Raw genomic sequence first — 55799 nt, 5'->3', positions numbered from 1 at the left:
GGAATTTCTCACGCGTGTGCTCAAGGTCAGCCACGCGCTCGGCGCCACCTATCTCGGCGGCGTCATCTTCTCGACGCTCGGCTATCACAGCGGAAAGCCGCCGACCGAAGCGGAATACGATGGCATCGTCGCGGCATTGAAGCCGGTCGCGCGGCGCGCGGCCGATCTCGGCATCACGCTCGGGCTCGAACCCTGCAACCGCTATGAAACCCATCTCCTCAACACCGCCGCGCAAGGCGTGATGCTGCTCGAGCGGATCGGCGAGCCCAATCTCACCATCCATCTCGACACCTACCACATGAATATCGAAGAAAAGGGCTACGCGAACGGCCTGAAGGCGGCGCAAGGCCAATGCGCCTATGTGCATCTCTCGGAGAGCGACCGCGGCGTCCCCGGCACGGGCACGATCGACTGGGATGACGTCTTCCGCGGACTGAAAACCGTGAGTTTCGATGGCGATCTCGTCATCGAATCCTTCGTCACCATGCCGCCCTCGCTCGCCGCCGCACTTTCCGTTTGGCGGCCGGTGGCCAAGGATGCCGAAGAGGTGTTGCGCGAGGGCGTGCCTTTCCTGAAGGCGAAGGCCCGCGAGCACGGGCTGAGCTTCTGACGGTTTCGGGGTGCTGCCGGCCGATCAGGCGTCCGTGCCCCCTTCACCGCAAGCTGTCCCAGAGAATGGGCCGGACCTGCAGCGTGTCCTCGCCGCGATGCAAGGCGATGGAGAGCCGGAAGGAATGGGCGATCCGCAACGCCCGATCCATGAAGAGCTCGGCCACCTCGGGAGGGCACAGGCGATCGACTGTTTTCCGAAAGAGCGTCAGCCAGCGCCGAAAGTGCCTCTCGTCGAGACCGGGGATCGCCAAATGAGGCGACAGGGGCCGGCCCTCATACCGGTCCGTGCGCAGCAGCGTCGAGGACCAGAAGGCGCACATCTTTGCCAGGTGGTTCGGCCATGCGTCCGGTGCGATGGCGCCGTTGAAGATCGGCCCGAGCAAGTCGTCATGCCGGATTTCTTCATAGAAGCCATGCACGACGGCATGCACCATCGCTTCGTCGAGCGCATCCGGAAGCGGCTTGCCTGCAACGATCATCCTGCGTTCCGGCGCGGAGCGTCCCTTCATCGATCTGTTCTCAATTCCGTCTGATCTGCATCTCGCCAACAGAAGGTGCACTGATGGACTTTTTCAAGATCGCGATAGTTCCGTCAAAGGAGCTGGATGAACCAGCGCGCTTGGTTATAGTCCGACACTGGTCATAACCGAGATGACATGATGGATCTAGCGCTTGCCCTCAGGGCCTTCGTCCGCACCGTCGAGCGCGGTTCGGTGACCGCCGCGGCCAAAGATCTGGGCGTGTCCCAGCCAGCCGTGACCAAGCATCTGCGCAATCTGGAAGCTCACGTCGGCGCGCGTTTGGTGGAACGTTCCGCACGCATCGTCAGGCCGACGCCGCTCGGACAGATGCTCTATGAGGCGAGCCAGCCCGCGCTCGCCTCCATCGATGCCGCCGTGGAAGGCGTCAGGCGCAATATGGGAACGGTCGAGGGTCTGCTTCGGGTTCACGCGCCAACATGCGTCGGAGCCAAGCATCTTCACCCAATCGCCATGGAGTTCCAGGCCCGCCATCCGACCATTTCGATCGATCTCGTGCTTGAAGACCGCGTCGTTGATCTCGTCTATGAGAACTTCGACCTTGGTATCAAATATGGCCGCCCCGACGGGCAGGACCTTATTATCCGAAGCCTGGGCCTCATTCGCCGGATTTTGGTCGCATCGCCGGCGTTTCTCGCCAAATATGGGCCGATCGACACCCTCGAGAGGCTCGCTGAGATCGACATGGTAACGACGGCGGCGGTCTTGTCGCCCCGCGACACGCTCCTTCTGCAGCGGGGCCATGAGGGTGCTGAAGTCCGCCTACGCGCGATACTCAGGACGAATAATGCGAATGTGATCGTCAACTCACTCATGACGGGCCGCGTCGCCGGGCCGGTCCAGCATCTCCTCGTCGATGACGAGCTAAAGTCCGGCAAGCTGATACGCATCCTTCCGGACTATGAGGTCAGGTCACATGAGATCTTCATGGCTTTTCCGTCCGTTCGCTTCATGCGCCCTGCGGTGAGAGCATTCACGGACTTCGTCGTTCCACGCCTCAGGGCTGTGGAGGGCATTGATCCGCTGCAGCGGCCGTCGCCGCGGCGCGATCTTTTGTCGGTCGACGGGCGCAGGGTCGCTCAGGCCGAGGCGCAGGATTCATTCGCCAGCGTAGCGGCGATGGAATCATAACCATCAGATATAGGCGCTATAAGCTCATAACCGATCGACAGATGGCCGTCTCAGCAGTAGCTGAAGGTCGGGTATTCCGGAAAGATGAACAGCGATGGTGACGCGACGTGCCGTACTGGCGATGGGATCGAGCATGCTTGCGGGATGTGTTTCACATCCACGAAACAGCGCGATGGAGCCGGAGGCTCCAGCCATCGACCCCTCTTATCTGCGGATGTATGCCGCACTGGACGATGAACCATTTCCGGTCCCCGCGATCGACCTCAGGGAGGTCGACCCGCGTTTCTGGCGGCGCGAGATTTCCTACGATACGCAGGAGCAGCCCGGTACTGTGGTCGTCGATCCCGGCGCGCGGCATGCCTATCTCGTGATGGAGCGAGGCCGCGCAATCCGTTACGGCGTCGGCGTGGGCAAGGAGGAGGCCTTCAACTTTCAAGGGCCCGCCACGGTCGGACGAAAGGCGCAATGGCCGCGCTGGACACCGACCCGCGACATGATCCGCCGCGACCCGGACCGCTACGCACAATATGCCGGCGGCTTGCCGGGCGGCAGTGGCAACCCCTTGGGCCCACGGGCGCTCTATCTCTACAGGAACGGGCAGGACACCCTTTATCGCCTGCACGGCACCGTCGAGCCCTGGACGATCGGCACGATGGTGTCCTCCGGCTGCGTCCGCTTCCTCAACCAGGACATCATCGACCTCTATCGCCGCGTCCCGGTCGGCAGCCGGGTCGTCGTCCTGCCCGCGTCGCCCAGCGTGGTCTGAGCAATCGGCTCCGGGTCCTCTGGCGGGCGGGAATCAAGTAAAGGGTAACTCCCATGCAGCGCGAAACAGCGATCGATATCGTTCATCGATTCTGGACCGAAGTCTGGCGCTCGCCACAAAATCCCGACGCCATAAACGCCTTGGTTCATGAGGATTTCGTGATCACATCGGGCGGCCACGAGATCCGGTCGCGCGAAGCCTTCAAGCAATGGGTCATCAGCTTTCAGACGAAAGTCGAGGACATCGAATTCGAAGTCCTCGACATCTTCCAGAGTGAGGACGGCACGCGGGTCGCGACGCGCTGGCGGCTTACGGGCCGAAACAACGGCTTTCTCGGCACAGAAGCCGATGGGGCTCCCCTCACCATGGTGGGCAACGCCATCATCGCAGTCGGCGAGGATGGATTGCTGCGCCACAATTGGGTCGACCGAAACGCCTACGAGCTGCATGGCCATCTCACCGGCAACAGGCGTATCGTCTAACGCCTGCCCCGGCCAAGGCTTCGTCACCCGCAACGTCCGCGGCAGGCTTATGCGGACGCGACGGCGCCCGCGATCAGCAATAACCCGGCTGTAACCGCGATGGCTCCAATGGCCTGAGCAACGCGGCTACCTCCCGGCGCGAGACGCTCGATGGTGATGGCCGCCGTCACAAGAGCCATGATGCTCAAGTCCATGACCCCGAGGACGAGGAGGATCACCATCAACCCGCCACAGGAATAGCTGCAGCGCAGGCCCAACCGCAGCCCATGGCGCAAGGCCGTGCCGGCATCCGTAGGCATGATACTGGCCTGCCCCGGTGCTTCCCGGCAGCAGGCCAAATGACGCGCTTTCCAGGCGGTGAACTGCAGCGCGCCGGCGAGCAGGACGACGAGACCGGCGGCGATGGGAAGGGCGCGCGCCACCTCCGGCTGTCGCAGCGCCAGCTCCGCCAAGGCGGCCCCCAGGGGAAAGGCGGCCACTCCCCACATTGCCCACACGAGGAAATAGGCCGAGCCCACCAATGTGGTGAGCCGGCCGAGCCGCATCACGCCCGCGCGGCCGACCGCCTGGCGGTAGCGCCCGAGCATGGGGACGAGGCAGGGCAGCATCATCGCCACCATCATCACCACCCACATGCCGAGGAATGAGCTTGCAGCGCCGAGCCAGGTCTGTCCGCACATCGGCATCCAGGCCATCGATAGCGTCCAGCCGCCCGGCATCGGCATTCCGCCCATGGTCGTCATAGACGCGCCCCAGACCACCGTCGCCGTCGCGCTGGCGGCGAAGAGAAGCCCCGCGGTGGCGAGGAAGGCCCGCTGGGACGCCATGTCCCGCGAGACCTCCCCATGTCGGGGCGCATCAGCGGCGCCGATCATTTGCGTCAGGCGCAGCATGACGCGGCCGGGCTTTTCGCCGGCTCATCGTATTCGTCGTGTCGGCGCCACCACACGCCCGTCTCGTTGCGGCCCTTGGGCGCGCGATCGAGCCACTGATACGAGCCCCAGAGCCCGTCCAGCCCGCGCGCAAAGGTGGAATAGCTGTGGTAGATCACGCCATCCTCCAGCACGAAGGTGCTCAAGCCCGGCCGGTCGCGCGAAAAGGATGCGGCGTCCGTCCCGCATCCGGCCGCCAGTTCTGCAACAGCCGGCGGAACCGGCGCGGCGTCCATGGCGTGACCGCCACGTTCGTAGTTATATTCGACCCTTCCCTCCCGCTGTTGCGCCTCGGTGAAGGAGACGTTGAAGTCGAAGTTGAAGTCGCCGCCGTGTGAAGACGCCCAGGGAAAGGTCCAGCCCATCCGTCGCTTGTAGGCCTGCAGCTTTGCGAGCGGAGCGCGCGACACCGCCCAGAGCATCACGTCGTGGTTCGACAGATGGGCGGCGAAGCCGTTGAAGCCGTCCGCGATCATCGAGCAGGAGGGGCAACCAGCGGTCCAGTCGGGCCCGAACATGAAGTGGTAGACGAGGAGCTGCGAGCGCCCTGCGAAGAGGTCGGTCAGCGACGCGCTGCCGACGTCCGTGTCGAAGCGATAATCCTTGTCGATCCGGACCCACGGCAGCTCCTGGCGCCGGCGCGCCAAGTCGTCGCTCCGCCGCGTCAGGTCCTTCTCGGCGTCGAGCAGCGCGAGCCGTGCCTCGAGCCACTCTTCACGTGTGCCGGTCATATGTTTCATCATGGTCCTCACTCGCTTCTGGTTGGGTGATGCGAGGAGACTAGGCGCCGGCTATCGAACGGTGGGAGTGACAAGTGTGACGGGATTCCGATGGACTCGTTGATCACGGCCGCGGCGCGATCGCTCGCCGCCGGTGATCCACTCGGCGCATTGAACCGGGTCGCCCTGCGCGACGATGCACCGGCGCTGGCGCTTCGTGGCATCGCCATGGCGCAACTCGGCGATCTCGATCGCGCGCGCGCCCTGGTGCGACGTGCGGCGCGCGCCTTCGGGCCAAAGGAGGCTGTCGCCCGCGCGCGCTGTGTCGTCGCCGAGGCGGAAATCGCGCTTGCCTCGCGCGACCTCGCCTGGCCCGTAAAGGCGCTGGAGGCGGCGCGGGCAACGCTCGAGGCGCACGGCGATCAGGTCAATGCCGCCCATGCCCGGTATCTCGCAGTCCGGCGCCTCCTCCTCATCGGGCGGCTCGACGAGGCCGAGCGCAGCCTCGCCGCCTTCGACGGAACGCCCTTGCCGCCCGCCTTGACGGCCGTCCGCGAGCTGGTCGTTGCCGGGATCGCCATGCGGCGTCTTCGGACGAAGGCGGCACGCGTCGCGCTTACGAAGGCCGGGCTGGCCGCGCGTCGGGCCGGCATCCCTGCCCTGACAGCGGAGGTCGACAGTGCATCCCTCGTGCTGTCGACGCCGGCGGCGCGCCTGATTGCGCGTGGCGGCGAGCGCCCTCTCCTGCTCGCGGAGGTCGAGGCGCTCTTGGCGTCAAAGGCCCTTGTCGTGGATGCCTGCCGCCATGTGGTGCGTAATGAGAGCGGGCTGGTCTCGCTCGCGACGCGTCCCGTGCTCTTTGCGCTCGCACGGGTGCTGGGCGAAGCCTGGCCGGCCGATGTGCCAAGGGACATCCTGCTCGCACGAGCCTTCGGCGCCAAATACGTCGACGAGTCCCATCGCGCACGCTTGCGGGTCGAGATCGGCCGGCTGCGCCGCGAGCTGCAGACGGTCGCGCGTGTGAACGCGACCAAGCGAGGCTTTGCGCTGGTGCCGCGGCGCGCCGACACCGAGGTCGTCGTGCTGGCGCGGCCCGTCGAGGAGCGGCATGCCGCCGTGCTCGCCTTTCTCGCCGACGGCGAATCCTGGTCGAGCTCGGCGCTGGCGCTGGCGCTCGGCACGAGCCAGCGCAGCGTGCAGCGGGCGCTCGACCAGCTGCAGGCCGCCGGCAAGGTGCAGTTCTTCGGTCGCGCGCGATCGCGCCGTTGGATCACGCCGCCCGTGCCTGGATTCACGACGACTTTGTTACTCCCGGCCGCACTGCCGAGCGATTAGGCTGAATGCATGAAACGATCAGCAGCAGACATCACCCACGAATACGGCCCCTTTCCCGGCGTCGACGAGGTGGCCGGGGTCACCTTCGACGGCCAGCGCATCTGGTTCGCGTCGGGAGACAGGCTGAACGCCCTTGATCCGGCGAGCGGCGAGACGGTGCAGGCCATCGAGGTCGCCGCCCATGCGGGAACGGCCTTCGACGGCGAGCACCTCTTCCAGATCGCCGAGGATCGCATCCAGAAGATCGAGCCGGCGACCGGCCGCGTGCTCGCGACGATCCCGGCGCCCGGCGGTGGCGGTGACTCGGGGCTGGCCTGGGCCGAAGGGACGCTCTGGGTTGGGGAATACCGGGATGGCAAGATCCACCAAGTCGATCCCGAAACCGGAGCCATCCTTCGCACCATCGAGTCCAAGCGTTTCGTGACCGGCGTCACCTGGGTCGACGGCGAGCTCTGGCACGCCACCTGGGAAGGTGACGAAAGCGATCTGAGACGATTGGATCCACACACGGGAGAGGTGCTGGAGGCCATCGACATGCCGCCCGGCATGGGCATATCGGGGCTCGAGTCCGACGGCCGCGATCAGTTCTTCTGCGGAGGCGGAAAGAGCGGCAGGGTGAGAGCCGTGCGCCGGCCGCGCCGCTGAAGAAGATCTCCGCCAGCCGTCTTTCACGAGACGGCGCGAGGGTCGAGCCGAGCGGGACAAGCCCAGCCGAACGCAACCTCGGCCAGGCGTGTAAACCCCTGGTCTGCCCTGCTCCACCCGACCACTGTTGGTTCACAGTAAGCTCGGCGCTCTCATCCAACGCGATTGCGGCATGCGCGGACGCGCGATCAGACCGCCCCTTTCGTCGCCGTCCAGCCAATGCACGATTTTGCGGGCTGAGCACTCATGGTCGCTCGGGAGGCTGACCCATGGATCGCCCTTTAGCGAATCTCGCTTGACATGGGCAAGGATCCGGCAAAATTTAATGGAATGATTAAATATCGGGACGACGCCTTGGATGCAGTGTTCCATGCGCTGGCCGATCCGACGCGGCGGGCGATCATCCGCATGCTGGCACAACGTGAGCACAGCATCGGCGAGCTGGTGCCGTCCTTCCCGATCTCGTTCGTCGCCGTGTCCAATCACGTGAAAGCTCTGGAGAAGGCAGGCCTGATCCGCCGTGAGATCAAGGGCCGCCACCACATCTGCAAGCTCGATGGCGCCGGCCTCAATGCGGCCTATCGCTGGCTTGCCGCCTATGAGCGCTTTTGGAACGAGAGCCTCGATGCTTTGGAGGAGGTTCTGGAGGACATGAAGAAAGAGGCTCCCGAGGAGTAATCATCGGAAGGCCCGGCAATAACACGTGAGGAGGAGACGCGTGAGACGGGAAGCCATTCTGAAGGGCGAGCCGGGCGCGGCTGCGCCGCTTGCCGGCGCTGCACCGGCCGTTCCCGCGCGCAGCGAATTACGACGCGTGGTCTTCGCTTCCTCGCTCGGCGCGATCTTCGAGGCCTATGACCTCGTCCTCTTCGGGCCGATGGCGGGCATCATCGCCGCGCAATTCTTCTCCGGCCTCGATCCGGCCTATGCTTATATCTTCACGCTGCTGTCGGCTGCCATCGGCTATGTAGTGCGCCCCATCGGCGGCCTCGTCTTCGGCCGCCTGGGCGATCTCGTCGGGCGCAAGCACAGCTTCCTTGTCACCATCGTGCTGATGAGCCTCTCGACGGTCGTCATCGGCCTCGTGCCGAACTATGCCGCCATCGGGCTCGCCGCGCCGCTCGTCTATATGTCCATGCGCGTCCTGCAGGGCCTCGCCTATGGCGGCGAATTCGGCGGCGCCGTGACCTATGTCGCCGAGCATGCGCCGGCGCACAAACGGGGCTTTGCGACGAGCGCCGTCGCGATCACCGGGGCCTGTGGCCTGGTGCTCGCCATATTGGTGGTTCTCGCCTGCGAATTTGCCCTCGGGACGGAGGCCTTCGAGGCCTGGGGCTGGCGCATTCCCTTCCTCATATCGGGAGTCCTGATGCTGATCTCGATTTACATCCGGCTCCGGCTGCGGGAATCGCCGCTGTTTCTCGAGATGAAGAAGACGGGACAAGGCTCCAAAGCGCCCGTGCGAGAGGCATTCGGCCGCTGGCGCTATCTGCGCATCTCGCTGCTGGTGCTGTTCGGGGCGATCGCCGGGCAGTCCGTCGCCAATGCGACCGGCGTCTATCCGATCTATCTCTTGATGCTGAACTTGAAGATCGACCCCTTCCAGCTGCACTATACGATTCTCGGCTATAGCCTCTTCTTCGTCGCCTTCATGATCGCCGCCGGCTGGCTCTCGGACCGCGTCGGCCGCAAGCCGGTGGTGCTCGCCGGCTTTCTCGGCACGGCGCTCGCCGCCTATCCCACCTTCCAGGCGATTACGCATTACGCCCGTCCAGACCTCGTGGAGGTCCTCGCCCAGCATCCGATCACCGTCATCGCCGACCCGAGCGAATGCACCGCCCAGTTCGACCCGATAGGCCTTGCCGAATTTCGCAGCTCCTGCGACGTGGCGCGCCGCGCCGTCGCCAAGCTCGGCATCCCCTATGTGGAGCGCAACGCCCCGGCCGGGACCTCGGCCCGAATCGAGATCGGCGGCGCGACGATTGCCGGTTTCGATGGCGACGGGCTCGATCGGGCCGCCTTCACTGCGCAATCGAAAGACCTCGATAAGGCTATTGCCGCCGCGCTCGCTGGCGCCGGCTATCCGACCCGCGCCGATCCCGCGAGGACCAACGTCCCAGCGCTGATCGCTCTCCTCTCCTTCCTCAATTTCTTCGTCGCGCTGGCCACGGCACCGCTCGCGGCCTGGCTGATCGAGATGTTTCCGACCCGCATCCGCTACACCGCCTTCTCGTTGCCCTATAATATCGGCGGGTGGTTCGGCGGCTTCATGCCGGCCATTGCCTTCTCGGCCTTCACGGTCACGGGCAATCTCTACGCCGGGCTCTGGTATTCGGTGGTGATCCTGTGTCTCTCCACCCTCATCGGGGCGCTGTTCCTGCCGGAAACCCGCAATCGATCTTTGGGGGCAATCACATGACCTCGCCAGCTCCCCCCGCCCCGCGTACATCGCCCGTGTCGATGACGCTCATCCGGCAGCTCGATGCACCGACGGGGCTCGTCTTCACCGCCTGTACCGACCCCAAATGGCTTTCGCGCTGGCTGACGCCGGGAGCCGGGACGATCGAATGGGCGACCGTCGACCTGCGGCCGGGCGGCTCCTTCCGCCTGCACGGCACGGATCCAGACGGTGCCGGCTATGACATCTGGGGCTGTTATATCGAGATCGTCCCAGACCGGCGGATCACCGCGACCTGGCACTACAGCGGCGCAGTCGCCGATCTTCAGGGGCTGCCCTCGACCCTCCGGATCGACCTGCGCGCGCTCGGCCAGGACCGGTGCGAACTGGCGCTGACCCATGCCGAACTGACGAGCGCCGAGGCGGCCGAGCTCTATCGGAGGGTATGGTCGATCTGCCTCGATCGGCTCGCCTGGTCGATCGATCCCAATCCCGCCGAGCCCGTCTTTCGCGTCCCGATCGGCGCCATCGCCGATCTCTACGGGGAGCATCACCGCACCCTGCAGGATGCCTTCGACAGCCGCCGGCTCGCCAACCGGCTGCGGAAGGTCTCCGTCGCGAGCGCGCTCGATGCCGACCAACGGGGCTTCATCGAAGCGCGCGACATGGTGTTCCTCACGAGCATCGATCACCGCGGCTTCCCGACATGCTCTTACAAAGGTGGGGCGCCGGGCTTCGTTCGCGTGCCGGACGAGCACACCATCGTGCTGCCGAGCTACGACGGCAACGGCATGTATCTCTCGGCCGGCAATTTATCGGTCAATCCGAAGGTGGGGCTGCTCTTCATCGATTTCGAGCGGCCGCATCGCCTGCGCGTGCATGGCCTTGCGAAGCTCTTGCGCGGCGGTCCGGAGCTCGAGGCCTGGCCGGGCGCCGAACTATTGTTCATCGTGAAGGTGTTTGAAGTCTTCATCAATTGCCCACGCTACGTCCACCGCTATCAGCGCGTCGATCTCTCCCGCTTCGTGCCGGATGGGGAGCATCCTTCGGAAGTAGCGCCCTGGAAGAACATCGACTTCATTCGCGACACGATCCCGGATCGTGACCGAGCCAAGCTGGAGGCCGCGGGCATCAAACCGATCACGCGTGAAGACTATCTGAAGCGCGATCGCGGCGCCTGACGCGTCGATCAAACCGCCGGGACGACCGCGGGGCTCGGCAACTCAGGCCACCTCCCATCCCGGCGGCGTTGCCGCGCACAGCGGACAGTCGAAGAACGACAACTCTCACGAGAGCCCACAAGACGTCCGGCAGGATCAAGATTTCTGTCGATTCGGTCCTGATTTCATATTGTTAGACTGATAGCGCCCGGCTACGGTTCTGCCTTGAGCGTTGCGGGCAGAGATCGCATGTCGTCACCCCAAGAAGCCGTCGCACCTGCCTCTCGCACCTATTTTGGAGCCTTTTCCGATCCGGATGCCATGGCACTGGCGATCCAGGGCATCGACCCCGGTGCCACAGGGCTGCGCCCCTTGGGTGCGGCGGCGCCACGCTTCCGTGCGACGCTGGCCCGCGCGGCGCTGGGCTCGATCAATGTCGGCACGGGCCCCGACCATCAGGTGATGATCCAAGCCGGGACGTTGTTCGTTGCCGCAGATCCCGGCCTCTACACGCCCGGCACGCGCTATACGGTCATCACAACGGAGAGCGGCGGCAAGGTCACCTTCGACGATGTGGCAGGCGGCACCGCCTTCCTGAGCCCGCAGCTCTCGCTCGATCTGCACCACATCTATGTCACGCTGGCGCTGGAACCCGGCGCCTTCCGTGCTGGCGGCCTGACCGGCAACCAGCAGGCGGTCGGCGGGGCCCTCGATGCTATCGCCGCCACCGGCAGCTACGGGGGGCTCATCACGGCCGTCGCCAGCGTACCGCTCGGGCAGGGCCCCGCCGCCTTGCAGACCCTGAGCGGTGAGCCCTATGCGGACTTCGGCACGGTGAACCTGCGCGCCAGTCAGCTCTTCATGAATGCTGTCGGCGGCCAGATGGCGGTCGCCCGTGGCGCCGGCGGGCCCGCCGGGGACAACCGCAGGACGCTCGTCGAGCCCGGCACGGAGGCCGCCTCTCCCTTCTCCGTCTGGGGCAGCGGTATCGGAACCAGAGGCAGCGTGGCGGGCAACTCAAGCGCGGCCGACCTCGATTACGCACTCGGCGGCATGGCCGCCGGCATCGACTATCGGCTCGACTCGCGCGTCCTCCTCGGTGTCGCCGGCGGTTATGTCGGCGGTTCGCAATCGGTCCGCGGCTTTGCCGGAGACGCCGACACCGAAACGGTCAGCGCCGTCGCCTATGGCTCCTTCGCTGACGGCGCCTTCTACGCCGATGCGCTGGCCGGCTATGCCAGGGCGAGCAACAGCCTGCAGCGCATTAACGCGAGCCCCGGCCTGCCGGCCGGCGTCGCCGATGGCGATACCGACGCCGACCAGTTCCTCGGCCAGATCGAGACCGGCTACAAGATCGGCCTCGATACGCCGTTCAAGACATCGATCACACCTTTCGGCCGCCTGCAGGTCGCCTCGATCGACCAGGACGGCTTCACCGAAAACGGCGCGAGCAACTACAATCTGACGATCGCGTCGGAAACGATGACGTCGGTGCGCAGGACACTCGGTGCCGATTTCGCGGCGAGCTTCGCGGTCGGTGCCGGCACGCGTCTCGACCTTGGCCTGCGGCTCGGCTGGGTGCACGAGTTCGGCGACACGGACCAGTCGATGACGGCGGCCTTCGTCGCGGCTCCTGGTCAACTGTTCACCGTGTCAGGCGCCACGGCGCAGCGTGACAGCGCGCTGGTCGGCCTCTCACTCGCCGCCGCAGCGAACGAGCAGGCCTCGCTCTTTGCCAGCTACGACGCGGAACTGGGCGGCGGCAACGGCAACCATCAGCTGCGGGGAGGGCTCCGGCTGACATGGTGAGGGCCAGGTGAATTGGCCGCACCGCTTCACGCAAATCGCGCTAGAAGGGGGAAGCAGCCATCGCGCCTGGGCGCCACGGACAGCTGAAAAGGCAGGCGGGTGATTGTCCCGCTTGAGATGGAGTCGCCACGTGACGTCTCAGGAGGGGGTGTGATGGTTACCGATGCAACTGTGCTTGTCGTGGGTGCCGGCCCCACTGGCTTGCTGCTGGCCGCGGAATTGCGGCGCCGAGCCGTGGACTGCCTCCTCATCGACGCGCATGACACGCCCCTTGCATGGGACCGCGCGACCGTCGTCCACCCCCGCTCGATCGAGATATTCGATTCGCTCGGCATCGCCGATCCGCTCCTGAAGGCCGGTGTCCCGCAACGCCTGGCGCGTATTCACTCCAAAGGAACGGCGCTGGGCGACATCGATCTTTCCCTCAGCGGTAGTCGTTACCCCTTCAATCTCGGGGTTTCCGAGGAAGTCACGGAAGCGATCCTGGCGGACTATCTCGTGCGTCTCGGCGGCACGATCACGCGCTCGACCCGACTGGTCAGCCTCGAAGAGCGGGACGACGGGGTCCTCGCGACCCTCCTCAGCGAAGGCGAGGAAAAGCAGGTCCTGGCCCACTGGGTCGTGGGATGCGACGGGCATCGCAGCACTGTGCGATCGCTTGCCGGCATAGAGCAGGACGGCCATGACATCGACGAGCCCTGGGCGGTGTTCGATGCGACCATTCCCCGTTGGCCCTTCTCCCATGAGGCCAACTACGCCTATCTCGACGAGATCCCGATCATCCTGACCGCCTTGCCGGATCAGCGCTGGCGCGTCTACCTCAGGCCGGGCTCCGCGCATTCCGATCTCGTGGGGGATGCTTCGACGACCCTCGCGCGCTATCGGCCCGATGCGATCTTCACGAACGTTGCCAATCCGACCCGTTTTCACTGCCACACGAAGGTTGCGAGAACATACCGCTCCGGAAGGCTCCTGCTCGCCGGCGATGCGGCCCATACCTGTAGCCCTATCCAGGGTCACGGCATGAACAGCGGCCTGCAGGACGCCTTCAATCTCGGCTGGAAGCTGGCATTGGTTGCCAAGGGCTTCTGCTCCGAAACCCTGCTGGACAGTTACGAGGCGGAACGGCGTCCCGTGGCGCTGAAGTTCACGGCCGCGGGCGACGAAGCCGATCACGCCCAGATGCTCACGGATCCGGAGGAGCGGCGCGTCCGTGACGCCGCGATCCGCGAGGTTTTCGCCGATCCCGCCTCACGACATCACGAAGCGGTGGCGGAAGCGGAACTCGACATCGACTATGGCGCCTCGCCAATTGTCATGGGCGACCGGCACGACGCGCTCGCACCGGGTCAGCTGTGGCCAAGCGACATCCGGGCTGCCCCCGCCGACAGCGCGACCGATTGCACGGGCCATGTGGCCATCGTCATCGGTGGCGTCTCGGCGGAAGCGGACGAAATGACGGCGCTCCATCGCGCCGTCGAGGCTCATGTCGGTAGTCATGTCGTAGAGGTCAGCGTGATGCTCTCCGGCCAGAGCGCCAACGGCTCGGCGGTCGCCGGCATTGATCCGGCCGTTGCAGAGCGGCTCGGCGTCGATGGGGCGACGCTCTTCGTCGTGCGGCCCGATGGCTATCTGGGATTGCGCGCCGACGAGAAGCATGCAGACGCGCTGGCGGCCTATGCAGAACGACTTGGCTCGCGCGGCCCAGGACAGTGATGTCACCCGGCACCCTCGCCTCGATCCCTCCTCATCGGGGGTTCGTGCGCGGGCGACGGAGAGGACGGCAGCGGCGGGCTGCAACTATCCGGTAGACCGTTTGCGCGCGCTCTGCTCGATGACGGGCTCGAGGCGATAGAGGAAGCCCTCCGGGTCATCGGTCACGAAATAGATGAGACCGTCGGGTCCCGTGCGGACGTCCCGGATGCGGCCGACCTCGCCGTCGATCAGGACTTCCTGGGTGAGCGGCAGGCTGCCGAGGTCGAGGCGGAAGAGCTTCTGCCCGGCGAGGCTGCCGAGCACGGCCTGGCCCTCCCACTCCGGCCATGCGGCGCCGTGATAAAAGGTGAGGCCGGACGGTGCGATTGACGGCGTCCAATGGTGGACGGGAGGAGTGATCCCCGGCGCCTCCGGCCCGATGCCGATGGGCGTATTGTCGTAGTCGATGCCGTAGGTGGTCACAGGCCAGCCGTAGTTGTGGCCGGCTTCGATCAGGTTAAGCTCGTCGCCGCCCTGCGGCCCGTGCTCGATGGCCCAGAGGCGGCCGCTCGCCGGCTCCACCGTCAGCCCCTGCGGATTGCGGTGACCATACGAGAAGATCTCCGGCAAGACCTCCGGAGATCCGCGGAATGGATTGTCGTCGGGCACGCCGCCGTCTGGCCGGATGCGCAGGATCGAGCCGGAATGGTCTTGCAGATCCTGAGCGCGGGCCCCCTGGAAACGATCGCCCACTGTCAGGTACAGCATCCCGTCCGCGCCGAAAGCGAGCCGGCCGCCGAGCTGGAGAACACCGGCAACCGCCGGCCTGGTTTCGAATATGACCTCGCCGTCGAGGAGAGCCGAACCCACGAGGCGCGCGCGAAAAATGCGTAGCGTCAGCGCCTCTTCGGTGCCGTGCGCATAGGAGAGATACAAGCGTTGATTGCTCGCGAAGCCCGGGTCCAACGCCACGTCGAGCAGTCCGGCATGATCGGCTGCCAGCACTTGAGGCACGCCCTCGACGCGATGGCTCGCTGCCGCGTCACCGGTCGGCTCGAGCAGAACAATCCGGCCTGGACGCTCCGTGACCAGCATCCGGTTATCGGGAAGAAGCGCGATCGACCAGGGAAACGCGAACGGGCCGGCAACGCGCACAACCGTGAATGTGGGATCGGCTTGCGGGAACTCGGACGGCAGTTGATTGGCGTCGGCGAGCGCCTGGCCTCGATAGGCCGCGGCTGCGGTATTCGGCGCGAGCGGTGCCAGGAACGACAAAACCAAGGGAAGCGAAGCCAGAACGAGCGCCGCGGCCAACACGGACCGACGGCAACGGCGGAGAGCGTGCTGTCTGTTCATGCGAGCTCCATTCAGGCGAGCCCCTGCCGTCGTCGCGACGGGTCCAGCATTCGAGGCGATCGAGATCACGCCAGTGTGCATCCAAGCCTTCTGGTCCGCACTTCACGAAAGCTTGGGCCTATGCACGGCGGCACGAGATCGATCACGGTCGCTGCGGCACCGGTTCGCGGACATGGGATTCCGGCGGCGCCATCCTAAGCAGGAGTGCTCCTAGAATCGCCGAAAGAACGGAGCCGCCGAGCACGCCGATCTTGGTGGCGTCCTGCAATTCAGGCGAGCCGGGGAAGGCGAGAAGGCCGATGAAGAGGCTCATCGTAAACCCGATGCCGCACAAGAGGCTCACGCCATAGAGCTGGGTCAGGGTCGCACCGGCGGGACAATCCGCCCAGCCCGCCTTGATGGCGACCAAGGCCGAGCCGAACACACCGATCTGCTTGCCGAGAAAGAGCCCCAGAGCGATCCCCAACGGCACCGGGCCGAGGAGGGAGGAAGCCGTGGTGCCGGCAAGGGCGACGCCCGCATTCGCGAAGCCGAAAATGGGCACGATGAGAAAGGCGATCCAGGGTTGGAGGCCATGCTCCAGGCGGTGCAGGGGCGAGTCTGCCGCATCGGGCCGCCCGGGAGAGGGGCGCACGGGAATGGTGAGCGCCAACGCCACCCCCGCGAGCGTCGCGTGCACGCCGGATTCGTGGACGAAATACCACAGGCCCGCGCCGATCAGCATATAGGGCCAGAGCGCCACGACGCCGAACCTGTTGAGAGCGATGAGGATGCCGACCGTGACCGCTGCGAGCCCGAGCATCGGCAGCGATAGATCGGCGGTATAGAAGAACGCGATGATGGCGACCGCGCCGAGGTCGTCGAGAATGGCGAGCGCCGTGAGAAAGATCTTGAGCGAGACCGGTACGCGCGGGCCGAGCAAGGCGAGCACCCCGAGCGCGAAGGCGATGTCGGTCGCGGCGGGAATGGCCCAGCCGCGCAATGCTGCCGGATCGTCTCTGTTGAAGGCCAGATAGATGAGCGCCGGCGCGATCATGCCGCCCGCGGCGGCGATCCCCGGCAGGACCCGCCGCGGCCAGGTCGAGAGCTGGCCGTCCACGAACTCGCGCTTGATCTCCAGCCCGACGAGCAGGAAGAACACGGCCATGAGCCCGTCGTTGATCCAGTGCAGCACGCTCAGACCGAGCACATAGGTTTTCAGGACGCTGAAATAAGCTGGCGCGGCCGGCGAATTGGCGACGACGAGGGCAAGGACGGCGGCCGCCATCAACACGAGGCCGCCGCTCGCCTGGCTGCTCAGCAGCTTCCGGAAAGCCGACGGCAGTCGGCCGGTGGGTTCATGCATGAATCGGGTAGCCTCTGTTCGCGGAACAACAACCGGGGTGGGCTTTGGTTAGCGGACGGTCCCGCACTGCGGCGACAGCCTACCGCATATGCGGGATTGTAGGGGTTGCGGTCATCCGCGGCTACGGCATCTGATCGAGGCAATGCGCCCAATCATCCCCCACGGCGCGACGGCGGCAGCCTGGCGAAATAATGGGCGAGGGCTTCGATCTCCTCCTCCGTCAGACGCTGCGCAATCGGCGCCATCACGCCGGTCGGGTCGCCGCGCACCCCCGCCTTCCACAAAAGAAGCTGCTGGCGGACATAGCCCTCGAACTGTCCGGCGAGATAGGGAATGCCCGCCTTGCCCGCTCCGTGGCAGGCGCTGCACGCCTCGATGCCGCGTTCCGGCGAACCGACAGCGGCCAGAGCGCCTCCCTTCTGCAGGAGGGACATGTCATCCATGTTCCTTGCTGCCGCCGGGGCTTTCGCCTCGTCCTGGCGTGCCGCGTAATAGGCGGAAACCGCGTGGATCTGCTCGCCGGTCAGCGCGCGGGCGATCGGGCTCATGATCCCGCTCGGACGCAGGCCGCTCGCGTAGTCGCGCAGCGCCTTGTCGAGATAGCCCGCATCCTGCCCAGTAAGGCGCGGAAAGGCGCCCGTCGCCGAACCACGCCCGTCGGCACCGTGGCAGCGAATGCAGGCGAGAGGCGAGCCGGCGAAGGGGCCGGCGGCGACGATGAGCTCGCCGCCGCCTTTCGTCCCGTCCTCGGCCGCTTCGAACCCGCCGCCGTCGACCGCAGTCAGAGCGCGGTAAGCTTCGGGGTTCAGATTCGGCAGCGTCAGCAGGAAGGCGACAACGGCCCAGACCTCGTCGTCCCGCTGCTCTGCCTCCCAGTGCGGCATGCCGGTCATCTTGATCCCGTGCTTGACGATCCAGAAGAGCTCGGCGGGCGACCACTCCGGGACCTTTTGCGAAAGCGGTGGGGCGATCGGCAGAAGGCGCAGTCCGAATTGCGGATCCTCCCGTCCGGGCTCGCCGTGGCAGGAGACGCAGCCGCCCTGGAAATGGCGCATCCCCTGCTCGATCATCGCGGGATCGTCGAGCGCCGGCACCTCGATATTCCGGGCGTGGAAGGCAACGGACCGCTCCAGCCCGACCTCCAGCAACCAGCGCGTGATCGGCAGATGCGGGCTCGTCGCAGCGACGTTGTACACCCCGGTGACGGCAACAACGGCCATCACGCCGAGGCCGATGAGGAGCGCGAGGGCGAAGCCGGCTGCGATCTTCATGCGGCCGTCTGGTGGGAGGCGGATGCCCCCTCCCCTCGAGAAGAGGGCCATGGACCCGCCGTCTTGGCTCTCATCGCGCGCTCCCGTGTGACTCGCAGTCCGGCCATCGGGCCTCGCACGAGCAACGACCTTTTCCGGATGTCGGTTCCGGACTTCATCGGCGGTCAGCGCAGCGTGTAGAGATAGGCGGCGATGTCGCGCGCCTCGTCGCGCGAGACGCCCATGTCCGGCATGGCGGTGGCGGGCATCATGCCGGGGGCGTCCTCGATCCAGCGGATCAGAACGGACGGCTCGTTCGCGAAAGTCCCCCCGATAAAGGCGCGTGCCGCGAAATGGCGGAGGGGCGGACCGACGATGCCGTCGACACCCGCCACGCCCGGCACGGCGTGGCAGGCCTGGCAGCCATAGGCCTGGATGAGGCGTCGGCCGCGCTCCGGATCAGCGCCGACGACATGACGGATCGACGGCTCGGCCGTGGCGCTGCCCACGGGGAGCAGCAGCCCGAACAGACAGCCGAGAATCGCTGTGAGATGGGCGCGCGAACAAGATCTCCGGTACACGGCGTCGTTCCTTCCGCTCGTGCCCAAAATCCTCCGCCGCTTGGGAATGTTCCAGCGCATCGGCTTCGCCAGCCCCCGGCGGGAATGGGATCGTACCACCAGGATCGTGGCATGAGCTGCGCGGAACCATGCAGTCCACGCATCGTTACGACTCGGCTGGAGATTGTGCCGAATGCCGTGGTTCTTGCCGGGAGGGCCGCCGTCCGCAGGTGTGTTGGTCGTTTTGGCGGTCGCCCTTGTGCTCGCAGCCGCCGCACAGGACGGGCGAACGGCCGAGCGCGCGCCGTTCGATGCCGAAGGCGATGTCGAACGCGGGCGCGCCGTTGTCGTCGGCGTCTATGCAGGCGCGACGCCCCACGGCGAGCGCGGTGTCGGACCGGCGGGCGGCGCCTGCTTCAGCTGTCACGGCCTCAACGGCAAGGGCGATGCAGCGGCCGTCGTTCCGCGACTGGCCGGGCAGGCCCCCGCGTATCTGTACAAAGCGCTCAAGGACTATGCGGCGGGCGCCCGGCAGAACGCCGTGATGACGCCGATCGCGCAGGCGCTGACGGAGCGGGAGATGCGCGACGTCGCCGTCTATTACGCCGCACAGACCGGGGCGCCCTATGACGACCCGCCCGAGGTCGATCTCGAGCTTCTCCAGCATGGGGCCATGCTGGCCGCTATCGGCTCGACTGAGCGCGGCATTCAGGGCTGCGTGAACTGCCACGGTCCGGACGGCTCCGGCATTTTCCCAAGCTATCCCTCCCTCGCCGGCCAATCTGCCAGCTATAGCGAAGCCCAGCTGCGCGCTTGGCAGCGCGGCCACAGAAAGGGCGATCCCCTCGCCGTCATGGAGATGATCGCCCGGCGGATGACCGACGAAGACGTCCGCGCCGTGGCCGCCTTCTACGCCTCGATCCGCCCGCGGAGCGCTGAGGCCCAGACTGCGCCGGGTAGGACATCGGTCGACGCGCTTCCGCCCGCCTTCGCGCCAGACCCCGCCAGCATCGGGAGGCGGTGATGCTCGCTCTCACGCGACTTTGCACCGTGGCCTTCGCACTTGTGCTCGGGACTTCGCTCCTCGGCGGCGACGTTCGGGCGCAAGGCAACGTCACCGAGGGATTGCCGCAGTCGCGGGGCGGCGAAGGTGGGCAGACCGGCGGCCGCCCGGAGGCTGGTTCCTCCGCGGAGCAGCAGGGTCGCGCTGTGCAGATCGGCGCCGGCACGACCAATGCGACGACGACCGGCTACAGCGGCCCGGCAGGCGGCGGAACCGCCGCGTCAGCGCAGAATGAGCTGCCCGATACGCCGAAAGCCGGGCTCTGCGACGCCTTTAGAAACAGCGACGCCTATCGGCCCTGTCTGCAAACCGTTCTCAAGACCACCGACGAGGGAGGCAATCCATGACCGATCTGTCCCGTCGCAATCTGCTCAAGGCTGGCGCGGCAAGCGTTGCCGGCGTTGGGGCGGTCGTCGCGACCATGCCCGGCGGCCGTGAGGCCGGTGCCGGAGCGCTCGCGCAGGATGCGCATGTCTCCCAGCCGCATGATCAGACGCAAGGGCGGACGTCGGAGGCCACCGGCGTTCTGTTCTTCTTCAACGATCAAGAGGCAGCCTTCATCCGGGCGGCGGTCGATCGGCTGATCCCGCCTGATCCCGCATGGCCGGGCGGGGCCGAGGCCGACGTCCTCACCTATATCGACCGGCAGCTCGCCGGCGCCTATGGGGCGGGCGAGCGCATGTATCTCAACGGCCCCTGGCTTGCTGACGCCCCGCCGCAGCAGGGCTATCAGCTACGCTTCACCCCCGCTCAGCTCTACCAGATCGGCATCGAGGAAACGCGCAAACACGTGCGCGACACGAATAACGGCCGCGAATTCTGGGAGCTCACCGATACCGGCATGGACGCCGTGCTGACGGGCCTGGAGAACGGCGGCATCACGCTTCCGTCCCTGCCGGCGCCGGTGTTCTTCGAAACCCTGCTCGCCAACACCGTCGAGGGCTTCTTCGCCGATCCCGCCTATGGCGGCAATCGCGACATGGCCGGCTGGCGGATGGTTGGTTTTCCCGGAGCCTACGCCCAGTATCTCGATCTCGTCGATGTCTATGGCTACGCCTATTCGCGTCCGCCGATCGGCATGGCCAACGACGCCGCGCGCCGGGCGCATATCGCCGGACATCGGTGAGACGCGCCATGGCTATCCGGATGAAGCCGGTCGACATCGCGCTGGTGGGCGGCGGCATGACGGCCGCAATCCTCGGCAAGGAACTGGCGGAGGCAGGCTACCGAGTGGTGGCGCTGGAGCGCGGCGCCATGCGCCAGACTGTGCCGGACTTCCAGTCGCCGACCATGCACGACGAGCTCAAATATTCCGTTCGCCACGGCATGATGCAGGACACCCGCGTGCAGACGCTGAGCTTCCGCAATTTCCCGGGCCAGCGGGCGCTGCCGATGCGCCAGCTCGGCTCCTTCCTGCCGGGAGAGGGAGTCGGCGGGGCGATGGTGCACTGGAACGGCCAGACCTGGCGCTTCCAGCCGGAATGGTTCGCGCTTCGATCCTGGGTCAACGAGCGCTACGGCCGCGACTTCCTGGACGACGACGTTCCCATTCAGGACTGGGGAATCACCTACGAGGAGATCGAACCGCATTACGACTTCTTCGAAAAGATCTGCGGAACAGGCGGCGTCGCCGGCAATATCCAGGGGCAGATCCAGCCGGGCGGCAATCCCTTCGAGGGCCCGCGCAGCGCGCCCTATCCCAATCCACCGATGAAGCAATCCCATTCGGGCCACCTCTTCGGCCAAGCGGCGGCGACCCTCGGCTACCACCCCTTCCCGGTGCCGTCATCGAATTCAACGCGGCATTACGAGAACCCCTATGGCGCGGAGCTCAAGCCGTGCATGTACTGCGGATTCTGCGAGACCTATGGCTGCGAACATTTCGCCAAGGCGAGCCCGCAGGTCTCGATCCTGCCTTCTGCCCTCGCCAATGCCAATTTCGAGCTGCGCACCCGCGCCTATGTGCTGCGCATCGAGTGGGACCGTGGCGCCAAGATCGCGACCGGCGTCACCTATATGGATGCACGAGGCCGGGAAGTCTTCCAGCCAGCCAATGTCGTCGCGCTCTGCGCCTTCGCCCACAACAATCCCATTCTGATGCTCCAGTCCGGCATCGGCGAGCCTTACGACCCGGCGACCCGCAAGGGCACGGTCGGCCGCAACTACACTTACCAAACCATGACCAGCGTCGACGTCTTCTATGAGGGCGCCAAGCGGATCAATCCCTTCATGGGCGCGGGGGCGCTGGGCACGGCAATCGACGATTTCAACAACGGCAGTTTCGACCATTCCGGCCTCGGCTTCGTGGGTGGCGCGTATATCGCCGCCTATCAGACGAGCGGGCGCCCTATTCACCATCATCCCGTGCCGGATGGCACGCCGCGCTGGGGGCTCGCCTGGAAGGAGGCGGTCGCCCGTCACTACAACAGCACCGTGTCGCTGTCAGTGCACGGCTCATCGGTGCCGCATCCGAACAACTACGTCGGCCTTGACCGGAATTACACGGATGCTTTCGGCCAGCCGCTCGGGATGATTACTTTCGACTTCCCCTACAACGACCGGCTCATGTCGCGCCACGTCACGGAAAAAGCCTGGCGGATCGCCGAAGCCATGGGCGCCAAACAGCTATCGGTCGGCTGGCTCGACGATCACTACAGCATCGTGCCCTATCAGACGACGCATAATACCGGTGGCACCATCATGGGCACCGACCCGACGACGAGCGTCGTGAACCGCTATCTGCAATCCTGGGACCTGCACAATCTCTGGGTTATGGGCGCGAGCGTCTTTCCGCAGAACGCCGGCTACAACCCGACCGACACCGTCGGCGCGCTCACCTATTGGGCGCTGGACGCGCTGCGAAACCAGTATCTGAACAACCCCCGGCCGCTGGTGCAGGCATGAGGACGAGCATCGTCACCTTCGGCCTCGCGATCGGCGCCGGGCTCGTGATCGGGCTTCCGGCGCTGTCGCAGATGGCGGCCACGGAAAGCCCGGAGGCACGCGGCGACCGGCGCGTCGAGATCCTTCAGGGGCGCTCGGTCGCGCTCAACGGCGGCCGCGACCAGGGGGCCATCGCTTGCGCGCGCTGCCACGAGCTCGACGGCGCCGGCAATGCGAGCGGCGCCTTTCCGCGCCTCACCGATCAGAGCGGCTGGTATCTTTATAAGACGTTGCAGGACTATGCGGCGGGCTTGCGGCCGAATGCGGTGATGGCGCCGATCGCGAAGGCTCTCACCGAGGACGAGATGCTCGCCGTCTCGTCCTATTACGCATCGCTCGAGGACGCGCCCTATCCGGCTCCGCCGCGGACCGATGTCGAGCTCATGCAGATCGGCGGCGCCATTTCGGCCCGCGGCATTCCCGAGCAGGGCGTGCCGGCCTGCGGCGGCTGCCATGGCGAGGACGGCGTCGGCAAGCCGCCCTTCTATCCTTACGTCGCCGGTCAGTTCGCCCCCTATCTCGAGTACCAGCTCCTGCAGTGGAAGAAAGGCGTGCGTAAGGGTGATCCGCAGAGCGTGATGGAACTGATCGCCAAGGCGATGACGGAGGATCAGATCCGCGCCGTCTCGCTTTTCCTCGCCAATGTCCGCGGACGCGAGATCACGCCCGACGAGCCCCGGTTCCGCCCGCCGGAGGCGGTGCGCCGACCCGATCGGGGCCAAGACACCGGTGCGGCGGCCGGCGATGCGCCGGCCCGGCGGCCCTGAGGCCGGACCATGGAGGGCATCGCGATCCTCGACGAGCTTTTCACGGGCGTTCAGTCCGCGCTCGCACCGCGCGGGCCGAATGCTGAGGGCATCGCGACGCTTTCCTGGATCATGTTCGCGGGCGCCGGCCTCATCTTCCTCCTGGTTATGGCTTTACTTGCTTTCGCGCTCCTCGCGCCGCCGGGCCGCCGCGGTTGGCTCGCCGACCGTCGCATGGTGATCGCCGGCGGCATCGTCTTCCCCGTCGTGGTGCTCTCGGCCTTGCTCGTCTATGGCCTTGCCCTCGCCCGCGGCCTCGTGAGCGTGCCGGGCGAGGCACCACTCGAGATTCATGTGGTGGGCGAGCAGTTCTGGTGGCGCGTGCGCTACGAAGCCGACGACGGCCGCGAGCCGCTCGTCACGGCGAACGAGATCCATATTCCCGTCGGGCGACCCGTGCGCTTTACGCTCACGACCGCCGACGTAATCCACAGCTTCTGGGTCCCGAGCCTTGCCGGCAAGCTCGACATGATCCCCGGCCAGGCGAACAGGCTCGTCCTGAAAGCCGATCGCCCCGGGGTCTATCGCGGGCAATGCGCGGAATTCTGCGGCGCGGCACATGCGCTGATGGCCTTCGAGGTCGTCGCGCATGCGCCGGAGGCTTTCGAGGACTGGCTGAGGGCTGAGCGGCAGCCGGCGCGCGCGCCGCCCACCACCTTCCAGGCCCGCGGCCGCGACCTTTTCATTCAGTCCGGCTGCGGCGCCTGCCACCGGGTGCGCGGCACGTCGGCCGACGGCGATCTCGGCCCCGATCTCACCCATATCGGCAGCCGGCGCTCCATTGCCGCCGGCATCTATCCCAACAATCGGGGCACGCTTGCCGGCTGGATCGCATCGAGCCAGCATCTGAAGCCCAACAACAAGATGCCCTCCTTCCCGGTGTTCTCGGGCGAGGATCTGCGCGCCATCGCCGCCTATCTGGAGGGCCTGAAATGACGGCGGAGACCCGCCAGGAGGAAGAGCCGCAGGCGGAAAAGCGCAAGGGAAGGCCCGAGCCGGATTTCCCGAACACTCTGCCGCGGCCGGAGGGCGAATTCGAAACGCTGAGCCGCGTCTGGCAGCCGCCGCCCGGCTTCAGCTTCGCCACCGTCGTCAACAATACCTATATCGGCATCTTCTATATCGGCACAGCTTTCCTCTTCTTCATCCTGGCGGGGATACTGGCGCTCATCATGCGCAGCCAGCTCGCGGTGCCCGATGCCGGCCTCGTGAGCCAGGGCACTTACAACCAGCTCTTCACCATGCACGGCACCGTCATGATGTTTCTCTTCGCCGTGCCGGCGGTGGAGGCCATGGGTGTCTATCTTCTGCCCAACATGCAGGCGGCGCGCGACCTGCCATTCCCGCGCCTGTCGGCCTATGCGTTCTGGGCCTATTTCTTCGGGGGGCTCGCCTTTTTCTGCAGCCTCTTCTTCCAGGTGGCGCCGGATGCCGGCTGGTTCATCTATCCGCCCTTGTCGAGCACCGAATATTCGCCGGGCATAAACATCGATTTCTGGCTGCTCGGCATCGGCTTCATCGAGATCTCGGCGATTGCGGGCGCCATCGAGATCATCGTCGGTGTGCTGAAGACGCGTGCGCCGGGCATGAGCCTCGACAAGCTGCCCGTCTATTCCTGGGCGATGCTGGTCTTCGCCGGGCTCATCGTCTTCGCCTTTCCGGCCATCATCCTCGGCACGGCCCTGCTCGAACTGGAGCGCGCCTTCGGCTGGCCGTTCTTCATCGCGGAGAAGGGCGGCAGCCCGCTGCTGTGGCAGCATCTCTTCTGGTTCTTCGGCCATCCGGAGGTCTACATCATCTTCCTGCCGGCGGCCGGCATGGTGTCAATGATCGTTCCGACGATCGCGCAGACGCCGCTCGTCGCCTATCGGCTCGTGGTGCTCGCGATCATCGCGACAGGCTTCATCAGCTTCGGCGTGTGGGTGCACCACATGTTCACCACCGGCATCCCACAACTCAGTCTCAGCTTCTTCTCGGCCGCAAGCATGGCGGTCTCCGTGCCGAGCGGCATCCAGGTCTTCGCCTGGATCGCGACGATCGCCGCGGGAAGGGTGAGGCTCACGACGCCGGCACTCTTCGTGCTCGGCTTTCTCTTCATCTTTACCCTCGGCGGCCTCACCGGCGTGATGGTGGGCATGGTGCCCTTCGACTGGCAGGCGCACGACACCTATTTCGTGGTGGCGCATTTCCACTATGTGCTCATCGGCGGCATGGTCTTTCCGCTGTTCGCCGCCTTCTACTATTGGGCGCCGCATGCCAGCCGCAAGCCCTTGTCCGAGCGGCTCGGCCGATGGGTCTTCGGGCTCATGTTCATCGGCATGAACGTGACCTTCTTCCCGATGCACATCACCGGGCTGATCGGCATGCCGCGGCGGGTCTATACCTATCCCGCCGGTCTCGGCTGGGACGTTCTCAACATGCTCTCGACCATCGGCGCCTTCATGATCGCGGCCGGGGTGGCGCTGTTCGTCTACGACCTCATCCGCTCCTTCCGCGTCGGCGAGGACAATGCCGGCAATGTCTGGAACGCCGGCACGCTCGAATGGCTGCCGAGCGGCAACTACGCCAATCGCAGCATCCCGATCGTCACGAGCCGCGAACCGCTTTGGGACCAGCCGAACCTCGCCAGGGACGTGGAGGCCGGCCGCTACTACCTGCCGGGCGCGCCGACCGGTGGGCGCGAGACGATCGTCACGAGCCCGATCACCGCCGAGCCGCAATATCTCGTCCAGATGCCCGGGCCGAGCTGGCCAACGGTGCTGGCGGCGCTCTTCACCGCCGCCTTCTTCCTGCTCCTGACGGTCAAGCTCGTCGTGCCCGCCGTCATCTGCGGCGTCCTCGCCATAGCCATGGTGGCGTGGTGGCTCTGGGACACGGATCCCGGCCCGAGCCAAGCCCCGGTCGACATCGGCGGCGGCATCAAGCTGCCGGTCTATGTCACGGGACCGATGAGCCACTCGTGGTGGGCGATGATCGTGCTGCTGCTCGTCGCTGGCACACTCTTCGCCTGCCTGCTCTTTTCGTATTTCTTTCTCTGGACCGTGCGTCCGGAGGGATGGCCTTCGGCGGCCGACATGCCCTCGCTCGCCCGGCCCGCGCTGGCGGCCGCCCTTTACATCGCAAGCGGCGGGCTCCTCATCCTCGCGAGCCGGCTGCTCGCCCGTGTGCCGGAACGCAGCCCCTGGCCCATGCGGCTCGCCCTCCTCGGTGCGCTCGCGCTGCTCGTCCTCGGCCTGCTCAATGATTTGCATGCTCTCGATGAATCGGGCCTTCGCCCGACCGACAGCGGTTATGCGGCGACAGTCGCCATGATCGCCGGTCTGCAGGGCTTTTATGTCGCCACCCTCGCGATCATGGCGCTCTATACCCTCGCGCGGTCCTTCGCCGGCCGGCTCGACGGCATGCGCCGCGCCACTTTCGACAACACCGTGCTGTTGTGGGTCTATGCGCTCGGCCAGGGCCTGGTCGGCCTGGTCGTCGTCACGTTCTTCCCACGGCTCATAGGAGCGTGAGCCATGGCGACCGCCGGTTTCGTCTCCAAGATCGCGTTCCTGATGGGTGGCTTTCTGGTCTGGGCCGCCCATTTCCTGCTTGTCTACGGCTTCAACGGGCTGGCCTGCGCCCGCGGCTTCGATCGAACGATGCTCCTCGGCGTCGGCACGGTCCCCTTCGTCGTGGGGGTTGCGACATTGATCGCGCTCGCGCTCGATGCGCTGATCTTCGCCGCGGCCGTTGCGGGGCACGGGCCTGGGATTTCCGGCGAGCCGGACGGAAGCCTGCGTCGGTTCTGGCGTTACGTCACGGGAGCAATCGCGGTCTTCTCCTTTGTTGCCGTGCTTTGGGACGGCCTGCCGGCCTTGATCATCGAGCCTTGCGCATAGCGGGGAACACCGGTCGCACGCCGCCCACCGCCGGCTTGATGCGACGGCGCCGGCGGTTTTCCAGGCCTGCAGCTTCGAGGTGCAAGAGCGATGTGGGAGCAAGTTCGATATCTCTCCAGGGGCACCATTGCCGGCTGGTGGGAAGATCGTGCCATGAGCCTCGGCGCGGCGATCGCCTTCTACGCCGTCTTCTCGCTTGCGCCCATGCTGCTGATGGTCATCGCCATCGCGGGGCTCGCCTTCGGACATGATGCCGCCCAGGGAGCGATCGTCCGCGAGCTCGGCGGCCTGATCGGGACTGAGGGCGCCGGGCTCTTGCAGGCGATGATTGCCGACGCCCGCAATTTCGGATCGGGAATCCTCGGCACCATCATAGGCCTCGTCACCTTTCTGCTGCTTGCCACTGGCGCACTCGTCGAGATCCAGGACGCGCTGAACATTATCTGGAAGGCTGGGCGGCCCTCCACTGTCGGGCTCTGGGCCTTCCTGCGTGGCCGCCTTCTGAGCTTTGCGCTGATCGCGAGCCTCGGTTTCCTGCTGCTCGTGTCCCTTCTTGTCGATGCAGCGCTTGCGGCAGCCTCCAACTACCTTGCCGGGGTTTTTCCGGGCGTGGCGACGGCTTTGATCGCCGGCAATTTCGTTCTCGGCCTCTTCTTCGCCGTGCTCTTGTTTGCGCTGATCTTCGCGATCCTGCCGAATGCCCGGCCGAGCTGGCGCGAGGTGCTGTCAGGCGCCGTTCTGAGCGGCATCCTCTTCACCTTTGGGAAATTCGTGATCGGCCTCGTGGTGGGCCGCAGCGGCGCCCTTTCGACCTACGGGGCCGCTGCCAGCATCATGACGATCATGCTGTGGGTCTATTATTCCTCGCAGATCCTGCTTCTCGGGGCGGAATTCGGAAAGACGCTGGGTGACTGGCACGACCGCAGGACAGGATCGTCCTGACGGCGGTCTCATGAGCCCTGGTTGAAGTAAAGAATGACGAGGCCGCCCGCGAACACGACGATGGCGAGGACGGCGTCGTAGCCCATGCGCAGCACCGTCTTGCTCTGCCGCTCGATGAGGCCGACGAGGAATATGCCGGTAAGCAGGACACCGATGAGCGAGGCGATCGCCTCGAACCGTCCGGCTTCCCGAAGAACCGGGCCCTTGAGGTAGAGCGCGTCCGACAGGACGAGCAAACCGATCGTCAGGAGATTCGTCCCGAAGACGTCGCCCAGCGCCATTTCATACCGCTTTCGCCGCACCGCGGCGGTAATTGAGCTGACCTCCGGAAGCGATGTCGCGAAACCGACGAGCACGAGCCCGACAAGCCCCGAGCCGAGCCCGGTCTCGACCGCAATGGCCTCACCCGCACGGGCCAGGAGGAAGCCGGCCACGAGGATGAACGCCGCGGCGAGGCTCGTTCGCATGACGAGCGAGCGCAACGAAGGATGCGCGCTTCGGTCAGCATCGCCGCCCTGCCCTTCCGGATTGGCGTCGCGCGCGTGCCAGGGCGGGCGACGCGCGTAGCGAGATGAGAGCCAGAAGGCGCAGACGCAATAGGCGGACAATATGATCGGCCACAGGCCGACCCAGCCGAGCGCCACGTCGCCGGTGAGCACGGCGACGGCGACCAGCGCCAGCGCGATCATGCCCAGCGCCCCCTGAAGCATCGTCGTCGAGGTGGGCACCGTCGAGGTCAGCGCGGCGCGGCCGAGGACGGCGTCGGCGAAGGCGATGAGCAGGACATTGATCGAGACGCTACCGAGGAGATTGTTGGTCGCCAGCGGTGCGTCGCCGGCAACCGAAGCCGTCGCAACAGCCGCTACCTCCGGCAAGGACGTGATGCCGCCGAGGAGCAGCATGCCCGTGAAAGCTTGATCAAGCCCCGTGATGGTCGCGATCGTATCGAGATAGCCGGTGAGCCGCGTGCCCGCCGCCCAGACCACCACCGCAGCAGCCAGGAAGATGGCGGCAGTCAACCAGAGGCCGAGCCCGGTGAGCTGCAATGCGGCTCTCCTCCTGTGGTGGGAGGCAGCGAGCCGGAAAAGCCCGCCCGCACAGTTCGTTCGAGGCGTGTTCCGCCATGAGCTCGAGCGGAAACCGGATACCAGCTTGGGAACACCGTGCCGATAGCATGGTTCCCATCACTCTGGTCGAGGATCCGAGACGTCGCGGTGCAACCGCCGAAAGGCAACGCCAATCGTGCTGCCGCAAGTTGATATGGTCGCAGCCACGCCCCTGCCCGCGGGGTTTGCATCGCTCTGTGGTTGCGAGGGGCTGCGATGAGTGCGCCGCTGCAGCACCGCGGCCGCTCCCGTGCGCTCTGGGACTACCTTCAGACGAGCTTCTGGTTCGTGCCGGCGGCGCTGGCGCTGGCCGCTGTCCTGCTCGTGCTGGCGAGCCTGTGGCTCGATGCGCAACTCGCTGCCCGTCCCTCCGACGCGGCGCCCTGGCTCGTCTATGTGAGCACGGCAAACGACGCACGGGACCTGCTCTCGACCCTGTTGTCGTCGATGATCCAGATGACCACCCTGGTCTTCTCCATCACCATGGTCGTGCTCACGCTGGCCGCCAACCAGTTCGGCCCGAGGCTCGTGCGCAACTTCATGGCGAGCCCGCAGACACAAGCTGTGCTCGGCACCTTCGTCATGACGATCGTCTATTGCCTGCTGGTACTGGCCTCGATCGGCCGGCGCGGCGGCGCGGGGCTCCTTCCATTCTCGACCGTCACACTCGCCATTGCTTTGACGGTCGTCAGCGTCGCCTTATTGGTATTCTTCCTCCATACGCTCGCCCGCTCGATCATGTCCGAAACGGTCATCGAGCGCGTCGGCCGCGAACTCGACGGCGTCATCGACGATCTTGCTCCTCTGGCGCCCGACGATCCGGTCGATCCCGCCGATGCCTTGCCCAGAGACTTCGACCGGGAGGCGGTCTTCGTCGGACCGGACAAGGCCGGTTACGTCCAGGCGATCGAGTTCGATCGCCTGGAGGCGGTCGCCCGCCGGGCCGATGTCCTCGTGGGCCTCTACTTCAGAGCGGGCGATTATGTCGTGGAGGGCGGACAGGGAATCGGCATTCATCCGCGCGACCGCGTCGGCGACGATCTCAAGAAGGCGATCAGCGAGTGCATCCTGATCGGGGTTCACCGCACACCCGTCCAGGACCTCGAATTCTCCATCCGGCATCTGGTCGAGATCGCCGTGCGGGCTTTGTCGCCGGGCGTCAACGATCCCTATACCGCCGTGGCGGTGCTCAACCAGCTTTCGGCGTCCCTGTCGCGGATCATGAACCGGGCCCTGCCGCCCGGCCTCTTCGCCGATGAGGACGGCAAGATCCGCATCGTCTGCCCGCGCTCGACTTATGCGAGCCTGCTGAAAGCCGGGTTCAGCCAGATCCGCCAGAACGGCGCGGACAAGCCCCTCGTCGTCATTCACATGCTCGAGGCGCTCGCCCGCATCGCTGAACGTGCGAGACTGCCGGTCCAGCTCGATGCCGTCCGGGAGCAACTCACGAGCGTCAGGGCGGCCGCCGAGCACACGATCACGGACCAGACCGATCGTGAGCAGATAGAGCGCCGTTCCACGGCCGCGGAGGACGCCCTGAAGGCTGCGTGGACGGGGGGCATGAATGCTCCTGCAGGCAAAACAGCCTCCTGACCCGAACGCGAGGATTTCAATATTGCAACGTTATAACATTTCGTCTATGTCATCGCCGCCGACGGAATGTCACGGCTTGACCGGGGCGTGAGGTTCGGCCCACCTTGTCGATGTTCATGGGTCGCCGGAGTGATTCTCCGGCGCTAAGAGGGAATCCGGTGCGGCGGCTCGTCCTTGCGGTCGAACGCCCATGCCGGAGCTGCCCCCGCAACTGTAAGCGGCGAGCCGCTGTCGCGACGTGCCACTGACGCCCGCACCGCCTGAGGTGCCCTGCGTTGGGAAGGCCAGACAGCCGGTTTCGACCCGCGAGCCAGGAGACCTGCCCGTGAGCATCGAACGTGTCCTCGGGCGGGGTGTCCCGGCGGATCGCTTTGCTGTCCTGCACGCCGGCTCCCGGCACGGTCCAGCCATGCGAACCTTCGGCCCAAGCCCCCTTTCAGAGAAAAGGGGTTGTCGGTGTCTGTTCTTCTTTATCCTGCAAGCGTCCTTACACCTGCAAGCGTCGTATTCCGTCCATTCCGGCTCGCGCTGGCGGCGGCCGGGCTTCTTTTCCTCGCGCTCGCACCGCAGCAGAGCCTTGCAGCGCAGCCGACGCATTATCCTCTGACGATCGAGAATTGCGGTGCTCCGATCACCTTCGAAAAGGCGCCGCAGAGGGTCGTCTCCATCGGCCAGAGCAGCACGGAAATCCTCTTTTCGCTCGGCCTCGCCGATCGAATGGTCGGAACCGCCGTCTGGTTCGGGCCTGTCCTGAAGCAGTTCGCAAACGAGAATGCCGGGATCAAGCGCCTGGCCGACAACGATCCGAGCTTCGAGGCCGTCGTGGCTCAAAACCCCGACTTGGTGACGGCCCAGTTCGTGTGGCATGTCGGGCCGAACGGGGTGGTGGGACGACCCGAGCAATTCGCGAAGCTCGGCATCCCGACCTATGTCTCGCCGGCGGATTGCGTGAAGGACAACAGCAAGGGCGGCGACGGCGCGCGCAAGACGCCGTTCACCATGGATCTCGTCTACCAGGAGATCCGCGAGCTGGCGCAAATCTTCGACGTCAGGGAGCGCGGCGAGACGCTCATCGCCGACCTGCGGAAGCGGGAGGCGGATGCGATAGCCTCCGTGGCGGGCGAGAAGGCGAAGGACGTCTCCGTCGTCTTCTGGTTTTCCAGCCCGAATGCGAAGGGTGATGCCTTCGTTGCCGGCCGGAACGGCGTGCCCGCCTCCATGATCGGGAAGCTCGGGGTCCGCAACGTCATCACCACCGACGAGGAATGGCCCCTCACGAGCTGGGAGAGCATCGTCGCCGCCGATCCGACCGTCATCGTGATGGCCGAGATGAACCGCCGCCGTTATCCAGCCGACGACCCTGCCGTGAAGCGCGACTTCCTGATGAACGACCCGGTCGTCAGCAGGCTCGATGCGGTCCGCAACAAGCGGTTCATTCTCATGGATGTCGAGGCGATGCATCCCTCGGTCCGCACGGTCGACGGCATCGAGGCGCTGGCGCGCGGCATCAAGTCGTTCGGGCTTTCCCATTGATCCGCGATCCGGTTCTTGGCCGCGGCTGGGAGTTGCAAGCCGTCTTCGTCCTCGCGGGGCTTGGCCTCCTCGCCGTCGCCATCAGCTTTGCGGTCTCGATCGGCGAGATGGCGATCCCGCTCACCACCACCTTCAAGGCGATAGCCAACAGGCTGGTGGACGCCGGCTTCGGGGTTGGCAGGGTTCAGGAAGGCATCATCTGGGACTACCGGCTGAGCCGTGCTCTCGTCGCCGCCTGCTGCGGCGCCGCGCTCGCCGTTTCCGGCGTGATCCTGCAAGCCTTGCTGCGCAATCCCTTGGCCGAGCCCTACATGCTGGGGATTTCCGCCGGGGCGTCGACCGGCGCGGTCGCCGTCATGATCCTGGGGCTCGGCGCCGGCACGCTATCGCTGTCGGCTGGAGCCTTTGCCGGAGCGATCATCGCTTTCGCTTTCGTCGTCCTGCTCGCCGCCGGAGCGGGCGGTGGGCTCGACCGCACGATTCTGGCCGGCGTCGCCGGCTCGCAACTCTTCAACGCCGCAACCTCCTATATCGTCACCAGTTCCGCCAGCGCCGAGCAGGTGCGCGGCGTGATGTTCTGGCTCCTCGGCAATCTCGGCGGCGTGCGCTGGCCCGATGTCCATCTTGCGGCACCGGTTGCATTCCTCGGCTTCGGCATCTCGCTCCTCCATGCCCGCGCGCTCGATGCCTTCACCTTCGGCGGCGACGCGGCCGCCGCGCTCGGCATCCCCGTCAGGCGGACCCAGCTCGTGCTTTACGGCGCGGCCGCCGCCATGACCGCGACGATGGTGAGCCTCGTCGGTTCCATCGGCTTCGTCGGGCTCGTCATTCCCCATGCGGCCCGGTTCCTGGTCGGGCCCGGCCACGGCCGCCTCCTGCCAGCGGCATTCATGATGGGGGCGGTCTTCATGGTCGTCGCGGATATCATCTCGCGAGTGATCATCCCGCAGCAGATCCTGCCGATCGGCGTGGTCACGGCCCTCTTCGGAGCGCCGGCCTTCGCCGTCATCCTCTACCGCGCGAGGCGCCCGTCATGAGCATAGCCGCACGAGACGTGAGATGGAGTGCTGCGGGGCGGATGATCGTCGACGGCGTTACCATCACCGCGGCGCCCGGCAGCACGCTCGGCCTGATCGGGCCGAACGGCTCCGGCAAGTCGAGCCTCCTGCGCCTGATCTGCGGGCTGAGGCGCGTCGCGAGCGGTATCGTCACCCTCGGCGAGACCGACATCGCGCGCCTGTCGCGCGCGGCCGTCGCACGACGCCTCGCCTTCGTGGAGCAGTTGGCCACCACGGAGGCCCAGGTGACGGTGCTCGACATCGTCCGCCTCGGGCGCACGCCGCACCGCGGCCCGCTCTCGCCTTGGACAGAAGCGGACGACGAAGCCGTCGAAAACGCGTTGCGCCAGGTCGGGCTGGAATGCAAGCGGCATCAGCTCTGGCACACGCTCTCCGGCGGCGAGCGCCAGCGGGCCCAGATCGCCAGGGCGCTGGCTCAGACGCCGAGCGAACTCCTGCTCGATGAGCCGACGAACCACCTCGACATCCAGCATCAGCTCGAGATCCTGTCGCTCGTCCGGCGGCTGCCGGCGACCAGCATCGTCGCGCTGCACGACATCAATCTCGCCGCCATGTTCTGCGATGCCGTCGCCGTCCTTCGGGAGGGGCGTGTCGTCGCAGCCGGCCCCCCCAACGAGATCGTTACCGCGCCGATGATCCGCGACGTCTTCGGCGTGAGCGCCCAGGTGGAGCGGTCACGACACAATGGCAGGCCGCATGTTCACTTCCTGGTGGAGTGAGCTCCTCCAGCATGCCTTCATGGCAGCGGCATCCAGCGCCGAGCACCGCGCGAGCGCGGCGATCTCGGCATCCGCTCCCTGCCATCTCGCCTGGCCGCCGGGTCATCTCCGCCTTCGACTTGCAGGGGGTCCGCTGCTATAGAGTGCGACGATATCCGTCGCGAATTCTGCTCGCGCCGGACGAGGAATGTGCAGTCGTCAAGGAGGCGCGGCGCGCCGGTCGCTTTCCATCGAGGCAGAGGGTGCCAGCTTGCGCGCGAATGGGGTCCCCGCGGCTCGCTTGAACGACCGCGGGCCTGCGCTAGCTACCCCTCTGACGCGAGAGACAATACCGTTGCGGACGGCCGCTGACGCCGGTGAGACAGAGGAGTGAGAAATGGGTGAGCGAGACGACAACCCGAAGCTTGGTGGAGACGAAAAGGTCCTCACCAACAGACAGGGTCATCCCGTTACCAACAATCAGTCTCAGCGCACGGTGGGCAGCCGCGGCCCGGCCACGCTGGAGAACTACCAGTTCCTGGAGAAGATCACGCATTTCGATCGCGAGCGCATCCCCGAACGGGTGGTCCACGCGCGCGGCTTCGTCTGCTACGGCGAGTTCGAAGCGAGCGGCAAGATCGGCGACGAGCCCGCGTCCAAATACACCCGGGCGAAGCTCTTCCAGACGGCCGGCAAGAAGACGCCGCTCGCCATCCGTTTCTCGACGGTCATCGGTGGGCGGGATTCCTCCGAGGTCGCCCGCGATCCGCGCGGTTTCGCGGTCAAATTCTATACCGAGGACGGCAACTGGGATCTGGTCGGCAACAATCTGGCTATCTTCTTCATCCGCGATGCCATCAAATTCCCGGACGTGATCCATTCGTTGAAACCGGACCCGGTGACCTTTCGGCAGGAGCCGAACCGGATCCTCGACTTCATGAGCCAGACGCCGGAATCGATGCACATGCTGACGCATCTGTTCAGCCCGCGCGGCATTCCGGCGAGCTACCGGCACATGGAAGGCTTCGGCGTCAACACCTACAAGATGGTGAATGCGCAAGGCGACACGGTGCTGGTGAAATATCATTTCCACCCGCGCCAGGGGATCGCGAGCCTCACCCAGGAAGAGGCCGAGAAGGTGCAGGGCAAGGATTTCGGCTCGGCCTCGAAGGACCTTTTCAAGGCGATCGAGCAGGGCGACTATCCGCAGTGGGACCTGTATGTCCAGATCATGGACGACCATGATCATCCGGAACTCGACTGGGATCCGCTGGACGACACCAAGATCTGGCCCGAAAAGGACTTCCTGCTGCGCCATGTCGGCGTCATGACGCTCAACCGGAATGTCGAGGACTTCTTCAACGAGAACGAGCAGATCGCCATGGGCACGGGCGTGCTGGTGGACGGGCTCGACTTCTCGGACGACAAGATGCTCGTCGGGCGCACCTTCTCCTATTCCGACACCCAGCGTTATCGCGTCGGCACCAACTATCTGCAGCTGCCGGTGAACCAGGCCAAGAACGCCACGGTGCACACCAATCTGTCCGGCGGCACGATGTCCTATCGCCGGGAGATCGCACCCGGACAGAACCCGCACGTCAATTATGAGCCCTCCATCCACAACGGCTTGCATGAGGCAGGGCGCGAGGAGCCGAACAATGCGCCGGAGATCCGGGGCAAGCTCACGCGCAGCGTCATCGAGCGGCGGAACGACTATGTGCAGGCGCGCGGCCGCTACTGCACCATGATGGATTGGGAGCGCGACGACCTGGTGCTCAACATGGGCACGATGCTCGGTCAGTGCGAGCGGGATGTGCAGGAACGGATGCTGTGGCACCTGTTCCTCATCCATGACGACTACGGCAAGCGGGTGGGCGAGATGATCGGCATGACGGCCGACGATGTTCGTCACCTCGGGCCGCTTCCCAAACAGGTTCTCACCGAGAACGACCAGCGCCGGCTTCAGAACCTCGGCAATAATGGCGACGGGATCGACCCGACGGTCTGGGGCCAGTGGACGAGCTCGGTGAAGAACCTGAAGGTCACGGCTGAGGACGTGCTCTCCGGCAAGCTCCCATCCGCCGGTGACCAGCGGCAGGCCGCGGAATAGAACCAAAGAGCGCGAGCTTCGCGTTGGCTTCGGCCCGCCGCCCGACAAGCCGGGTGGCGGGCTCAGACTGCAGGGGTCGAGCGAGCGAAAAGCCTCTTGTCGAGAGCACGCGGGTGGGCGGCTCTTCGGCTGGAAATATGTGACGTCATGCGCTATATGACTATCTAGATGGTCAGGAACATGACGATGGACGCGATCAATCTGGCTGATGCCAAGGCACATTTGAGCGAGCTCGTGGACCGGGTCGAAGCTGGCGGTACGGTCGACATCACCCGGCGCGGCAAGCCGGTCGCACGGCTCACGGCCGTAGCGAGACCCCGCAAGCGGATCGACATGGCCATGCTCCAGGCGCTGACCGCCGCCATGCCGGCGCAGGTTGAGGACGCCGCCGATCTGGTGCGATCGATGCGGGACGGCGACCGCTACTGATGCTCTATCTCGATACATCGCTGATCGTCGCGGCGCTGGCGGCCGAAGCTGCGACTGCTCGCGCCCAAAGCTGGCTGGCAGAGCAGGACCCGGAGCAGCTTCTGATCAGCGACTGGACCCTTACCGAGATGTCGTCCGCGATGGCGATCAAGCTCCGGACCAGACAGATCACGCTGGAGCAGCGCGCCTCGGCCTTGGCGATATTCAACAAGCTGGTCGTGGAGAGCTTCACGGTCCTGCCGGTAACCGGCGGGCATTTCCGGACGGCGGCGAAGTTCGTCGATCAGCATTCACTTGGACTCCGCGCGGGCGATGCGCTCCACCTCGCCACAGCCTCGGAACACGGCGCCACGGTGCACACGCTCGATCAGCGGCTTGCCGCAGCCGGTCCTCTGCTCGGCGTGCCCACGCAACTGCTGGCATGAGCAAGACTTGGCGCCACCCTGCCGATGACGCGCAGCGCGCCGACGGCCGGTGGGACTGACACGATCATCGCGAACCTCGGTGGCGGCCTAGATCCGGCGAACAAGTCTTGACCCGAACACCGCGGGAATTGCGGATGTCCGTCCCTGCAGCCGAACTCTCGCGGGCCTGCACGGTTATGTCTCTGCTGGACCGGCGTGGCTCTGGGCGAAAGGATCGGCCTCCGACATGGACCCCTATATCGTTGCTCTCATCGGGTCCGGCATCCTGATCCTCCTGACGGCCTGGTTGCCGATGATTCTTAAGGAAGCGCCGCTGTCGCTTCCCATCGTCTGCGTGGGCATCGGCGCGCTCTTCTTCGCCTCACCACTTGCTTCGGAGCTCGTCCCGCATCCGCAGGAGCATTTGCCGATCGTCGAACGGCTCACCGAGTTCGTCGTCATCATCTCGCTGATGGGGGCCGGCTTGAAGATCGACAGGCCCGTGCGCTGGCGAAGTTGGATCATCACATGGCGCTTGCTCGGCATTGCCATGCCGCTGACGATCCTCGGCCTCGCGCTATTGGCCCACGGACTGCTGGGCTTCGGCATTGCGACGGCCCTTCTGCTTGCCTCTGTCCTTGCGCCGACCGATCCCGTGCTCGCGAGCGATATCCAGGTGGGCCCGCCGGACTCGGGCGAGGATGGCGAAGTCCGCTTTGGGTTGACTTCGGAAGCCGGCCTGAACGATGGCCTGGCCTTTCCGTTCGTGCATGCCGCCATCGCGCTCGCTTTGGTGAGCGGGTCGGGCGAACCCTGGTTCCTCGATTGGCTATCGGTCAGCGTCCTTTGGAAATTGGTCGTCGGCCTGGTCGTCGGCGTCATCACGGGTCGGGCGCTCGGATGGCTCCTGTTTCGTCTCCCCCACCGGGCGAAGATTTCGCGAACGGGCGACGGCTTTGTAGCGCTCGCCATCACTTGCCTGGCCTATGGCCTTGCCGAGATCGTGGGAGGCTATGGCTTTCTCGCCGTATTCGTCGCCGCGCTGGCCCTGCGCGCCGCCGAGCGCCATCACGACTTCCACGAGAAGCTGCACGATTTCGCCGAGGAGCTCGAACGCTTGATGATGATGGCGCTGCTCGTCGGATTCGGTGGAGCCTTGGCATCCGGCGTTCTCCTGCGCGCCCTGACTTGGGAGGGGGTGGCATTCGGGATCGCGGCCCTGTTCATCATTCGTCCCTTGAGCGGCTGGATCGGCCTTACAGGTACAGGCCTGCCCAATAACGAAAAAGCGATCATCAGTTTCTACGGCATCCGCGGAATCGGCTCGGTCTACTATCTCGCCTATGCGCTCCAGCACGGATCCTTCGAAGCGCCAGAAGTCCTCTGGAGCACGATCGCCTTCATCATCGTGGTGTCGATCCTGCTGCACGGGGCGACGGTCACCCCCGCCATGCGCTACCTTGATCGGCGGCGTGACGCGAAAGTCCGGCAGGGCGAGGGCGGAACATCTCGCAACAGGAGATGATCGGTCCTTAGATAGATCCCGATTTCAGCGATGAGAGTCCGATTGCCCAGCATGTCCAAACTTCGCGTAACGCTGCGAAGCCTGTATTTCGGACGCAACAGGCGCGCGCGCCGCTTCCGCTACGGGCTCGTTGTCCTCGACGTCGTCACCATCGCCGTGTTCATCGTCGCCGCATCCCTGACGGATGAACGATGGGTCATTCCGGTCGATTTTCTGATCGGAACCGTGCTGGCGGTGGAGTTCGCCGCGCGCCTCTACGCCGAGACCCATCGAACCAAATATCTCCTCACCGTCTCGACGATGGCCGATCTTGCGGTGATCGCATCGCTGTTCCTGCCGGCCTTTCTCGAGAATCTCGCCTTTTTGCGGATCGTGCGCGCCTTGCGGCTGTTGCGGTCCTACCAGCTCTTGCGTGACCTGCGCGCCGATTCCCCCTGGTTCAGGCGTTATGAGGACGTAATCCAGAGAACACTCAACCTCGGCGTCTTCATCTTCATCGTGACATCCTTCGTCTACGTCACGCAAAACGACATCAACGCGGAAATCACCAGTTACATCGATGCGCTCTATTTCACGATCACCACACTCACCACGACCGGCTTCGGCGACATCATACTGGTCGGCCCAGGCGGGCGACTGCTCGCGGTCATCATTATGGTCGTCGGTGTCGCCCTCTTCCTGAGGCTTTTGCAGGCCGTCTTTCGACCCAACAAAGTTCGCTTCGAATGCCCCGACTGCGCCTTGCAGATCCACGATATCGACGCCGTCCACTGCAAGCATTGCGGGCGCATCCTCGCCATACCGACGGAGGGGGCGGTTTGAAGCGCGCAAAGCGCTTTGGCGCGATTCAGAATCCGCGGCTCTTTTGGTGGACGCGAGCAAGCGCCAGCTGTTGTCCCGGCCGTTCTGCCACCGGTATCGGCCCGTCGTCACTTCGGATCGCGGACGCCTCCCGGGCCCGGACTGTTGTTCTGCAAGCTCGCCGCATTCGTGAACTGCCTCAGGAAATCGACCGGTATCGGGAAGACGATCGTCGAGTTGCGCTCGCCCGCGATACTCTGGAGCGTCGAGAGATAGCGCAGCTGCATGGCCTCGGGTGCCCTGGCCAGGCTCGTAGCGGCTTCCACGAGTTTCTCGGCAGCTTGCTGCTCGCCCTCGGCATCGATGATGCGGGCCCGCCGATTGCGCTCGGCCTCCGCCTGGCGGGCGATGGCGCGTACCATGCTCTCGTCGATATCGACATGCTTGATCTCGACATTGGCCACCTTGATGCCCCAGGCGTCCGTCTGGTGGTCGAGGATCTCCTGGATATCGCGGTTGAGCTTGTCGCGTTCCGCGAGCATCTCGTCGAGATCGTGCTTGCCGAGCACGGAGCGCAGCGTCGTCTGGGCGAGCTGGCTCGTCGCCGCCATGAAATTCTCGACCTCAATGACCGCCTTGTCGGCCTCGATCACACGAAAATAGAGCACCGCGTTGACCTTCACCGAAACGTTGTCACGCGAGATCACGTCCTGGCTCGGCACATCGAGCACGAGCGTCCGCAGGTCGACGCGCACGAGCTGCTGGACGAAGGGAATGAGGAGGATCAGCCCCGGCCCCTTGACGCCCGAAAAACGGCCCAGGGTGAAGACCACCGCGCGCTCGTATTCCCGCATGATGCGAATGGTCGACGCCAGGATGAGGACGACGAGCGCGATGAGAACAATGTAAGGCGTATAGGCGATCATGATGCTTCACCTCCGGATGGTGTCTGTCCTGCGTCGGGTTCGACGACGAGCGTGAGACGGTCGCGGCCGACCACGCGTATCCATTGGCGTGGGACCAGCGGCACGCGTGAGCGCGCCGCCCAACGCTCGCCATGGACACGCACGTATCCTTCTGGTCCGTTCCACTCCAGAACCTCGCCGGGGGCGCCGACGAGACCCGTGTCGCCGGTGACGACCGACCGACGATGCGCGCGGACGGCCGCCGCCATCGCAATCGCGAGAAAGCCCGCACTTACCCCGGTCGCCGCTACCACCACCGGCCAGGACAGCGCAAATCCCGGCACATCGCGGTCGAACAGGAAGAGAGACCCAAGGCCGAAGGCGGCAGCCCCGCCGATGCCCAGCACACCGAAGGAGGGCACGAAGGCCTCCGCCGTCATGAGCGCAATGCCGAGCAGCAGCAGCGCCATGCCTGCATAATTGATCGGCAGGAGATTGAGCGCGAAGAAGCCGACGAGGAGACTGATCGCACCGATCACGCCGGGAGCAACTGCACCCGGATTGATGAATTCGAAGATCAGTCCATAGAAGCCGAGGAGCAGTAGAATATAGGCGATATTCGGGTTGGTGATCGCGGCGAGGAGCTGGGTGCGCCAATCAGGCTCCATGGCAACGAGGGTCAGCCCCGCCGTCGCGAGGCGCTGCTCCTGGTCGCCGATGCGCACCGTCCGTCCGTCGGCCTTGGTGATGAGGTCTTGAAGGTCGGTGGCGATGAAATCGACCACGTCCTGTTGAACAGCCTCGGTCGCCGGCAAGCTCGCCGCCTCACGCACGGCCTTCTCCGCCCAGGTTGCGTTGCGGCTGCGCAGTTCGGCCAGACCCCGGATATAGGCGACGGCGTCGTTGACCGCCTTGGCCTCCGACGCATCCCGCGGAGTAGCGGGCGGGCTCCCTTCCTTCTCCGGCTCCTGCGAGCCACCGAACGGCTGCCGGCCACCGCCGAGCTGCACGGGAGTCGCTGCCCCGAGATTCGTGCCGGGCGCCATGGCGGCAATGTGGCTTGCATAGAGAATATAGGTGCCGGCGCTCGCAGCTCGCCCGCCGCTTGGGCTGACATAGGTCGCGACCGGCACAGGCGAGGCGAGAATATCGCGGATGATATCCCGCATGGCGCTGTCGAGCCCGCCCGGCGTGTCCATGCGCAGGATGACCAGAGCGGCACTGCGCGCGACGGCTTCCGACAGGCCGTGTCGCAGATATTCCGTCGTCGCCGGGCCGATGGCTCCCTCGATGTCGAGGACAATGGCCTGGCGCGGGGCGCTGCGCTGATCCTGCGCCATGGCGACGAAGGCGAGGTTGAATAGTGCCAGCGCGGCCAGCCAGCCTGCTATCGATCGTCGCCTCGGGTGCCTGCGGCTGGTCATGGTCGACTCGCTTCGAGCAGCATCGGGCTCGCCGCGGCTCGGCACAGCCCCTCTCAGAGCCTACCTCTTAGGGACGGCATAGGCGATGCCGCGATCACCGATCTTACTGCTGAACGAGCCGTGACGCCGGCCGCGACGAATAGATGCCGAGAAAGAGTGGCCCTTGTCGACGAGCTCACGATTTATGCGTGGCGAACACATCGCGTGATCGGCAGCCGCACGGCGCGAAGGGCTGGACCTATTCGCCCAGGACGATGCGATAAGGTCCGACCGCGGCCTCGACGATGTTGAGATCACCGTCCCATAGCAGGTGCGATGCGTGGAAGACGCGGCCGTGCCGGGCGAGCGGATCGGCCATGATCCTGCGTGGATTGCCGCAGGCCATGCGCAGCCCCTCGCGGGGCGTCGCAATCTCCATCGCCACCACATTCCGCAGTCCCCGGTCGAGCTGCAGCGCCGAGCCGGCAAGGTAGCGGCTGCCGGGCTGACGGACGCTGCCGTCCGGCGTGAGCTCGACCTGCATGCCCGCGAACGGATGCAACCCCGGCCGCGCCGCGGCTGCCGCCGTCGCGTCGGTCACGAGGACGGCTTGGGCCACTCCCTTGGCCCGGATCATCGCCTTCAGGGCCGGACGAGGCACATGGATTCCGTCGGCGATAAAGGTCGCGGTTAACCGATCTTCGGCGAGCTGGGCGAAGAGCGGGTTTGCAAGCTTTGGCAACTGCTGTGGCAAGCCATTGCCGAGATGCGTCGACAAGGACAAGCCGGCAGCCACCGCCTGGGCGAGGCTTTCGTCGTCGGCGCGCGAATGGCCGATGGCCACGCGCTTGCCCCGCGATGCCGCCCATTCGATGAACGCGATCGCCCCCTCCACTTCCGGCGCGATCGTGACGAGAAGGATCGGTCGCGAGAGAGATTGCTCGATCTCCTCGACCAGCGAAGGCGACGCCGCGATCATCGCCGCAGGCGGGTGGCAACCGGCATAGCCGTCGGCCGGATTGAGAAACGGGCCTTCCAGATGGTATCCTGGAACCATCCATGGACCGAGCCGGCTCGCCGCGACAGCCTCGTCGAGTGCACGCAGGCGGGCGGCCAGGGCGTGGCGGTCGGCCGTGATGATGGTCGGCAGACAGCCTGTGACGCCGCTCGCGAGCATGGCGGCGAGCGCGTAATCGAGCGCTTCGGCGGTCAAGCCCTCATCATTGAAATCGATGCCGGCGAAGCCGTTCACCTGCAGGTCGACGAGCCCCAGCGTGTCGCGTCTATCGGGAAAGCCCGGCTCGCCCGCGATCGCCGGACCGGGCTGATCGCGCCATTGCGTATCGGCGAGATAGTCGCGGACCTCGATGCCGTCGTCGAGCCGCAGGGGCTCGCGTGCGCGCTCACCTAGGCGGACCATCGCGTCAGTCCTTTTCGCCGTTCTTCAGGCCGGCGGCAGACGCGGTGTCGAGGAAGAGGGTGCAGGCCGGGTGTTGCTGCAGGATAGAGGCGGGATAATCGGGCGACACCGGCCCCTCGACCGCGTGCCGCACGGCGTCGGCCTTGCGCGCGTCCGGCACGCTCACGACGAGGAGCTTCGCCTTCATGATCTGGCGAATGCTCATGGAAATCGCCCGCCGAGGCACGTCCTCGAGCGTCGGAAACCAGCCCTCGCCGAGTTGCTGGCGCCGGCAGGCCTCGTCGAGGTCGACGACGATATAGGGCGCCTCCGTTGTAAAATCCGCCGGCGGATCATTGAAAGCGAGATGGCAATTCTCGCCGATGCCGGCGAAGCACACATCCACCTCGCGCCCGGCAATCAGCCCGCCGAGGCGCTCGGCTTCGGCCCCCGGGTCCGCCGCATCCCCCACGACAGGGACGAAGGTGATCCGGCCACCGACCGGCTCGACGAAGCGCTCCTTCAGATAGCGGCGAAAGCTCGCCCCATGGGTTTCGGGCAGCCCGACATATTCGTCGAGGTGGAAGGCGGTGACGCGCGACCAGTCGATATCGCCGCGCGCCGTGAGTGCTGCGAGCATGTCGAACTGGCTCGCCCCCGTCGCGACGATGATGGTGGCGGTGCCGCGCGCCGCGATCGCCGCGACGATCGCATCGCCGCCCAGACGCGCGGCTTCGCGGCCGAGCTCGGCGGTGTCGGCTGCGATCCTGATGTCCATGGAGCGTCCTTTCAAACCATCGTCGACCAAAAAGGCTACGGCGCTTCAAAAAGGCTAGCACCAAGGCCTATCTGCTGGCCAGCCGAATTAATATCAGATCGCGTTCAAAAAACATTTGACGTCGGCTAAACGGGGCAGCACGCTGGGCGGATCAATCCAGAGGAGGCACTCATGAAGCGTGCATCATTGGCAGCCGTGATCGCGATGGCGGGCGTACTCGCTGCCGGGGCGGCGCAGGCTCAGGTCACACTACGGCTGGCGGAGAACCAGCCCGAGGACAATCCCGTCACCATCGCCATGCGCGACTTTGCCAAGCTCGTCGACCAGAAGACGAAGGGCGAGGTGAAAGTGGAGGTCTATGCGGGCGCGCAGCTCGGACAAGAGACGGAGTCGATCGAGCAGACGCAAGCCGGCATTATCGACATGGCACGCGTCAATTCCGTCGTTCTCGCCAATGTCAGCCCCTCCATGGGCGTTTTCACGCTGCCCTATATCTTTCGTGACGCGGAGCACAAGTACAAGGTGCTCGACGGCGACGTCGGCAAGGAGGTATCGGCCGATCTCGCCAAGGTCGGGCTGATCGGCTTCCCCTTCATGGAGGCGGGCACGCGCAACTTCTACACGCGCGCCGGCAAGCCGCTGAAGAGCATCGACGATCTCAAGGGCCTCAAGATCCGCGTGCAGCCGGCGCGCATCTCGACACGCATGGTCGAGCTGCTCGGCGCCACGCCGACGCCGATGAACTATGGCGAGGTGTTCTCGGCGCTGCAGACGGGCGTCATCGACGGAGCCGAGAACGACTATGTCAGCTACGTCACCTCCTCGCATTACGAGGCTGCGCCGAACCTCATCGAGGACGGGCATCTGAGCCCGCCGGCCGTGCTGGTGATGAACCAGCAGAAGTTCGAGCAGTTGTCGCCCGCGCATCAGCAGGCGATCCGCGAGGCGGCCGAAGAGGCGGCGAAGTCCGAGCGCGCCGCCATGTTCAAGGCCAATGAGGACGCCAAGGAGAAGGTGAAGGCCGCCGGCGTCACCATCGTCACGATCGACAACGAACCCTTCCGCAAGGCGGTCGAGCCGATCTACGACGAACTCCCCAACCTGAAGCCGCTGATTGCGCGGATCCAGGCCGTCAAGTGAGGTCCGCGGCAGCTTGAAGGGCGGGTCTGCAATGGAAAGGCTCGATCGCGTTATCGGCGTGGTCGACCGGGTGATGGAGATGGTCTGCCATCTCCTTCTCATCGGCATCGTCGCGGTCACAGTGCTGCAGGTCGTTCTGCGGTTCGTGCTCGACAGCCCGACGAGCTGGTCGGAGGAAGTGGCGCTGCTCCTGCTGGTGTGGTTCGGCATGATCGCCATCGCCATCGGCGTGCGCCGGCACGGGCATATCGCCATCACCACGCTTCGCGACCTGCTGCCGCCACGCCTGGCGCGCGGGATGGATCTCCTGGCAGAACTCCTGCTGCTCGGCTTCTCGTTGATGCTGCTCTGGGAAAGCCTGGCGCTCATCCGGCTCGCCGGCGTTCAGGTAATGCCGGCGACCGGCCTGTCGCGCGCCTGGCTCTACTACCCCGTCTTCGTCGGCGGCCTTCTCATGAGCGTGAATGGGATCGTCAATATTCTGACGGGGAGGCTCTCGCCGCCCCGAGGGGAGCAGCCCGCGCATGAGTAGCAACACCGTGGGCATCCTTCTCCTTATCGGCGGCTTTCTCGTCCTGATGGCGATCCGGGTGCCGATCGCCTTCGCGCTCGGCATCTCTTCGCTCGTCACCGCCTGGTATATCGGCATCCCGAGCCTGTTCGTCGCACAGCGCATGGTGAATGGCCTCTTCAGCTTCACCTTCCTCGCAGTGCCCTTCTTCATCTTGGCCGGGCAGATCATGTCCGAGGGGGGTATCTCGGAACGGCTCGTGCGCTTCGCCGACGTGCTTGTCGGCCGCTTTCGCGGCGGCCTTGCCCAGGTCAATATTGTCGCGAGCACCTTTTTCGGCGGCATTTCGGGGTCCTCGGTCGCCGATGTCGCATCGATCGGCTCCTTCCTGATCCCGGCCATGGCGAAGCGTGGCTACAAGCCCGAATATGCGGTCGCGGTGACCGTCACCTCCTCCGTGCAGGGGGTCCTTATCCCGCCCAGCCAGAACATGATCTACTACGCGCTGGCGGCAGGCGGGCTGCCGATCGGCCAGCTCTTCCTGGCGGGTTACATTCCCGGTCTACTCCTCGGCCTCGCGCTGATGCTGCTCGCTGTCGTGCTGGCCTGGCGGCAGAAGCATCCAGCCGGCGTGCGCTACGGCTGGCGCGACGGCCTGCGGACCGCGCTCGATGCCTCCATTGGGTTGTTCACGATGGTCATCATCGTCGGCGGGATTGTCGGCGGCATCTTCACCGCGACTGAATCGGCGGCGGTTGCGCTCGTCTATGCGGTTTTTGTCACGGTCTTCGTCTATCGGACGATGAACAAAGCAGCCGTCCTGCGCGTCCTGAGGGAGTCGCTCGGCACGCTCGCCATGGTGATCGCCATCATCATGACCTCATCGGCCTTCGGCTTTCTCCTCTCATATCTCAAGGTGCCGAGCCTGCTTGCGGAGGCCATCTTCATGGTCTCCCGCGAACCGTGGATCGTCCTTCTCGCCATCAATGCCCTGCTCATCATCCTCGGCATGCTGATGGACATGGGCGTGCTCATCCTCATCCTGACGCCGATCCTCCTGCCGATCGTCAAGAGCGTCGGTGTCGATCCCATTCATTTCGGGATCATCCTGCTCGTCAATCTCGGCATCGGCTTGTGCACGCCGCCGGTCGGCACCTCGCTCATCGTCGGCTGCTCCATCGCCAATACCTCGATCGAGCGCACGACGCGCACGCTCCTGCCCTTCTATGCCGCGATGATCGGCGTGCTCATGCTCATCACCTATGTTCCGGCGCTGTCCCTGGCGCTGCCGAGCTTCTTCCGATGAGCGGCGCCGCCCTGCTGCGTCACCTTCCAGAGCCGACGCCGCATGTCACCGAGCGGCTGCGCATGTTCAGCGCGATCCTCTCCGGCCAGGCAGCGTCGCGGCGTGACCTGTCCGACCAGTTCGCGCTGCGTTCGACGTCAGTGTCCGAACATGTCGGCCATCTCGTCGCCGTGGGCCTCGTGGTCGAGAGCTTGCGCCACTCCTCCGGGCGGGGACGGCCCTCGGCCGTGCTCGTGGCCAACCCGCATCGGCTGGCGGCCATCGTCTATCAGGTGGAAAGCCAGGCGATCGCCGTAAGCTGCGTCAATCTCGCCGGCCAGGTGCTGGCCCGCATCGCACGGGAGGTGCCGCCCGAGGCGGATAACCACCTGATGAGGGACCTGCTCGCCTCGCTGTTCGCCGCGGTATCGGCGCGCCTGCCCGACCCCACGGAGATTGCCGGCGTCAGCTTTTCCTTGTCAGGCGTCCTGGACGCTGCCAGGCGACGGTGGCTCTTTTCCTCGCGCTGGCCCAATCTCAGGGCCTTCGACGCGGCCGAGGCCGTGTCCGCGGCGGGTCTGCCCGTCTATGTCGCGCGCAATCTCGATCTCGAACTGTCGGCGCGGCTCGCCCACACATCCGATGTCTCCGGCGGCACGCTGCTCGTCCACTGGGGTTGGGGCATCGGCGCCGCCTATGCAGTCGATGGCATGCCGGTGAACGGCGCGGAGGGGCGCTTCGGCGAGATCGGCCATTGGCGCGTGGTCGATCGGGGCGGACCCTGCCGTTGCGGCCGCCATGGATGCCTCGAGACTGTCGCGGCGCATTGGGCGCTCAGTCCGCGGCTTGCCGAACGTTGGCAGGTGAAAGCCAATGAGGAGCAGGCTGCAGCCGCAGTCCTGCGCGATCTCGACCTTCTCGCCGAACCGGCCTTTGCCGAAGCCCTCGACGCGATGGTCATCGCTGTCGGCAATCTGTGCCGCGTGCTCTTTCCGAGACGGATCATCGTGTCCGGGCCCTTCATCGACAATGCACGGGTGTGGAGCAGCTTTCGGGAGCGCCTGGCCCGCGAGGGCGGGATGCCTGGGGTGGCACCGCCCGAAGTAACCGCCGATCAGCGCAGCCGCGAGCTCGAACGCGAAGGCGCTGCCGCCGCACCGCTGCGCGCCGGCCTGCAGCGGCTGCTGAACCAGGGGATGTAAAGCCCGGCGGCGAAGCGACCATTATCCGCCTGACGGACTATGTCGAACAGCCGTTCAGCCCCGCGTGCTGCGCAGGAACTCGGCGAGCCGCGGGCTCTTCGGATTGCCGAAGATCTCCGCTGGCGGCCCCTCCTCGGCGATGCGGCCCTGTTCCATGAAGACGACGCGGTGCGACACGTCCCGGGCGAAACGCATCTCGTGCGTGACGATCAGCAGCGTCGCGCCGTCATCCGCAAGACTTTTGATCGTGGTCAGAACTTCCTGGACGAGCTCGGGGTCGAGCGCCGACGTGACCTCGTCGAGCAGCACGAGCTTCGGGTTCATGGCGAGCGCCCGGGCGATGGCGACGCGCTGCTGCTGGCCGCCCGAGAGCTGGCTCGGATAGTGATCCATGCGCTCCGAGAGCCCCACGCGGCCGAGCCAGCGCTCGGCGATGGCGCGGGCCTCGTCCTTCGGGATCCGCCGCACCTTGCGGAGCCCGAGCATGACATTGCCGGCCGCCGTCAGGTGCGGAAAGAGGTTGAAGCTCTGGAACACCATGCCGGTCATCGCCCGTTGGCGCGACAGCTCACGGTCCGGCAGCCGCTTGCGCCGGCTGCCTTGGGCGCGGTAGCCGATGGTCTCTCCGTCGAGCTGGATTTCGCCGCCCTCGAATTCCTCGAGCAGATTAACGCAGCGCAGCAGGGTCGTCTTTCCCGAGCCGCTCGAGCCGATGATGGAAACGACTTCCCGCTCGGCCACCTCGAGGTCGACGCCCTTCAGCACCTCGACGTCGTGGAAGCGCTTCGTGAGCGCCCGAATCTGAAGAAGATGAGCCATGAGAAATCCTCAGCGCCAGGCGACACGGCGTTCGATGAGCCGGCCGAGGCGCTCGATGGCGAAGTTCATGATGAAGTAGAGGCAGCCGGCCAGCAGGTAGAACTGCAGCGTCATGAAGTTGCGGCCGATGATTTCCTGCGTCTTGAGCAGCAGTTCACCGACACCGATGATGGACAACAGGGTGGAGGCCTTGACGAGTTCCACGCCGGTGTTGATCCAGGTCGGCAGAATCTGGCGCATGACCTGCGGCAGGAGAACATAGGCCAGGAGCTGCGGGAATGTGAGGCCGATGCTCCTCCCGGCCTCCGTCTGGCCGCGCGGGATGGATTGGAGCGCGCCGCGGATGATCTCCCCCATATGCGCCCCGCAGAACAGCGACAGGGCCAGAAGACCCGCCCCGAAGGCGTCGAGTTGAATACCGGCGAGCGTCAGGACGTAAAAGGAGGCGAGGATCAAAACGAGCACGGGCGTGCCGCGCATGACATCGACGTAGATGCGGCACAGGACGCGCAGGACCACATGACCGTAGACGAGCAGGATGCCGACGGCGACGCCGAGCACGGTGCCGATGACGATCGAGGCGGCGGACACCTCGACGGTTCGCAGGAAGCCTTCGAGCAGGGCGTCACGAGCCTTCCAGAGCTCGATGAGAAAGGGCTCCATGGTGCCTCTCAGAACTTCGGAAAGAGCCGCTCGAGGCGGCGAAGCCCGGCGGCGATGATGAGGCAGGTGGCGATATAGAGCCCGCTCGTGACCATCCAGGTCTCGATCACCCGGAAGCTCTCGACATTGATCTTGCGCGCCTGGAACGTGAGCTCCGGAATGGCGATGGCGGCGGCGATCGATGTGTCCTTGAACAAGGAAATGAAGGTGCTGCCAAGCGCCGGCAGCGCATTGCGCAGCATGATCGGGGTGACGACGTAGAGACTGGTCTGCACGCGCGTGAGGCCGATGGCGCGGGCCGCCTCCACCACCCCTTTCGGCACGGCGACGAGACCGGCCCGGAACACTTCCGTCAGGTAGGCGGCCGAGTAGATCGCCAGCGAACCGATGAAGCTGTCGATCTTGTCGAGCCTGATCCCGAGCTGCGGAAGGGCGAAATAAGCCATGAGCACGATGATCAGAATGGGCGTGTTGCGCACGATGGCCACATAGCCGGCCACCACGGCGCGGCCAAGTCGCGAGGGCCCGACGGCCACGAAGGCGAGGACGAGCCCGGCGACCGCGCCGATGGCGACGGCCACCAGCGCAAGGCCGAGGCCGAGGGCGAGCCCCGACAGGAGGTTGTCGAAGTTCGCCCAGACGACGCCGAAATTGAGCGTATAGCCCATGCCCGCGCCCGGACGCTCAGCGCATTTCGGACGGGAAGCCGATCTTGGGCTCGGGCGGGGCCTCGCCGAACCAACGCTCGAACGCCGCCTTGTAGGCCGGGAATTCGACGCCGTTCATGGCCTCGCGCAGGCTCGTGTTGACGAATTCGAGCCAGTCCGGGTCGCCTCTCTTCACCGCGCAGGCATAGGTCTGCGGGTTCCAGGCATAGCCTGCGTCGACGTAGCGGTCCGGGTTCTGCTTCATGAAGTACCGCAGGGACGATGCATCGGTCGCTGCCGCATCCGCCCGTCCCGAATTGAGCGCCTGGTACATGATATCGACACTGTCGTACTGGTCGACCTTCGCTTGCGGCAGAGCCTGATGCACCATTTCCTCGGCATAGACGTTCTGCAGCACGGCCACGGTGATGCCATCGCCCGCCCCCTTCAGGGCGTCGTAGTTAGCGTATTTGCCGCCCTTGAGGAGCAGCAGGCCGACGCCCTCGCGATAATAGGGCACGGTGAAGGCGACCTGCTGGGCACGGGCCGCGGTCACGGTCATGAACTGGCAGGTGATATCCACCTTGTCGGTGGTGATATTCGGAATACGCGCATCCGACGCCTGAACGACGAACTCGACCTTCTCGGGATCGTTGAACAAGCCCTTGGCGATGATCTTGGCGACGTCGATATCGAAGCCGGCAAAATTGCCCTTGTCGTCCCGGAAGTGCCAGGGCGGGTTGGTGCTTCCCGTGCCCACCACAAGCTTGCCGCGCTGGAGCACGTCCTGCAGCTTGTCTGCCTGTGCCGCGCCGGCAGATCCCGCAACGGCGAGCAGAACGCCGAGCCCCATCGCCCACTGATGCTTGGCCAACATCGTCCGATCCCCTCGTACCTTCGTGCCGCTCGGCACAACTCCTTTTCGTCTGAAATATCGGACTGTAATCTCGTATTTCAGACGGTCCGGACGCTAGACGGATCGGCGGGCGCATGCAAGAGGTCGCCGATGCCGCGACCAGGAGATGCCGGATGGACAGCCGAACCGATCGCACGAGGTTGATGGACGAGCTCGGCACCCGCAAGGGAGGCGCGGCTCCCGAGGGACGGGACCGGCAACGCGGCATCGACCGGGCGATCGCGCTCATGGAGGCCCTGCTCAGGCAGCGCGCGCCGACGCGGATCGGCGAACTCGCGCGGCTGATCAACGCACCGCGCTCGACGGCCTACGAGATCGTCAAACGCCTGGTGGAGGCCGACATCCTGGATGTCGTGAGTGATGACGGGCGGGTCTATTTCGGCCGCGCGATGCACCTCTTTGGCCGCGCCTATGCCGATGCCAACCCTTTCTATCGCCGTGCCCGCGAGGTGCTGGAGCGGCTCGCCGCCGAGACGGGCGCGACGACGCAGCTCTGCGCGCTCAGGGGCAACAAATACGTGGTCGTGGATTCGCGCGACGGCCCCGCCCTTTTCCGTATCACGGTCGATATCGGTGCGGAGGTCCCGATCCCGTGGACGGCGTCGGGACGCCTGCTGCTCGGCCATATGACGGCGGATGAAATCCGCGACTTCGTCCCGCGCGAGGATTATCGCCTGCCGGACGGGCGGGTGCTCTCCGTCGATGAATTCGTCACGGACGTGATGCGCGCGACCGAGGCCGGCCGCTGCGCCACCACCGGTCTTGCAGATCGCTTCACCTGGTGCCTGGCAGCGCCCATTCGCGACCGCCGCAACGTGACGATCTCGACGCTCTGCTTCGTCGTTCCCGCCGATACCGACGAGGCGCGAAGGGAGCAGCTGCTCGACCTTCTCGCTTCCGCCGCGGAAGCACTGTCGGACCACCCTTGATGGCGTGGACGCGGGGGCGCCGGCCGGACGCTAGATCGCGGACGTAAAGGTCTCGCCCCATTTCCCATCGGGCACCACGACCAATTTGCCGACGAAGCCTTTGGCGGTGAAGTCCCGCTGCGCGCGATGGAAGTGGGAGAGCTTGTAGACGCCGCCGAGCAGCGGCTTCAGCTGGCCCTCCTCGATATAGCGCACGAGCCGCCGGAAGGCGCCACGCGTGCCCTGGGATGATCCGTGCAGCTCGAGATGTTTCAGATACATGGTCCGCAGATCGAGCTGAACCACGGGGCCGCCGATGGCGCCGGCGGTCGTATAGCGCCCTTCCGGACGCAGGATGCGCAGGAGGTCGTTGAACATCGGCCCGCCGACGAGATCGGCAACCACATCGATCGGCTCGCCTGCGGTCGCCTGCGCGACGGCGGCGGCAAGATCCGCGACACCGCGCGTGATCACCGCCTCGGCGCCGATGGCGGCGACCGCCGCCTCCTTGCCAGCGCCGACCACCGCATAGGGAATGGCGCCGCGCGCCCGGCAGAGCTGGACGAGACCCGAGCCGACGCCTCCCGAGGCGCCGGTGATCAGGACCCGCTCGCCGGCGGCGACCCGTGCCCGGTCGAGCATATGCTCGCCCGTGAGATAGGCGCAGCAGAAGGTGGCAAGCTCGGCATCCGTAAGAGCGGTGCGCACGACATGCGCGTTCTCGGCCGGCAGCGTCATGTATTCGGCATAGCCGCCGTCACGGCCATGGCCGATGTAGTCGATCTCGGCGAGGCTGTCGTCCTCGGCATTATAGATCGAGAAATCGACCATCACCCGCTCGCCGATGCGGCTTTCCGGCACGCCCGGCCCCACCGCGACGATGCGCCCGACCGTATCGGCGCCCTGGATGCGCGGGAAGGTCAGCGTCGGTTCGGACCCGCGATGGCGCCAGCTCGAAACGGCGCCCGCATCCGCCTCCGTGCCATAGGCGCCCTCGCGCACCCACACATCGGTGTTGTTCATGCCGCAGGCGCTCACCTCGACGAGCACCTCGCCGGGTGCCGGCCGTGGCACCGGGACATCGGTGCGGTAGACGAGCTTGTCGGGACCGCCGTGCCGCGTCAGGAGCACAGCGCACATCGCGTCGGGAACGGCCGCGGACATCACTTCCTCATCGTTCAACGGTACGGTTTCGGGCGGTTCAGGCGGCGAGCAATTGCTCGGCCGGGGAGTAAGGCAGCCGGTGCGCCTCCGCCACCGGGGCACAGGCGATGCGGCCGTCGTGCACATTGAGGCCAGCCCGGAGATGCGGATCCTCCACCAGCGCCCGCCGCCAACCTTTGTTGGCGAGCGCCAGCACGAACGGCAAGGTCGCATTGTTGAGCGCGAGCGTGGAGGTTCGCGCCACCGCGCCCGGCATATTGGCCACACAATAGTGCACGATCCCATCGACGATGTAGGTCGGCGCCGAATGGGTGGTCGGCCGTGAGGTCTCGCAGCAGCCGCCCTGGTCGATGGCGACGTCGACGATAACAGCGCCGGGCTTCATGGCCGCGAGCATGTCGCGGGTCACGAGCTTCGGCGCGGTGGCACCCGGCACGAGCACGCAGCCGACGAGGAGATCGGCGCCGCGAGCAAGATCCGCGACGGTACCGCGCGTCGAGAAGACCGTGCGCACGCGGCCATCGAACTGAACGGCGAGGCGGCGCAATACCTCGGGCGAGCGGTCGACGACCGTGACGTCGGCACCCATGCCGAGCGCGATCGTCGTCGCATGTGTGCCGGAGACGCCGCCGCCTAGCACCACGACCATCGCCGGCGGCACGCCCGGCACACCGCCGAGCAGCACGCCGCGCCCGCCCTGCGGCCGCTCCAGGCAATGGGCGCCGACCTGGGGCGCCAGACGCCCCGCGACCTCGGACATCGGCGTCAGGAGCGGCAGGCCGCCATGAGGCGAGGTCACCGTCTCATAGGCGATGCAGGTGGCGCCGGAAGCAAGCAGGTCGTGTGTCTGCTCAGTGTCAGGCGCGAGGTGGAGATAGGTGAAGAGCACCTGCCCGCGCGAGAGCTTGCGGCGCTCGGCAGCCAGCGGCTCCTTCACCTTCACGACGAGTTCGCTGGATGACCAGACCTCCTCCGCCGAGGGGGCGATGACCGCCCCTGTGGCCTCGTAATCCGCATCGGCCATGCCGGCGCCGACGCCGGCCCCAGTTTCGACGAGAACCTCGTGGCCGTCGCGGACGAGCTCGGCCGCCGCCCCCGGCACGAGGCCGACCCGAGCCTCGTCCGGCTTGATCTCCTTGGGAACGCCGACACGCATGATGAGCCCTCCAACTCAGAGCGTTGCAGCCACAGCCGTGAGCGCGTCCTTCGTCGCGCCGACGATGATATCCGCCTCCTCGCGCGTGAGACACAGCGGGGGCGCGAAGCCGATGATATCACCCTGCGGCATGGCGCGGGCGATGACGCCGCGCTCCAGCATGGCGGCGACAACACGCGGGCCGACTTTCTGCTCGGGCGCGAAGAACTGCCGGTCGGCCTTGTCGGCCACGAGCTCAACGGCGGCGAGAAGTCCCTCCCCGCGCACTTCGCCGACATTTGGATGGTCGGCGACGGCCTGCGCGAGCGCCTGGCGGAAATAGGCGCCGACCTCGCGGGTATTGGCGATAAGCCCGAGCTTGTCGATCAGTTCGAGATTGGCAACGCCCGCCGCCGCGCAGAGCGGATGCGACGAATAGGTCCAGCCGTGGCCGATGGGGCCGAGCTTGTCGGAGCCTTCCTCCAGGACACGCCAGACATGCTCGGCGACGATCACGCCGGAGAGCGGCGCATAAGCCGAGGTGAGGCCCTTGGCGATGGTGATGAAGTCCGGCTTCAATCCGTAGTGATGGGCGCCAAACATCGAGCCGAGGCGGCCGAAGCCGGTGATGACCTCGTCGGCGATGAAGAGGATCTCGTATTTGGCGAGAACCGCCTGGATCTTCTCCCAGTAGCCCTGCGGCGGCGGCACGATGCCGCCGGTGCCGAGCACCGGCTCGCCGATGAAGGCCGCGACCGTCTCCGGCCCTTCGGCCAGGATCATCTCCTCGAGCTTGTCGGCGCAGAATTGCGCGAAGGCTTCCTCGCTCAAGGAGCGGTCTTCGCGGCGGAAATAATAGGGCATCTCCGTGTGCAGGACCGGCGGACGCGGCAGATCGAAAGCATTGTGGAAGCCGGCGAGCCCGGTGAGGCTGCCGGTCATCACGCCCGAACCGTGATAGCCGCGCCAGCGGGAGATGATCTTCTTCTTCTCCGGCCGGCCGCGCACGTTGTTGTAGTACCAGATGAGCTTGATATTGGTCTCGTTGGCGTCCGATCCCGACAGGCCGAAATAGACGCGGCTCATGCCGGCGGGCGCGCGGTCGATGATCATCTTGGCGAGGCGGATCGACGGCTCGGTGCCGTGGCCGACATAGGCGTGATAGTAGGGCAGCTTGTAGGCCTGCTCGGCGATGGCATCGGCGATCTCGCGCCGGCCGTAGCCGACATTCACGCAATAGAGCCCGGCGAAGGCATCGAGGCTGCGCCGCCCGTCCC

At 65.8% G+C, this 55799-nt stretch carries 53 protein-coding genes and 1 riboswitch (2 of these 54 running past the window's edge); of the genes, 34 read left to right on the top strand and 19 right to left on the bottom strand.

Going from position 1 to position 55799, the window contains the following annotated elements; translation table 11 throughout:
- Positions 1 to 610, top strand: the 3' portion of a protein-coding gene (locus ACFQU1_RS10100; RefSeq protein WP_378131986.1) for a sugar phosphate isomerase/epimerase family protein. The gene continues 242 nt to the left of window position 1, outside the view; 610 of the gene's 852 nt are visible here — the last part of the coding sequence; the start codon falls outside the window, past its left edge; the stop codon is at positions 608 to 610.
- A 43-nt stretch (positions 611 to 653) separates the two neighbouring features.
- On the opposite strand, the gene ACFQU1_RS10095 is transcribed toward ACFQU1_RS10100, so the two are convergent.
- Positions 654 to 1091: a group III truncated hemoglobin gene (locus tag ACFQU1_RS10095; protein WP_378131983.1), complete on the bottom strand. Its 438-nt coding sequence runs from the start codon at positions 1089 to 1091 to the stop codon at positions 654 to 656.
- Between the two features lie 177 nt (positions 1092 to 1268).
- Here ACFQU1_RS10095 and ACFQU1_RS10090 point away from each other — a divergent pair, with 177 nt between their 5' ends.
- From ACFQU1_RS10090 to ACFQU1_RS10080, 3 genes are all read left to right on the top strand, one after another.
- A complete protein-coding gene (locus tag ACFQU1_RS10090) occupies positions 1269 to 2282 on the top strand; it encodes a LysR family transcriptional regulator (protein WP_378131981.1) in 1014 nt (337 codons plus the stop codon).
- Between the two features lie 94 nt (positions 2283 to 2376).
- Positions 2377 to 3048 carry a L,D-transpeptidase gene (locus ACFQU1_RS10085; protein WP_378131980.1) on the top strand — a complete coding sequence of 224 codons (672 nt, stop codon included), beginning with the start codon at positions 2377 to 2379 and terminating at the stop codon, positions 3046 to 3048.
- A gap of 53 nt (positions 3049 to 3101) precedes the next feature.
- The gene (locus ACFQU1_RS10080; RefSeq protein ID WP_378131977.1) at positions 3102 to 3530 is read left to right on the top strand and encodes an ester cyclase; all 429 of its coding nucleotides are present in this window, start codon (positions 3102 to 3104) and stop codon (positions 3528 to 3530) included.
- 47 nt (positions 3531 to 3577) lie between these two features.
- Here ACFQU1_RS10080 and ACFQU1_RS10075 read toward each other — a convergent pair whose 3' ends face one another.
- Both ACFQU1_RS10075 and ACFQU1_RS10070 read right to left on the bottom strand, forming a co-directional pair.
- On the bottom strand, positions 3578 to 4357 hold the full coding sequence (locus tag ACFQU1_RS10075; RefSeq protein ID WP_378131975.1) for a DUF2182 domain-containing protein: 780 nt from the start codon (positions 4355 to 4357) through the stop codon (positions 3578 to 3580).
- Positions 4358 to 4410: 53 nt separating this feature from the next.
- Positions 4411 to 5205, bottom strand: a complete 795-nt coding sequence (locus ACFQU1_RS10070) for a DUF899 domain-containing protein (protein ID WP_378131973.1) — start codon at positions 5203 to 5205, stop codon at positions 4411 to 4413.
- 87 nt (positions 5206 to 5292) lie between these two features.
- Here ACFQU1_RS10070 and ACFQU1_RS10065 point away from each other — a divergent pair, with 87 nt between their 5' ends.
- The 7 genes from ACFQU1_RS10065 to ACFQU1_RS10035 all read left to right on the top strand — a co-directional run bounded on the left by ACFQU1_RS10065 (position 5293) and on the right by ACFQU1_RS10035 (position 14244).
- Positions 5293 to 6516, top strand: a complete 1224-nt coding sequence (locus ACFQU1_RS10065) for a helix-turn-helix domain-containing protein (protein ID WP_378131971.1) — start codon at positions 5293 to 5295, stop codon at positions 6514 to 6516.
- A gap of 9 nt (positions 6517 to 6525) precedes the next feature.
- Positions 6526 to 7161, top strand: a complete 636-nt coding sequence (locus ACFQU1_RS10060) for a glutamine cyclotransferase (RefSeq protein WP_378131969.1) — start codon at positions 6526 to 6528, stop codon at positions 7159 to 7161.
- Positions 7162 to 7461: 300 nt separating this feature from the next.
- The gene (locus ACFQU1_RS10055; protein ID WP_378131966.1) at positions 7462 to 7839 is read left to right on the top strand and encodes an ArsR/SmtB family transcription factor; all 378 of its coding nucleotides are present in this window, start codon (positions 7462 to 7464) and stop codon (positions 7837 to 7839) included.
- A gap of 40 nt (positions 7840 to 7879) precedes the next feature.
- Positions 7880 to 9580, top strand: coding sequence for an MFS transporter (locus tag ACFQU1_RS10050; RefSeq protein WP_378131964.1), 1701 nt, complete (start codon positions 7880 to 7882; stop codon positions 9578 to 9580).
- Entirely contained in the window at positions 9577 to 10740 is a 1164-nt protein-coding gene (locus tag ACFQU1_RS10045) for an SRPBCC domain-containing protein (protein WP_378131962.1), read from the top strand. Before ACFQU1_RS10050 ends, ACFQU1_RS10045 begins: the two co-directional genes overlap by 4 nt.
- Positions 10741 to 10968: 228 nt before the next feature.
- Positions 10969 to 12528: an autotransporter outer membrane beta-barrel domain-containing protein gene (locus tag ACFQU1_RS10040; protein ID WP_378131960.1), complete on the top strand. Its 1560-nt coding sequence runs from the start codon at positions 10969 to 10971 to the stop codon at positions 12526 to 12528.
- Positions 12529 to 12681: 153 nt separating this feature from the next.
- Positions 12682 to 14244 carry an FAD-dependent monooxygenase gene (locus ACFQU1_RS10035; protein WP_378131958.1) on the top strand — a complete coding sequence of 521 codons (1563 nt, stop codon included), beginning with the start codon at positions 12682 to 12684 and terminating at the stop codon, positions 14242 to 14244.
- Positions 14245 to 14328: 84 nt separating this feature from the next.
- Here ACFQU1_RS10035 and ACFQU1_RS10030 read toward each other — a convergent pair whose 3' ends face one another.
- The 4 genes from ACFQU1_RS10030 to ACFQU1_RS10015 all read right to left on the bottom strand — a co-directional run bounded on the left by ACFQU1_RS10030 (position 14329) and on the right by ACFQU1_RS10015 (position 18755).
- Positions 14329 to 15579, bottom strand: a complete 1251-nt coding sequence (locus tag ACFQU1_RS10030; protein WP_378131955.1) for a PQQ-dependent sugar dehydrogenase — start codon at positions 15577 to 15579, stop codon at positions 14329 to 14331.
- A gap of 142 nt (positions 15580 to 15721) precedes the next feature.
- A complete protein-coding gene (gene nhaA, locus ACFQU1_RS10025; RefSeq protein WP_378131953.1) occupies positions 15722 to 16924 on the bottom strand; it encodes a Na+/H+ antiporter NhaA in 1203 nt (400 codons plus the stop codon).
- Between the two features lie 152 nt (positions 16925 to 17076).
- Complete coding sequence (locus tag ACFQU1_RS10020; RefSeq protein ID WP_378131951.1) at positions 17077 to 18195, bottom strand: c-type cytochrome; 1119 nt, start codon at positions 18193 to 18195, stop codon at positions 17077 to 17079.
- A 164-nt stretch (positions 18196 to 18359) separates the two neighbouring features.
- Entirely contained in the window at positions 18360 to 18755 is a 396-nt protein-coding gene (locus ACFQU1_RS10015) for a c-type cytochrome (protein WP_378131949.1), read from the bottom strand.
- A gap of 172 nt (positions 18756 to 18927) precedes the next feature.
- Between ACFQU1_RS10015 and ACFQU1_RS10010 the strand changes: the two genes are divergently transcribed.
- The 9 genes from ACFQU1_RS10010 to ACFQU1_RS09970 all read left to right on the top strand — a co-directional run bounded on the left by ACFQU1_RS10010 (position 18928) and on the right by ACFQU1_RS09970 (position 28369).
- Positions 18928 to 19758: a c-type cytochrome gene (locus ACFQU1_RS10010; protein ID WP_378131947.1), complete on the top strand. Its 831-nt coding sequence runs from the start codon at positions 18928 to 18930 to the stop codon at positions 19756 to 19758.
- Positions 19758 to 20144 (top strand): hypothetical protein, encoded by a 387-nt coding sequence (locus ACFQU1_RS10005; RefSeq protein WP_378131945.1) that lies wholly within the window; start codon positions 19758 to 19760, stop codon positions 20142 to 20144. Before ACFQU1_RS10010 ends, ACFQU1_RS10005 begins: the two co-directional genes overlap by 1 nt.
- Complete coding sequence (locus ACFQU1_RS10000; protein ID WP_378131943.1) at positions 20141 to 20923, top strand: gluconate 2-dehydrogenase subunit 3 family protein; 783 nt, start codon at positions 20141 to 20143, stop codon at positions 20921 to 20923. The genes ACFQU1_RS10005 and ACFQU1_RS10000 overlap by 4 nt, the downstream gene beginning before the upstream one ends.
- 8 nt (positions 20924 to 20931) lie before the next feature.
- The gene (locus tag ACFQU1_RS09995; RefSeq protein ID WP_378131941.1) at positions 20932 to 22701 is read left to right on the top strand and encodes a GMC family oxidoreductase; all 1770 of its coding nucleotides are present in this window, start codon (positions 20932 to 20934) and stop codon (positions 22699 to 22701) included.
- Positions 22698 to 23507, top strand: a complete 810-nt coding sequence (locus ACFQU1_RS09990) for a c-type cytochrome (protein ID WP_378131939.1) — start codon at positions 22698 to 22700, stop codon at positions 23505 to 23507. The genes ACFQU1_RS09995 and ACFQU1_RS09990 overlap by 4 nt, the downstream gene beginning before the upstream one ends.
- Before the next feature lie 9 nt (positions 23508 to 23516).
- A complete protein-coding gene (gene coxB, locus ACFQU1_RS09985) occupies positions 23517 to 24482 on the top strand; it encodes a cytochrome c oxidase subunit II (protein WP_378131937.1) in 966 nt (321 codons plus the stop codon).
- Entirely contained in the window at positions 24479 to 27058 is a 2580-nt protein-coding gene (ctaD, locus tag ACFQU1_RS09980) for a cytochrome c oxidase subunit I (protein ID WP_378131935.1), read from the top strand. Before coxB ends, ctaD begins: the two co-directional genes overlap by 4 nt.
- Before the next feature lie 3 nt (positions 27059 to 27061).
- Complete coding sequence (locus ACFQU1_RS09975) at positions 27062 to 27427, top strand: hypothetical protein (RefSeq protein ID WP_378131932.1); 366 nt, start codon at positions 27062 to 27064, stop codon at positions 27425 to 27427.
- 90 nt (positions 27428 to 27517) lie between these two features.
- A complete protein-coding gene (locus tag ACFQU1_RS09970) occupies positions 27518 to 28369 on the top strand; it encodes a YihY/virulence factor BrkB family protein (RefSeq protein ID WP_378131930.1) in 852 nt (283 codons plus the stop codon).
- A gap of 8 nt (positions 28370 to 28377) precedes the next feature.
- On the opposite strand, the gene ACFQU1_RS09965 is transcribed toward ACFQU1_RS09970, so the two are convergent.
- Positions 28378 to 29415, bottom strand: a complete 1038-nt coding sequence (locus ACFQU1_RS09965; RefSeq protein WP_378131928.1) for a sodium:calcium antiporter — start codon at positions 29413 to 29415, stop codon at positions 28378 to 28380.
- A 276-nt stretch (positions 29416 to 29691) separates the two neighbouring features.
- Between ACFQU1_RS09965 and ACFQU1_RS09960 the strand changes: the two genes are divergently transcribed.
- The 9 genes from ACFQU1_RS09960 (at position 29692) to ACFQU1_RS09920 (ending at position 39668) form a co-directional block, all read left to right on the top strand.
- Positions 29692 to 31068, top strand: a complete 1377-nt coding sequence (locus ACFQU1_RS09960; RefSeq protein ID WP_378131926.1) for a DUF2254 domain-containing protein — start codon at positions 29692 to 29694, stop codon at positions 31066 to 31068.
- A gap of 101 nt (positions 31069 to 31169) precedes the next feature.
- A riboswitch (cobalamin riboswitch) is annotated at positions 31170 to 31410 on the top strand.
- Between the two features lie 186 nt (positions 31411 to 31596).
- Positions 31597 to 32601 (top strand): ABC transporter substrate-binding protein, encoded by a 1005-nt coding sequence (locus ACFQU1_RS09955; RefSeq protein ID WP_378132106.1) that lies wholly within the window; start codon positions 31597 to 31599, stop codon positions 32599 to 32601.
- Positions 32601 to 33638 (top strand): FecCD family ABC transporter permease, encoded by a 1038-nt coding sequence (locus tag ACFQU1_RS09950; RefSeq protein ID WP_378132104.1) that lies wholly within the window; start codon positions 32601 to 32603, stop codon positions 33636 to 33638. The genes ACFQU1_RS09955 and ACFQU1_RS09950 overlap by 1 nt, the downstream gene beginning before the upstream one ends.
- Positions 33635 to 34399: an ABC transporter ATP-binding protein gene (locus ACFQU1_RS09945; protein ID WP_378131924.1), complete on the top strand. Its 765-nt coding sequence runs from the start codon at positions 33635 to 33637 to the stop codon at positions 34397 to 34399. The genes ACFQU1_RS09950 and ACFQU1_RS09945 overlap by 4 nt, the downstream gene beginning before the upstream one ends.
- Positions 34400 to 34775: 376 nt before the next feature.
- Positions 34776 to 36488 (top strand): catalase, encoded by a 1713-nt coding sequence (locus tag ACFQU1_RS09940; RefSeq protein WP_378131921.1) that lies wholly within the window; start codon positions 34776 to 34778, stop codon positions 36486 to 36488.
- Positions 36489 to 36674: 186 nt separating this feature from the next.
- Positions 36675 to 36917 carry a type II toxin-antitoxin system Phd/YefM family antitoxin gene (locus tag ACFQU1_RS09935; RefSeq protein WP_378131919.1) on the top strand — a complete coding sequence of 81 codons (243 nt, stop codon included), beginning with the start codon at positions 36675 to 36677 and terminating at the stop codon, positions 36915 to 36917.
- Complete coding sequence (locus ACFQU1_RS09930) at positions 36917 to 37342, top strand: type II toxin-antitoxin system VapC family toxin (RefSeq protein ID WP_378131917.1); 426 nt, start codon at positions 36917 to 36919, stop codon at positions 37340 to 37342. The genes ACFQU1_RS09935 and ACFQU1_RS09930 overlap by 1 nt, the downstream gene beginning before the upstream one ends.
- A 226-nt stretch (positions 37343 to 37568) precedes the next feature.
- Positions 37569 to 38846, top strand: coding sequence for a cation:proton antiporter (locus tag ACFQU1_RS09925; RefSeq protein WP_378131915.1), 1278 nt, complete (start codon positions 37569 to 37571; stop codon positions 38844 to 38846).
- Between the two features lie 51 nt (positions 38847 to 38897).
- The gene (locus ACFQU1_RS09920; protein WP_378131913.1) at positions 38898 to 39668 is read left to right on the top strand and encodes an ion channel; all 771 of its coding nucleotides are present in this window, start codon (positions 38898 to 38900) and stop codon (positions 39666 to 39668) included.
- A 107-nt stretch (positions 39669 to 39775) separates the two neighbouring features.
- Here ACFQU1_RS09920 and ACFQU1_RS09915 read toward each other — a convergent pair whose 3' ends face one another.
- The 4 genes from ACFQU1_RS09915 to ACFQU1_RS09900 all read right to left on the bottom strand — a co-directional run bounded on the left by ACFQU1_RS09915 (position 39776) and on the right by ACFQU1_RS09900 (position 44132).
- On the bottom strand, positions 39776 to 40573 hold the full coding sequence (locus ACFQU1_RS09915) for a slipin family protein (protein WP_378131911.1): 798 nt from the start codon (positions 40571 to 40573) through the stop codon (positions 39776 to 39778).
- The gene (locus ACFQU1_RS09910) at positions 40570 to 41976 is read right to left on the bottom strand and encodes a nodulation protein NfeD (RefSeq protein ID WP_378131908.1); all 1407 of its coding nucleotides are present in this window, start codon (positions 41974 to 41976) and stop codon (positions 40570 to 40572) included. The genes ACFQU1_RS09915 and ACFQU1_RS09910 overlap by 4 nt, the downstream gene beginning before the upstream one ends.
- A 238-nt stretch (positions 41977 to 42214) precedes the next feature.
- Positions 42215 to 43375, bottom strand: coding sequence for an N-acetylglucosamine-6-phosphate deacetylase (locus ACFQU1_RS09905; protein WP_378131906.1), 1161 nt, complete (start codon positions 43373 to 43375; stop codon positions 42215 to 42217).
- A 4-nt stretch (positions 43376 to 43379) separates the two neighbouring features.
- Entirely contained in the window at positions 43380 to 44132 is a 753-nt protein-coding gene (locus tag ACFQU1_RS09900) for a glucosamine-6-phosphate deaminase (RefSeq protein WP_378131904.1), read from the bottom strand.
- Positions 44133 to 44303: 171 nt separating this feature from the next.
- Between ACFQU1_RS09900 and ACFQU1_RS09895 the strand changes: the two genes are divergently transcribed.
- The 4 genes from ACFQU1_RS09895 to ACFQU1_RS09880 are packed head-to-tail and all read left to right on the top strand — an operon-like array spanning position 44304 to position 48270.
- Complete coding sequence (locus tag ACFQU1_RS09895; protein WP_378131902.1) at positions 44304 to 45272, top strand: TRAP transporter substrate-binding protein; 969 nt, start codon at positions 44304 to 44306, stop codon at positions 45270 to 45272.
- Between the two features lie 31 nt (positions 45273 to 45303).
- A complete protein-coding gene (locus ACFQU1_RS09890; RefSeq protein WP_378131900.1) occupies positions 45304 to 45804 on the top strand; it encodes a TRAP transporter small permease in 501 nt (166 codons plus the stop codon).
- Positions 45797 to 47089, top strand: a complete 1293-nt coding sequence (locus tag ACFQU1_RS09885) for a TRAP transporter large permease (RefSeq protein ID WP_378131898.1) — start codon at positions 45797 to 45799, stop codon at positions 47087 to 47089. Before ACFQU1_RS09890 ends, ACFQU1_RS09885 begins: the two co-directional genes overlap by 8 nt.
- Positions 47086 to 48270 (top strand): ROK family protein, encoded by a 1185-nt coding sequence (locus ACFQU1_RS09880; RefSeq protein WP_378131896.1) that lies wholly within the window; start codon positions 47086 to 47088, stop codon positions 48268 to 48270. The genes ACFQU1_RS09885 and ACFQU1_RS09880 overlap by 4 nt, the downstream gene beginning before the upstream one ends.
- Positions 48271 to 48324: 54 nt before the next feature.
- Here the strand turns inward: ACFQU1_RS09880 and ACFQU1_RS09875 are convergent, their stop codons facing one another.
- Genes ACFQU1_RS09875 through ACFQU1_RS09860 form a run of 4 tightly spaced genes read right to left on the bottom strand, consistent with a single transcriptional unit; the run spans position 48325 to position 51276 of the window.
- Positions 48325 to 49089, bottom strand: coding sequence for an amino acid ABC transporter ATP-binding protein (locus ACFQU1_RS09875; RefSeq protein WP_378131894.1), 765 nt, complete (start codon positions 49087 to 49089; stop codon positions 48325 to 48327).
- 9 nt (positions 49090 to 49098) lie between these two features.
- Positions 49099 to 49752 carry an amino acid ABC transporter permease gene (locus ACFQU1_RS09870; RefSeq protein WP_378131892.1) on the bottom strand — a complete coding sequence of 218 codons (654 nt, stop codon included), beginning with the start codon at positions 49750 to 49752 and terminating at the stop codon, positions 49099 to 49101.
- 8 nt (positions 49753 to 49760) lie between these two features.
- On the bottom strand, positions 49761 to 50420 hold the full coding sequence (locus ACFQU1_RS09865; RefSeq protein WP_378131890.1) for an amino acid ABC transporter permease: 660 nt from the start codon (positions 50418 to 50420) through the stop codon (positions 49761 to 49763).
- 16 nt (positions 50421 to 50436) lie between these two features.
- Positions 50437 to 51276: a transporter substrate-binding domain-containing protein gene (locus ACFQU1_RS09860; RefSeq protein ID WP_378131888.1), complete on the bottom strand. Its 840-nt coding sequence runs from the start codon at positions 51274 to 51276 to the stop codon at positions 50437 to 50439.
- Positions 51277 to 51428: 152 nt separating this feature from the next.
- Between ACFQU1_RS09860 and ACFQU1_RS09855 the strand changes: the two genes are divergently transcribed.
- Positions 51429 to 52244, top strand: a complete 816-nt coding sequence (locus tag ACFQU1_RS09855; RefSeq protein ID WP_378131886.1) for an IclR family transcriptional regulator — start codon at positions 51429 to 51431, stop codon at positions 52242 to 52244.
- A gap of 30 nt (positions 52245 to 52274) precedes the next feature.
- On the opposite strand, the gene ACFQU1_RS09850 is transcribed toward ACFQU1_RS09855, so the two are convergent.
- The 3 genes in view from ACFQU1_RS09850 to ACFQU1_RS09840 are tightly spaced (at most 37 nt apart) and all read right to left on the bottom strand, a layout consistent with a single transcriptional unit that may run on beyond the window.
- Positions 52275 to 53387: an alcohol dehydrogenase family protein gene (locus ACFQU1_RS09850; protein ID WP_378131884.1), complete on the bottom strand. Its 1113-nt coding sequence runs from the start codon at positions 53385 to 53387 to the stop codon at positions 52275 to 52277.
- Positions 53388 to 53424: 37 nt separating this feature from the next.
- Positions 53425 to 54543, bottom strand: a complete 1119-nt coding sequence (ald, locus tag ACFQU1_RS09845; RefSeq protein ID WP_378131882.1) for an alanine dehydrogenase — start codon at positions 54541 to 54543, stop codon at positions 53425 to 53427.
- Between the two features lie 15 nt (positions 54544 to 54558).
- On the bottom strand, positions 54559 to 55799 hold the 3' portion of the coding sequence (locus ACFQU1_RS09840) for an aspartate aminotransferase family protein (protein WP_378131880.1). Its footprint extends 139 nt past the window's final position; 1241 of the gene's 1380 nt are visible here — the last part of the coding sequence; the start codon falls outside the window, past its right edge; the stop codon is at positions 54559 to 54561.

The organism is Chelatococcus sp. GCM10030263 (genome assembly GCF_042666455.1).
Lineage (GTDB): Bacteria > Pseudomonadota > Alphaproteobacteria > Rhizobiales > Beijerinckiaceae > Chelatococcus.
This window is presented reverse-complemented; position numbering and strand designations above follow the sequence as displayed.

Bases quoted from the DNA above. Each gene is read 5' to 3' on its own strand.
- ACFQU1_RS10095 (WP_378131983.1), bottom strand. From the start codon at position 1,091: ATGATCGTTGCAGGCAAGCCGCTTCCGGATGCGCTCGACGAAGCGATG.
- ACFQU1_RS10090 (WP_378131981.1), top strand. From the start codon at position 1,269: ATGATGGATCTAGCGCTTGCCCTCAGGGCCTTCGTCCGCACCGTCGAG.
- ACFQU1_RS10085 (WP_378131980.1), top strand. From the start codon at position 2,377: ATGGTGACGCGACGTGCCGTACTGGCGATGGGATCGAGCATGCTTGCG.
- ACFQU1_RS10080 (WP_378131977.1), top strand. From the start codon at position 3,102: ATGCAGCGCGAAACAGCGATCGATATCGTTCATCGATTCTGGACCGAA.
- ACFQU1_RS10075 (WP_378131975.1), bottom strand. From the start codon at position 4,357: ATGGCGTCCCAGCGGGCCTTCCTCGCCACCGCGGGGCTTCTCTTCGCC.
- ACFQU1_RS10070 (WP_378131973.1), bottom strand. From the start codon at position 5,205: ATGATGAAACATATGACCGGCACACGTGAAGAGTGGCTCGAGGCACGG.
- ACFQU1_RS10065 (WP_378131971.1), top strand. From the start codon at position 5,293: ATGGACTCGTTGATCACGGCCGCGGCGCGATCGCTCGCCGCCGGTGAT.
- ACFQU1_RS10060 (WP_378131969.1), top strand. From the start codon at position 6,526: ATGAAACGATCAGCAGCAGACATCACCCACGAATACGGCCCCTTTCCC.
- ACFQU1_RS10055 (WP_378131966.1), top strand. From the start codon at position 7,462: ATGGGCAAGGATCCGGCAAAATTTAATGGAATGATTAAATATCGGGAC.
- ACFQU1_RS10045 (WP_378131962.1), top strand. From the start codon at position 9,577: ATGACCTCGCCAGCTCCCCCCGCCCCGCGTACATCGCCCGTGTCGATG.
- ACFQU1_RS10040 (WP_378131960.1), top strand. From the start codon at position 10,969: ATGTCGTCACCCCAAGAAGCCGTCGCACCTGCCTCTCGCACCTATTTT.
- ACFQU1_RS10035 (WP_378131958.1), top strand. From the start codon at position 12,682: ATGGTTACCGATGCAACTGTGCTTGTCGTGGGTGCCGGCCCCACTGGC.
- ACFQU1_RS10030 (WP_378131955.1), bottom strand. From the start codon at position 15,579: ATGAACAGACAGCACGCTCTCCGCCGTTGCCGTCGGTCCGTGTTGGCC.
- nhaA (WP_378131953.1), bottom strand. From the start codon at position 16,924: ATGCATGAACCCACCGGCCGACTGCCGTCGGCTTTCCGGAAGCTGCTG.
- ACFQU1_RS10020 (WP_378131951.1), bottom strand. From the start codon at position 18,195: ATGAAGATCGCAGCCGGCTTCGCCCTCGCGCTCCTCATCGGCCTCGGC.
- ACFQU1_RS10010 (WP_378131947.1), top strand. From the start codon at position 18,928: ATGCCGTGGTTCTTGCCGGGAGGGCCGCCGTCCGCAGGTGTGTTGGTC.
- ACFQU1_RS10005 (WP_378131945.1), top strand. From the start codon at position 19,758: ATGCTCGCTCTCACGCGACTTTGCACCGTGGCCTTCGCACTTGTGCTC.
- ACFQU1_RS10000 (WP_378131943.1), top strand. From the start codon at position 20,141: ATGACCGATCTGTCCCGTCGCAATCTGCTCAAGGCTGGCGCGGCAAGC.
- ACFQU1_RS09995 (WP_378131941.1), top strand. From the start codon at position 20,932: ATGGCTATCCGGATGAAGCCGGTCGACATCGCGCTGGTGGGCGGCGGC.
- ACFQU1_RS09990 (WP_378131939.1), top strand. From the start codon at position 22,698: ATGAGGACGAGCATCGTCACCTTCGGCCTCGCGATCGGCGCCGGGCTC.
- coxB (WP_378131937.1), top strand. From the start codon at position 23,517: ATGGAGGGCATCGCGATCCTCGACGAGCTTTTCACGGGCGTTCAGTCC.
- ctaD (WP_378131935.1), top strand. From the start codon at position 24,479: ATGACGGCGGAGACCCGCCAGGAGGAAGAGCCGCAGGCGGAAAAGCGC.
- ACFQU1_RS09975 (WP_378131932.1), top strand. From the start codon at position 27,062: ATGGCGACCGCCGGTTTCGTCTCCAAGATCGCGTTCCTGATGGGTGGC.
- ACFQU1_RS09970 (WP_378131930.1), top strand. From the start codon at position 27,518: ATGTGGGAGCAAGTTCGATATCTCTCCAGGGGCACCATTGCCGGCTGG.
- ACFQU1_RS09960 (WP_378131926.1), top strand. From the start codon at position 29,692: ATGAGTGCGCCGCTGCAGCACCGCGGCCGCTCCCGTGCGCTCTGGGAC.
- ACFQU1_RS09945 (WP_378131924.1), top strand. From the start codon at position 33,635: ATGAGCATAGCCGCACGAGACGTGAGATGGAGTGCTGCGGGGCGGATG.
- ACFQU1_RS09940 (WP_378131921.1), top strand. From the start codon at position 34,776: ATGGGTGAGCGAGACGACAACCCGAAGCTTGGTGGAGACGAAAAGGTC.
- ACFQU1_RS09935 (WP_378131919.1), top strand. From the start codon at position 36,675: ATGGACGCGATCAATCTGGCTGATGCCAAGGCACATTTGAGCGAGCTC.
- ACFQU1_RS09930 (WP_378131917.1), top strand. From the start codon at position 36,917: ATGCTCTATCTCGATACATCGCTGATCGTCGCGGCGCTGGCGGCCGAA.
- ACFQU1_RS09925 (WP_378131915.1), top strand. From the start codon at position 37,569: ATGGACCCCTATATCGTTGCTCTCATCGGGTCCGGCATCCTGATCCTC.
- ACFQU1_RS09920 (WP_378131913.1), top strand. From the start codon at position 38,898: ATGTCCAAACTTCGCGTAACGCTGCGAAGCCTGTATTTCGGACGCAAC.
- ACFQU1_RS09915 (WP_378131911.1), bottom strand. From the start codon at position 40,573: ATGATCGCCTATACGCCTTACATTGTTCTCATCGCGCTCGTCGTCCTC.
- ACFQU1_RS09910 (WP_378131908.1), bottom strand. From the start codon at position 41,976: ATGACCAGCCGCAGGCACCCGAGGCGACGATCGATAGCAGGCTGGCTG.
- ACFQU1_RS09905 (WP_378131906.1), bottom strand. From the start codon at position 43,375: ATGGTCCGCCTAGGTGAGCGCGCACGCGAGCCCCTGCGGCTCGACGAC.
- ACFQU1_RS09900 (WP_378131904.1), bottom strand. From the start codon at position 44,132: ATGGACATCAGGATCGCAGCCGACACCGCCGAGCTCGGCCGCGAAGCC.
- ACFQU1_RS09895 (WP_378131902.1), top strand. From the start codon at position 44,304: ATGAAGCGTGCATCATTGGCAGCCGTGATCGCGATGGCGGGCGTACTC.
- ACFQU1_RS09890 (WP_378131900.1), top strand. From the start codon at position 45,304: ATGGAAAGGCTCGATCGCGTTATCGGCGTGGTCGACCGGGTGATGGAG.
- ACFQU1_RS09885 (WP_378131898.1), top strand. From the start codon at position 45,797: ATGAGTAGCAACACCGTGGGCATCCTTCTCCTTATCGGCGGCTTTCTC.
- ACFQU1_RS09880 (WP_378131896.1), top strand. From the start codon at position 47,086: ATGAGCGGCGCCGCCCTGCTGCGTCACCTTCCAGAGCCGACGCCGCAT.
- ACFQU1_RS09875 (WP_378131894.1), bottom strand. From the start codon at position 49,089: ATGGCTCATCTTCTTCAGATTCGGGCGCTCACGAAGCGCTTCCACGAC.
- ACFQU1_RS09870 (WP_378131892.1), bottom strand. From the start codon at position 49,752: ATGGAGCCCTTTCTCATCGAGCTCTGGAAGGCTCGTGACGCCCTGCTC.
- ACFQU1_RS09865 (WP_378131890.1), bottom strand. From the start codon at position 50,420: ATGGGCTATACGCTCAATTTCGGCGTCGTCTGGGCGAACTTCGACAAC.
- ACFQU1_RS09860 (WP_378131888.1), bottom strand. From the start codon at position 51,276: ATGTTGGCCAAGCATCAGTGGGCGATGGGGCTCGGCGTTCTGCTCGCC.
- ACFQU1_RS09855 (WP_378131886.1), top strand. From the start codon at position 51,429: ATGGACAGCCGAACCGATCGCACGAGGTTGATGGACGAGCTCGGCACC.
- ACFQU1_RS09850 (WP_378131884.1), bottom strand. From the start codon at position 53,387: ATGTCCGCGGCCGTTCCCGACGCGATGTGCGCTGTGCTCCTGACGCGG.
- ald (WP_378131882.1), bottom strand. From the start codon at position 54,543: ATGCGTGTCGGCGTTCCCAAGGAGATCAAGCCGGACGAGGCTCGGGTC.